The following is a 57,671-nucleotide window of genomic DNA, read 5'->3' as shown; positions in this document are numbered from 1 at the left end:
TGGCACCAACCTCAGGTGCAGTGTTACCACATCCGCAAAATGAAAAAAATCCGACTTACTTGATGCTGCTAAGAATCCGTCTTTTACTGCCTCTTCCCGAGAATTTTCGCTACCCCATACAATCACCTGCGCGCCAAATGCTTTTGCGTACTGGGCAACCCGGCGCCCAATCTTTCCGTAACTCCATATCCCTATCGTTTTCCCCGCTACGGATTGACCAATATTCGTCTGCCATTGCCCCGCTTTCATTCCAGCAATCGCTTGTGGTAGCTTCCTCAAACCATTCATAATTAATAGCCAGGTCAGTTCGGCAGGTGCGACCGGGGATCCCATACTTTCTGCAACAGCAACTTGATAAGCACTGCAAATCGCCAGATCAAGGTGATTGGAAATTTTACCGGTTTGGCTGATGAGCTGGAGGTTTGGAAGTCTGCTGAGCAGATCAGCAGAGATTTTCGTTCGCTCCCTGATCAGCACCAACGCTTCTGTATTTTTAAGCTTTTCGGCCAGCTGAGCTGGATCTGTATAGGATTGTTTCAATATCTGAACATCGTGACCATCAAGTATTTTGAAACAATCCAGCTGTCGGACAGCATCTTGATAGTCATCTAAAATGGTAATTCGCATTTTTTTGTGACTTAATTTACACCACTCGTTATCACGATCGGTTCTCATTTCAAGCATTAATTTACAGCATAAAATCGGAATACGACATTTCATCATCATATTTTGACATTTCATCCACTCTTTTTCGTGGAAGCAATTGCTCTGTTTCATTTTTGGATAAAAGTCAATACAATGAAGCTGTTATTAACCTTACTATTTTTAAGTACCACCACCATTTTCGCACAGTCTATTCTCAAAGGCAGGGTAGTAGAGAAAAATGGTAAACCTATCTATTTAGCCAATGTTTATATAGAAGGCACCTACGATGGGAGCACAACAGACTCGCTCGGAAATTTTACTTTTGAAACCAATGAGCGGGGTGCCAAGACAATCAAAGCGTCCGTTGTAGGTCGTCCACTGTATAGCAAACCTATTGAATTACCATATAAGGAACTTTTGATCATTCAATTGCAGGGTAGTGAGAATCGATTGCAAGAGGTCAGTATTCAGGCAGGGGTCCTCCAAGCCAACAGCTCAGGCAAAAACACGGTAATGAGCCCCTTGGACATCGTCACGACAGCAGGAAGCATGGGCAACATCATTAGCGCTTTGGCAACATTACCGGGAGCACAAGTTGCGGGAGAAAACGGCCGTCTCATGGTTCACGGTGGAGATGCCTCCGAGACACAGACTTACATCAATGGGATACGAGTAGCACAGCCCTATACCGCAAGCCCAAATGAAGTTCCTGTCAGGGGTCGCTTCTCGCCAATGCTCTTTAAGGGCGTCAATTTTTCTACCGGAGGTTATTCTGCGGAATTTGGCAATGCCTTATCCAGCATTTTGGCCCTTAGTACAGAAAACACTATTGAACAGCCCAAAACAGAAATTTCTTTATCCTCGGTAGGATTAGGTCTAGGACATACATTACAATGGGGTAAAAACTCACTGACATTCAACAGCAACTATACAAACTTAAAGCCCTATTCAAAAATCATTACCCCCGATATCAGATGGACCAAGCCCTATGAAAACGCTTCCGGAGAACTGATCTATCGCCATCAGTTTAAAAAAGGTTTTCTAAATATTTATGGGGCGTACAATTTTGAGAATATGGGGCTTTACCAATCCGACATCAATTACGAAGAGCCTATCCCATTGAAAAAGAAGTCCAACAATAGCTACGCCAACATCACCTATAGTCAAGACCTAGGAAATCGCTGGGCATTCCATTCAGGCGTTGGAATAGGCTATCTGACAGACAAGCTCCATCACAGTGATATTTACCTGCCCAACGACGAAAAGAGCCTTCATCTAAAAGGGACACTAAGAAAAACCTGGAAAAACAGTATAAAAAGCATTTGGGGAATAGAATATTTTGACAACAATTACAAGGAAGAATACCATCGTCAAGAACTTGCCTACAGCTATGGATACCATAGCAAAATGACTTCATTGTTTACCGAAACCACTTTTGGCCTATTACCTAACCTTATTGGAAAGATCGGCCTACGGGGGACTACGTCCAATTTACAAAGCAAAAAAACAATAGAGCCAAGGGCATCCTTGGGCTACGCTTTGAACAAGTATACTCAGCTCTCGCTGGCCTATGGAACGTTTCATCAACAAGCTCCAAGCTCATTTTTAAAATATGATCCTCAGCTGGATTGGCTAGCCGCCAGACATTATATCGCAAATTACTTTTACGAGAAAGGTGGACACCTGTTGCGTCTGGAAGCCTACCATAAGACATACGACAACCTGATAAAATATAACAGCCAAACAGCAAGGTACGACAGTCAATATGACAACAATGGCAACGGCAAAGTCAAAGGCTTTGATGTATTTTACAAAAACACCAGTAGCGTAAAGAATCTACAATACTGGATTTCATACTCCTACACAGACAGCAAAAGAAATGAAGCGAACTATCCCCATACAGTTACTCCCTCTTATGTTTATAAGCATAGCCTTTTTATTGTTGGAAAATACTGGTTTGCAAGCCTCCGTTCACAGCTCAGTTTGACAAATTCGATTGTCTCAGGAAGAAATTACAACGATCCTAACCAAACCAACTTTATGAATGGCCGCACCAAAGGATATAATAATCTATCTATGAGTTGGTCATTCCTCTACAGTCAACAAAAAATTATCCATTTCTCTGTCAGCAATGTCCTCGGAGCTTCACCGATCTATGGATATCAATATGCAGACCGACCAAATACACAGGGTATTTATGATCGTAGAGCTATTGTGCCTACAGCTAAACGCTTTGTCTTTTTGGGTTATTTCTGGACGATAAGTAAAAATGAAAAAGACAATCAACTGGATAATCTATAACAATCAACAACTCATCATCAAAATATGCCGGTTCATCCAAAATTATTCCCATTTGTCAGTTGCTATCCGCAATTTCACTGGAGTTCAACAAAATATGAACCAGCTATCGAAGAATCAAAAATGTTAACTACTAAACGAAAGATCATGAAATCAATTATTATCGCCATTATCTGCTTCATAAGCAGCAGCACATTTGCACAAAGCAACTACGAAAAAAGTATGGGGCAAGCCATGGGTTTATGGCAGTCTGGAGAGATACAGAAAGCATCTGCACTACTGGAGCGTATTGCCCAAGCCGAAAAAGACAATTGGATTCCGACCTATTATCAGGCAATGATCCTAACGACAGCCGCCTTCAGGGAAAAGAACAAAGAAACACAGGCAAAATACATACAATCTGCCGAAGACATCCTGAATAACAGTACGCAGGACAATAACTCGGAATGGCTTGTGTTGCGAGCAATGAATAAAACCGCATTAATGGTAACCGATCCCATGACAAAAGCCAAGGAGCTATCACCAATCATCATTGGTTTGTATAAAAAAGCATTGGTAATCACACCTAGTAATCCACGCGCGATGTTGGGGCTAGCTGAATTCCAGATGAACGCAAAAAAATATTTCAATCAGGACAGCAGTAAAGAATGTGAGGATGTCAAGAAAGCACTATCTTTATTCAATGAAGAAAAAGTGACTGTTCCCTTTTCTCCATCTTGGGGTAAAGACCGGGCAGAACAAATACTGAAAGAGTGCAAATAATATTGCTGTGAAGAGATTTCCATTTAAAGCCATTATTCAGGCCATATTAGCAAGTGTGGTTGTCTCCATCTATTTTGTAGTTGTAGCCAAACTCGATCATAAAGATGTCCCTTTGTTATCGATCATCTTGCACCCTAATATGGTCAGAGGTTTATTGTATGGTTTTTTTCTCTTTCTGAGTCATGGCTATCTATCAAAATGGGTGGCGGATAAGTACCCAAACAGTAAAGACTTTGGAAAAAAAATGGTTGTTTTTTATGGCATCAGCTTTATCTTGACCATATTTGTCGTTTTTTTAGTGAATGCTTTTCTTTCGGGTCTGTTTATCCCGACTGGTTCCAAAGACTTTCTCCAGCGCTTCAATCATTTTATTAATCAGCAGCGTGTTGCTTACTACTTTCAACTTACGATTATCTCCTGGTTTATTTCAATGCTATTTTTTGGCTTCTATTTCTATAAAAGGTTCAAAGACTATCAGATTAAAGAGTCGGAGCAGGAAAAACAACAAATAACAGCCCAATTCGAATCTCTAAAAAACCAATTGGACCCTCACTTTCTGTTCAACAGCTTAAATGTGCTGAACGGGCTGATTGAAGAGGACCCCAAAAAGGCTAGCCTGTTTACAACAGACCTGTCAAGGATATACCGCTATGTACTGGAACACAAGGACAAGAGTCTTGTTAGCTTACAGGATGAACTCAGGTTTTCAAAAGCCTATTTGAACCTTCTGGGCCTACGGTTTGAAGCAGGTATCCAGATTGATCTACATATTTCTGAAGACGAGAGCAGTGGTTTTATTTTACCGCTTTCTCTTCAATTGCTCATCGAAAATGTAGTCAAGCACAATGTTATTTCGTTAAAGAGCCCACTGATTTTAAAGATTTATCGTAAAAACGATTATTTATATGTTGAGAACAATCTACAAAAAAAGAAAGTGCTCAATAGCAACTCTGGCATCGGTTTGAAAAATATCCAGGAGCGTTATGCATTATTGTCCGATCAACCTGTTTACATTCAGGAAAGCGCTGATTTATTCGCTGTGGGGCTGCCTATTATTGCCAAAACAGTAGCATGAAAACCAGCTAATTCAAACATAAGTCAATGCAGTAACATTTGACGACAAGGATCAATCCGGTCCAAGAGACCATTAATTAAAACAAAGAAAATACCAGTAGCAATTAAATGTCATAAGCAGGCAGGTATGACCTGAATGCGAAATAAATAAACCACTCAGGGATCAGACGATCAATGAGAACGACGATATACGATGAAGATATTAATCATAGAAGACGAACTTCCCTCCGCAAGATTGCTCCGAAGAAAATTGGAAGGGCTCGGGTACACGGTGTCAGCCACACTACAGACCGTAGAAGAATCGATGGAATGGTTTAGGTCAAATGAAGAACCTGATCTACTTTTTATGGACATTCAACTTGCTGATGGCATATCATTTGAAATCCTCGAGCAGATAAAACCTAGTTCGGCCATTATTTTCACGACAGCGTATGATGAATATATGTTACGGGCATTTAAACAAAACAGCATCGACTACCTGTTAAAGCCAATTGAAGATGAAGAACTGGAAAACGCGATTGAAAAGTTTCTGCAGTTTAGGCGTCCAGTCTCTCCATTTGATCTAGCTACCTTTGAGGCATTATTTAAAAATACCACTCAAACATTTAAAGAGCGTTTTACCATCAGGATCGGCCAGAGCCTCAAGGTTGTGACCACCCGACAGATCGAGTGCATTTACAGCGAAAACAAAGGCACCTATTTATATACCAATGAAAATGGGAATTATCTGTTCGACCAAACACTGGATGCCTTAACCCCACAATTATCGCCCAAAGATTTCTTTCGGATCAACCGAAGTGCTATCGTGCAATTTGATGCTATCAAAAACATTGCAGTACACTCCAATGCGAGATTAAAAATATACCTCAAGCATTATGAATCTGACGAATTGATCGTTTCGAGGGAGAAAGTTGCTGCTTTCAAAAATTGGCTCGATAAATAACCTAGGATTGAGCGTACAATTTACTGTTCGTGAAGCTATTAAATCACACACAAGGATCCAGGCTCACGTCATCGAACGATCACTTAGCGGCAAGGAAAAGAAGAATATAGTGGAAGAGGTTACATATTGAGCCTATAATTCAGTGGAATACTGAATCGCAGAGACACGGCAAATCCCTTCATTGGCCGATAATCTTTTTTGTCTTTGATGGAAAAACCGTACCCAAAATCAATATCCAAAAGCGTCGCTAGACTAACCCCGACTTTAGGGGTGAAGGTATAAGGTGTCACTTCCGTGCGGACAAATGGGGTCAGCACAAAGCTTTGCGGATAATATGTTAGCGCCGCTTCTGGAATAACCGCAAATTTCTTTTGAGTCCAGGTGTAGTTGGCCGTGGCATCTGCCCGCAAGATGTTATCACCTATAAATGGAAATGCAAAATAAGCTCCTGTTTTGATGATACTCCCTTTTTGGAACTGATAGCTCAGGGTCGGACCAATCAAATGGTCTTGTGCTGCTGCCTTTTTTCCAAAAGCCAGCAAAACAACCATACAACCTACCCAAAGTATATTTCTATTTTGCATGACTCATCATTTAATAGAGATGAAAATTCAATGGTATATTCACACCTACAGATATGGTAAAACCATCTATTGGCTTGAAATTTTTCTTTGTATTATAATCGAATCCATAGCCTATACCCAAGTCGACAATTGAAAACAAACTCGCTCCAACTTTAGGAGTAATGGTATAGGGTGTCAACTCAGCTTTGACAAATGGGAACAGGACAAAGTCATTCAGGTAATACGTAAACCCCAGTTCCGGAATTACCGTCGTTTTGTTTTCCATCCAGCTAAAATTGGCACCAGCATCTATTTTCATATACTGGAAGTCATTTGGTGCAAATAAGCCCCAACCTGAAACTTTCAAGAAATTTCCGCTCTGATATTGGTACCCCACAGAAGGCCCCCAGATCCATCTATTATGTTCCTGTAAAGGCTTCCTCTGAGCCTTTACTAGCGAAAATGAACAACATAGTGCGGCAATTAACGACAGTGCTTTTAGTTTCATCCAGCTAAATTACAAACTATAATCTATTTTATGGAATACAACAGGCGCACTCCGGAATAGTTTTACTTAAAACAGAAAATAGTACCTATACGGCTCGGTATCCGCAAATTAAATTGACAAAACTCCCGTTTAGGACAATTTTAATGCTCAAGCAGCTTGATTCTGATAAATTGAGACCTTTCACTCAAGGATCCTTCTTCGCCCCAATAACCATTTATATGGTTGGCCGCGGTATATATATGTCCATCTTTACCCCAAAATAACAGTTCCTCTTTCCAGGTCGGCATCCATTCTTTAAAGCTTACCGAAATCATCGGGATTACTTTCCCTTGTTTCACGTGGAAGAGTTGCAGATCACCTGTCGATTCATAGGGATCAGCATGGAAAGTCATCAGATATTTTTTGTCAGCAGAGAAGAAGGGATAATCACCACATTCCACGATAAGATGTCCATCCTTTCGGTCAAAAAGGCGTACATCAGCACTTTCCCAATAGTTTCCCGCAACGGCAAAGGCATTCAGAAAATCGTAATGACCCATGTACGAATAGCGAGACTCCAGCTCATTGTCGATATCTTTATCTGTAAAAGTCAGCTTTTTCCCATTTTCTAGCGGTAATTCCAGAATCTTTCCATTTTTAGTATAGGACAGCGTATCCTTGATCATATAATTTTTGGCCGTATTTCGGGCCGCTAAAAACGTTTGTTCATCGATCAATTCCACAAGAAGATATTTATCCAAAGGATGCCCTTTTTCGTAATAGCTTTCTTTTCCGTTCACCGTCTGTGAGACAATGATATTTAAATCCTTGGGTGATATTGTAATTTTATCCTGTTTGCCCAGTTTAGATTTCGCCACATATACTTTTTCCCATCGTGTTACATCATTGGCTTCGCCGTTAGCCCCTTTATAATCCCGTTGAACACGATCCATCACAGCAATCCACTCACCTTCCTCAGCGATTACATCCAGTTTTGTACCATAAGGATACTTTCCAAGTGTCGGAGCACTTTCATCCGCGCCCTGACGTAACACCACACCAGCACGGTCGATCACATAGAGGTTTTTCAAGACCTTTGTCTGATCATAGTTGATCGGCAATGGAGGAAATTTCTCCGCTACAGCAGTATTCTTGACCACAACCGAATCCATTTGAGTAGAATCTCCCTTTTGGGTACCCGTCTTCTTCGAACCGTCACCGCAGCCTGACATTCCTATGGAAATAGTCCCGTCGACCAGTATACACAGGGGTAAAAATAGCAGTCTTTTCATAAGGGTGAAGATAGCGATTCCTGTGCCGAAAAAAAATACTGGTATTCAGGGGTTCTTACCTCCCGATATAAATATCAAAAAGCCAACAGCTTTGGTTCATCGCTATTTGAGTAGCGACCACCGCAATTATTGTCTTTTTCATCCACAATAATTTTAGCTTTTTCGCCAAAGCGTCTTACGATTCACCTGAAGACCACCATGCATTCTTTTTGCCTTAATTACTGTCAATGTAATAACGATCGTGATCGTCAAAAAGCGGAAGCTATTCGCGTACCAGTTCCCAGCGGCAGTATCATCGACATCAAAGAGCATCCAAGCCAGATTCATCAGGATATGTAAAGCAATGGGAACCCAGAGGTTAAACTTCCACTCGGTATACAACCAGCCAAACAATACTGATCCAAAAAATGTTGTTGTGAAAATGAGGGCCAATTCCACCGGATCCTGACTTTGATATAAATGCAGTAATGCAAATACGAAAGACGTCGCCAGGATAGCGGGTATAAAACCCAAGCGCGTATAGCGATAAACAAGACCAAAAAAATAAGCCCTAAAGATAAGCTCTTCAAAAAATCCAGCAGATACAGTATTAATCATCAAAGAATTGAAATCAGGTTCTTTGATCAAGGAAAACTTAAATGCATACCCGATAAACATCGGGAGTGTTGCCAGCCCGCCGATAGCTAGCCCCGAAATAAATGATCCATTCAAACCAAATTTAGAAATCAGGGTGTCCTGATCTTTTGGGCGAAGTAAAAATGCTCCTACGAGCAGAGGGAGTAAGCTAAGTCCATAGGTTGATATATGCCCCAAGGTTCTGTTGTGAAGGAGGCTGGTCATTTTGGAATGGACAGAAGCAAAGAATAATTGATCCAAACCAAAGTAAACCCCGAAAAACAAAAACAAAACAAATAAATTCAAATTTGTGCGATTCATAACTTTTTGGGACAAAACTATAGGACAATCTCAGGACTGACAAAAATAAGTGGCGGATAGCAAAGATTAGGGACGAATGGCAAACAGCAGCTTAGAGTTTATTAAGCAGATTAATTCACTAAGTAGGGTTTTACCGAATGGAGCATCGAACGGGACACGAAAGCATACTCCTCCATATCCTCGAAACGCAAGAGAAATCCCTGCGCATTGCCCTCTTTGCTCAGGATCTTATCGAAGTTAACCAGATATGATCTGTGACAACGGTGGACATTTGCACCTGTCAGCAGCTCGGCTAGCTTCCCTAGCGTAATACGCACGATCTCCTTTTTTACCCTATTACCTTCGTAGAAATAGACTATGCAATAATTATCCATGGATTTGGCAAAAATAAAATCCTTTCGGCTAAAATATAAAAGCTGACTTCCATTAGCAACACAAACAATAGCATTGTCATCAGGAACAACAGCACGCTGATCCGTAAAGTCCATCCGAATCGGAGAAGCTGAATTCTGAGAGATGGGGTTCGATATATGCTGTTCAAGTAAGTTCGCTTGTATCGGCAAAACAAGATCTAGAGAAACAGCGGGTTGAGAGACGGAGTTCGGTATAAGCGGTTCAGATAAACCCGTCGGTACCAGAGAGGCCAGTCTCTGAGGCGCAGAGTTCGAGCCATGAACAGTAGGTTTCGCCAGATTTGTATGTATAATTGCTAAAAAATAGATCAGTCCAATGGGCACATAAAGTGATAGGGTATAAAGCCCCATATATAGCAAGTTAATCCATTGCATGGGCACTTGACTAACAACCGAACTATTATACAGAAAATTCAATATCGTGGCTAATACATATACCAACAGCATACGCAGGAATTCTTTTCTTACTGTCCATTCCTTCCCATTGGACAACAAGGCCGAAGTTAATAGATAAGATAAGGCGAAAATAACCCCATAACCGGCTAATAGTAAGTACTTGCTAGAACCTTCGAAATTATAAGTACCAAAAGGCTGAAAAATAATTAAAAAAAGATAACAGGATACTCCCAGCAAAAAAGCATAACGCAGCGACCGCTGGAGTGAAAATATCCCCGGAATGACCTGTTGCCCCTGCTTTAACCAAAAGATTAAATTGATCATAATCAGCGACAATTTACTAAAATTTCATCATTTCATATTGTACTTTTCATTCGCGGAGAGACTTTCAAGCCAATTATAGCGACTACAACTTGCTGGTTTGCGAAGCTCATATGCCAGCAAGCTCCAGCCCATTGAAGATCTGCCATGGCAGGCGTACTCGTTGTTTATGGTAATCCACTTAGAGTGCTAAGGCTACTTGGTAGCCCCCTCCAAAAATTCCTTACCCAACTGTCAAAGACAGAACCTACCCATAACAATAGTTTACAAAAACGTTGATATAGCGATTATAGAGCTGTTTAAAGCTCTTTTTACATAGCTCTTCTCTGAAAGATACTCTTTTTGTAAAAGGCAGATCATAAAGCTGTTTATTTGATAAACCTATAAACAGCTTTGCTTTTTATTGATTAGTTTTGTGTTTCAACGATAAATTAGAGCATTTCGGTGGCATTATTATTCAACGAGGGACGTCCGGTAGTTAGACTAAGAGCATTTCGTGCTATCGACGATCCTAAAACCTGTGAACGTTTTATAGAAGGGCATGCCCATGTCTTGACAGCAATAGGTGTCAAGAAAGTTACTTCATCCAAAAATGACTGGATGTATAATCCGGCATCATTCGTCCTTATTGTAGAGTCACTTGACGGTGAGAAGGTATATGGAGGAGTTCGGATACATGCTGCTGGAGGGAGTGAACCACTACCGATAGAACAGGCTACAGGCGCTATGGATGCACGTATCTACGATTTAGTATACGACTACGCACTTCACGGTACCGGAGAAGGCTGTGGTCTATGGAACTCCCGTGAGATCGCAGGCTATGGCATCGGCAGTATCTTCCTCACTAGAGCCGGAGCAGCTATCAGTACACAGATCGGGATCAAATCCCTGTTTGCACTATGTGCTCCATACACAGTAAAACTGGCTGAGAGTGTCGGTTATCGGATAGATACCAGCGTTGGTAACAATGGAACTTTTTACTATCCCAAATTGGATTTATTGGCAACAGTTATGATCATGAGAAATCTGGATACATTAACCGAAGCCGATCAGGAAAACAAGGAGGCAATATTTTCACTCCGAAGCAATTCCAATATTGTCCGGATAGAGACCTTGCGAAAGAAAGAAATTGAAATTCACTATCAAATAGACATTCCCAATTTAGATCGTTGGGATCTTGACGAAGTCATAAAAAATTTGCAACACACATCGGCAGATCTCAAAGCAGATCATCGTAATCTAAATATTTTGTAATGGATACTAAACACTATGGTGCCAATTATTTACAGGACACCGGAGACTTTCTCAAGCAACTAAAAATACATTCCTATAGCCCTTTCAACATAATCAAAGAAGGGCTTGTTGCCGATCTGGGCTGCGGTACCGGAATGGACGCTGTTAACCTTGCAAATATGTTAGGAAACAATGTACAGGTCGTTGGCGTTGACCATGACGCTGTATTGATCGATCATGCCAAGTCGGGGAGCAAGGGCGTCAGCAACGTCAATTTCGTACAGGGCGAAGTATATCAGCTTGGTTTTGAGAATGAGAGCGTTTCGGGCGTACGGATGGAGCGACTTGTTCAGCATCTGACAGCTCCGCAAAACATGTTTCAGGAGGTCTATCGCATATTGCGCAAAGGGCAACCCTTGGTTATTGTAGAAACAATATGGAATAGCCTGACTTTTTATACGCAACATGTGGATATAGAGGCTAAAATATGTCATTACTTGACAGAAGATAAAGTCAATAACGGTTGGGCAGGCAACAAACTGACAACAGATCTCCTTGCAAATGGATTTCAACAGGTTCAACTGCAAACATTCAATATGGTAACACGCTCTAGGGAAGAAGCTAGCCGTTATTTATTTTTGGATAAAATACTATTGGAGATGTGTGAAAAGGGTAAATTAAGTCAAGCAGAATATGACGATTTCCAGCTAACACTGAACCAATTGGATGAATCTGGCTGTTTTTTAGTCTCCATGAATTTAGTAATCGCTCAAGCTAAAAAATAGTATCCTAAAGATGAAGCGCTGGTTTTTCCTGATCTGTCTTTTTATTTTCGCATACCTGCCATCACGTGCGCAGCTCACTATTGATCAATCTGGGCAACGGTTGCTGATTGGCCATATGCTCGAGCGCTATACAGGCCCCGAAATCTCAGATTTTTCAACAGTTTCATCATCATCGGCCTTTCAACCGCTAAACAGTGAGGTGCCTAACCTAGGGACATCCCCCGATGCCATCTGGTTACGCCTGCCTGTTAAAAATAATACCAAACAAGATTTAGATCTTCTTTTAGAGATCGCCTATCCATTATTGGATGAGATTGAATTGTATAGCCCTAATGAGAATGGTACATATCGATCCATTAGACTGGGAGAACACCAAAATTTCTCACTAAGAAAATACAAAGTCCCCAATTACATATTTGATATTCATCTGCACTGTCAGTCAGAAAAAGTCTTTTTTCTCCGTATTAAAAGTGTTGAGCAAATCATATTGCCGATCTACCTCAGTAGCGAACGCAAATTTATGACGCAGATGAATAACGATAGCCTCCTTAGTGGTATTTATATTGGTATCGTGTTTATTATGGCGATATACAACCTTTTTCTGTTTTTTTCTGTCCGGGACAAGGGCTACCTCTACTATGTCCTATATGTTGTTTGTGCAGGGATCACTCAAATGGGTATCAAAGGCTATAGTTTTCAATATTTATGGCCGAACTGGCCTTATTTTGCGACCAAAGGTCCGATTATTTTCGGTTGTTTGTCTGGACTTAGCGCCTTGCTCTTCGCGGGTTCATTTCTCCAATTACAGAAGAATGCTCCTCGATCAAAACGTATAATCACGATCTTTATCGTATTATTTGCCCTTGGTACCATCCTCGCATTGATCAATCTAACACAGCCCGCATTTTTTGTGATGCAAGTGACCACCGGTATAGGCTCTTTGTTTGTCCTCTATCTATCCTACCGCATCATGATCAGCGGCTATAGCCCCGCGAAATACTTTGTCTATGGTTGGACAGTCCTATTATTGGGATCCGTAGTGTTTTTGTTAAAGGACTATGGAATATTAGACTACAACAACTTTACCAGCAATTCGGTACAGATCGCTTCAGTTATCGAAATGGCTTTACTTTCATTCGGTCTGGCATACAGTATCAATATACTTAAACAGGAAAAAGATGAGTCCCAAAAACGAGAATTGGCTATTTCTTTGGAAAATGAACAACTTATCCGTGAGCAGAATACGGTGTTAGAACAAAAGGTAGATGAGCGGACACATGAACTGAAAGAATCCAATGCATCACTGCAAACCACACTGGCACATCTGAAAGAAGCCCAGTCACAGCTTGTCGAAGCTGAAAAAATGGCTTCTTTAGGACAGTTGACAGCGGGAGTAGCCCACGAGATTAACAATCCGATAAACTTTGTCACCTCCAATGTCGCTCCACTGAAGCGCGATATCAAGATGATCTGGGAAACATTGGACGAAGTCGAACGTATTGCATTTAATACAGACCTTTCCGATAGCGAAAAACAGTTACAGATCAAAAAATTTAAAGATGATTTGGATATCGGATACCTGAAGACCGAAGTCGATTATCTATTGAAAGGAATGGACGAAGGAGCTCATCGAACAGCTGAAATTGTAAAAAGTTTACGTATCTTTTCTCGTGTCGACGAAGACACCTTAAAATTTGCAGATATCAATGAAGGTCTAACGTCCACCATGATCATACTTAACAGTTTGATAAACAATTCGATCGAAGTAGAAAAAAATCTTGGCAATCTACCAAGAATAGAATGTCATGCCGGAAAACTGAATCAGGTATTTCTGAATATTATCACTAACGCGGTGTATGCCATAGACAAAAAATTCGGTGGCAATAGTGGAGGGCAACTATGTATTGAAACGGGACTTACAGCTGATCAATCCGCTATTTTTGTTAAAATAGCAGACAACGGTATTGGTATCCCAGAAAGCATTAGAGACCGAATTTTTGAACCCTTTTTCACGACAAAAGATGTAGGTGAAGGAACTGGACTGGGTATGTCTATTGCCTATAATACCATTGCAAAACATCATGGTAAGATTATTGTAGAATCAGAAGTAGGAGAGGGAACTGCTTTTACATTATACATTCCCATACAACAAACAAATTGATGCCAAAGTAAACCCGAATAGTTCGATAAATTATCATTAATTTCGTTCATTTTGGGAAGATAAACCAGATTATAAAAATTATGCAGACGGAGATTGAAATATTATATATTGATGATGAAGCAAATAACTTGGTTGGTTTTAAAGCAAATTTTAGATACGACTATGTCATTCATACCGCATCAAATACAGCAGAAGCCGAAAAAATACTTCTTTCCAATCCAGATATCCGTGTGATCTTTTGTGATCAACGTATGCCAGGGGAATTGGGAATAGATTTTCTCCACCGCATCAAAAAAGATTATCCGAAGCCAATCCGTATTCTATTGACCGCTTATGCTGACATGGATACGGTTATCGATGCGATCAATAAGGGCCATATATTTCGGTTCGTTCGCAAGCCCTGGATGGGTGAAGAAATTATCTCTGCGATCGAAGAGGCGAATAAATTTTATGTCGCAAATTCACTATTGGAGACAAAGAACCAAGAATTGCAGAAAGCATACGATGAGCTCGATAAATTTGCCTATAGTGTGAGTCATGATTTACGTGATCCGTTGACAGGTGTACTCTCTGCGGTAAAACTAGGACTAGAATTTAACAGTATAGACCGCATCCACGAGTTGCTTACCTTGATGGATAGTTCATTGGTCAGTCTGGACGCCTACATCGATAGCTTACGGGATTATTACCTCTTGCGAAGAGGCGAACTTATGTTATCTGAAATTAATTTTGATGAGCTTTTTGACAATGTTAGACAGTTCTATAAAATGTATACACAAAATAAGGATGTAACATTTGATATCCGTGTGGAGCAGAAAGAACCATTTCATTGCGATAAAGCCATCCTGGAATTAATCTTGCACAATTTGCTGTCTAATGCTTTCAAATATCAGCAAAAAGAGCAGGCAAATCCATTTGTCAAATTATCGGTTGACGTATCTGACCAACAAGCGACCATTGTTGTGAGGGATAATGGTATTGGAATTTCGCCCGAACATATCAGCGATATTTTCAAGTTATTTTTTAGAGGCAGTGACCAGGCCAAAGGAATGGGATTTGGCTTATACAATGTACAGAACGCCCTGCTTAAGCTACAGGGTTCAATCGATGTGCAATCGCCACCAAATACAGGAACAACATTTACAGTTAGGATACCGAGCAAATAAGATTTGCTATCCTAAAAAACAGCATTTTTAGGATAGCAGCTTTTGCCGTAGCATAAACTCCAATTGATCATTGGACGTTTCGAGCTGGGCATTCGTTTCAATTATTTTTTGCCGTTCAGTATACACTTCATAAGCACGTTGAATTGTTTCATCGAGCTCCTTCTCACTCCAAGGTTTATTGAGGTAATGAAATATCTTTCCCTTATTAACGGCATCGACCACTGCAGCCATATCGGCATACCCCGTTAAAAGGATGCGCATTGGAGCGGCATCAATTTTTATGACTTCTTCCAAAAATTCTACGCCTGTCATTTCAGGCATCCGCTGATCAGTGATAATGATATCAATGGGGTTATTTTTGACAAGTTCTATCGCTTCGGCACCACTGATGGCCGTAAACACCTTATATTTTAATCGAAATGTTGCTTTAAAGGAAAACAGGTTATTCTCCTCATCGTCAACATACAATATCGAAATCTTCTTATTTTTCATAAGCTCGTTACCTCCGGTACAAATTTACGGAATAAATCTTCCGGATTAAGTAACAAGAAAGTAGTTTTATGCGATTAGCACTTCTGTCGATAGCTTATACTTCTAATTTTTAGCAGTAATCGTTAGATTTTTAAAGTCCCCATCTGATGTATGACCTGTCCAAAATCCCACTTTTCCCTCGGATTTTCCATGTAAGGATTGCACCTCAAGTGCTGGGGTAGTATCCGAATTAAAATAAATTTTGATCGTTTGTCCGATTACAAAGAGCTTTACATGAAACCAATCGTTAGGGTCCACCACAGATGTTATGGGTGCTTCGTATTTATCGGGAAACTGCTTTCTCAGATAGGGCCAGTCATTTGTTGGTAGCGCAATATACTGCACCGCATGTTTCTTTCTTATCTGATCCTTTGCATAAAAATTAAATGGGCGGAAATATATGGCTTCATAGGTTGTATCATTAATCCCGTGAAATGCTATCCCGACAAAGCTCTGTTGCAATAGGTCTTTTCCTCTGACATCGAATTCGATATAACCATTTTTAAAAGAACTATCTTTTATCCATGCGATACCAGCGTTGGGCCGACCATTCATATGGACGACAGGTGTTCCTGTACTGTCCTTTTCTACAGTCACTGTCCTGTTGACAGGATATAAATTATCCAAAGATAAATTTGTTTTGACGGGCTCCTGTCCTGATGCTATAGACAGCAAAGAAAAGAGTAAACACAAGCAGCATGTAATTTTAAATTTAATCATATTGTTAAAAGATTTGATGTTTATATTAGGCATTGCAAAATATACTTTGATAAAGATAGTTCGCAATGGATATATCCTGAATTCATAGCTTGTTCAAATCTGTGCAAGTTTAATCGTGATTAAATATGACTGAAAATCAACACCATATCAACAAATGCAAAGAGCTCATCGAAGAAAAAGTCGGGTGGGGAAGTAGCGCAGGTTGGCAATCGCAGGATTTTGATAACCTGAGTGAATTGATTTATAAGCAAACCAATGTTGTCCTCAGCACAAGCACCCTCAAAAGAATCTGGGGAAAGGTACAATACAATAGCAATCCCAATTTAAGCACACTAGATGCGTTAGCCAAATTTTCGGGATTCTCCAATTGGCGCACACTAACATCTTCCATCCCCATCGCTGATCAAAACAATAAAGAGGAGCTCAAGAGAAGACCTCCTGCTAAAATAGCATATGGCTGCCTTATCCTGTTAATATTAACAGGATTTCTGATAGGGATCAATAGATTTCAAGGAAAATCAACGAATGAATTATCCTATCGTAAAATCAGCTTTAGTAGTAAACCTGTGACAACAGGGGTACCCAATACTGTCATATTCGAGTACGATGCAAGTCATTCCAATGCAGACAGTGTCTTTATTCAACAAAACTGGGATTCAAAAAGAAGGATAAAAGTCGATAAAAACCGTCATGAACACGCCAGTACCTATTACCGTCCGGGATATTACCGGGCAAAATTGGTCCTCAATGACTCTATTGTCAAAGAGCATGATATTTTTATAGAATCCGAAGATTGGATGGGCTTTATAACGAAGGAACCTATTCCAATGTATTTGCCCAAGGAAATGATTGATCATGGGGACTGGCAGGGGCTGAAACAACAGGATATACCACAAAGTACCAATAACTACAATTCCGAAATACCGGAATTTGTATTAACACAGGTTTCCAGGGGATGGAATATCGACAGTAAAAATTTCACTCTATCCCTGGCCATTCAGAATACATATCAGCAACTTAATGCTCCTTGCCAACAAAGTGGAATAACACTCTTGGGAACGGATGGGATAATTATGATTCCGCTCTCCAAACCAGGCTGTGTCGGCGAACTCCAATTGTGGATTGGAGAACAATTATTGGATGGTACCTCCAACAATCTATCTGCTTTTGGAGTTGACTTCTCTTCACCTGTAGCAGTCAAATGCGTATCGAAATCGGGAAAGATTAAGATAGAACTGAATGACAAACTTGCCTATCAGGGATTGTTTCCTACTGGAATCGGGAAGATTGTTGGTGTCCGAGTTTTCTTTCAGGGGTCTGGACTTATCAAATCATTTGATATCCGTGATACAGCCGTATTACCCCATTAGAACTTAACCAAACACTGAATAGTAATTATACTTAACATCCCTCTTCGTTGCATCTAAATGTAAAATTTGGACAGCTTTAGTTCTATTTCTTAAGCAAACAAATTGTCCTATTCAGTTATTTAGGGTTTACGACGAAGGTCCAGATCTTGAAAATCAAAGCTAAAATCAATATTTGGAGAAATCCCCTTCATTTTGATGCTTTCAGCCTTTCCTTCTTTATTTAAGGTGAAGGTTGCAAGTACATCACAGTTCATGTCCTGATAATCCCATCGGATAGCGAAAATATCCTTCTCATACACATGCATTAAACCATTTAATTTGGGAGATCGAACACTGCGGATTCGAAGTTCCTTATCTTTTAGATAGACTTGTACTTCTCCAAACCAGCGATCAGAGTAGGAACCAATATATTTCTGAATATCAACCTTCTGTTTTTTTAGCGAATCTACCTTCGCCCATACTTTTGTTGTTGCCTCATCATCCTTACCTTTGTTTTGCGCAAGGAAATTGACACCCATGTCGACCCATTTCAGTTCACTTAAGCCTAAATACTTATCCAAAATAGCGTTTGTTACAGCATGATTGAGTGCCCCACCAGAGTGATCTGAATTATTTAGTATAGTAATACCCAAGTTCAGATCTGGCACCAATATCACCTCAGAATGCATTCCTGGTACATATCCAGAATGTGAAACAACCATACAACCATTTTTATCTGTAAGAAACCAACCGAGCCCATAACCTAAAAAATGTGATTTATAGCGTTTTGATTCCTCTACCCCCAATGGTGTATGAATTGTCCACATCCGTTTGCTATTGGCTACAGAGAATAAGGTTGAATCTAAATTATGTCCGTATTTTCCTCGATTCAATTGAACAGACATCCACTTGGTCATGTCAGCAACATTTGAGTAGATTCCCCCTGCTGCTGCGGCTTCACTGTTTTCGAAAAAATTTATCCTTTTCACTTTATTGGCTATCAAACTATGTGGGCTAGCAGTATTCTCATCTTTCAGCATGGACTTTTTATCCACTTTTGAGCGATTCATTCCCAAAGGCATCAGAATACGATTTTCGACAAACGTTCCGAAAGGCTGTCCGCTCACACGATGGATTACCTCTCCAGCGACAATATAAAGTAAATTATCGTAGTCAAATTGAGTCCGAAATGCGGAAACGGGTTTAAAATATTGAAAAACTTTTACGACATCCTTTGCACCAAAATCTCCCCCGTCCGGAAAGAACATGAGATCGCCAACACCAAGTCCAAGTCCACTGCGATGAGTCAACAGATCAGCAATATTCATGTTTTCGGTGACATAATCGTTGTACATCTTAAACTCCGGAATGTGATCCTTTACTTTATCCTCCCAGGTAATCTTTCCCTCTTCAACCAAAATTGCCAATGCGGCCACGGTAAAAGCTTTGGACGTGCTGGCTATCTGAAAGTTAGTATACTCATTAACAAGGAATGGTGCATCTATATCGCGGGTTCCATATCCTTTTTGAATGACTACTTTTCCATCTTTGACAATTGCGATGGCTGCGCCGGTCACCTCTAACTTGGCCAATGCGGACTTCATAAGCGAGTCTACCTGAAATGCTGTTACTTGTGCAATGACTTGCATTGATATTCCAAAGTTGATCAATGCCGTAAATAGAAATCGTTTAAAAATCTTCATGTCATATTTAATATGGATACATCCCGCTTACAATATCATGGTCAGTACTCCTTTTTTTAAGGAGAAATTGCAATACGCTAATTTACATTAATTATGGGTTTATTTATTATCGATCGAGGCTTACTTACGTAGAAAGTAACGGGTTTCTATTCAATTCTCGAATCTTTTTCCAGTTTTTTGGTTTGGGCTTTGTTATAGGACCTGCCCTTGGGGGACTTTTTACTACATGGGGATTGCGTACACCATTTTATGCTGCAGATATTCTTTGTTTTTTAAATTTTATTTTTGGTTATTTTGTTTTACCCGAATCATTAAAACCTGAAAACCGCCGCCCTTTTTATTGGACAAAAGCCAATCCCATTGGTTCACTAAAACTTTTTTCCAAATACCCTGCACTTTGGGGATTAGCAGTTTGCTTTTTACTTTTTAATTTAGCAGGCCACGCCGGACAAAGCAATTGGAGCTTTTTTGTCATGGATCAGTTTGACTGGACAGAAGCTCAAGTGGGTGTTTCGCTTGCAATAATTGGCGGAATGATAGGTTTGGTACAAGGTGTGTTTATTCGTTACACTACCCCACGATTGGGAAATGAAAAAAGCGTGTACATAGGTTTGCTTTTGTATGCACTAGGTATGATATTGTTAGCCATTGCTACCCAAAGTTGGATGCTTTATGCTTTTTTGATCCCTTATGTACTAGGCAACATTGCTTATCCCGCTTTACAGTCACTCATAACGGAGCAGGTACCACCCAACGAACAGGGGGCGCTACAAGGTGGACTGAATAGTATTATGAGCCTTGCGGCAATCTTTGGCCCCCTGATGATGACGCAGACTTTTTATTATTTCAGCCAGGGCGACGCGCCAATACATTTTCCCGGCGCCCCTTTTATTTTGGGGGCATTGCTGATGCTGTCCAGTGCGCTATTATCCTATTATTTTTTGCACTATAGAAAAAGACGGCGATAATTTTCCAATAAACAAAAAAAGCCGCCCTACTTGCGTAAAACGGCTTTTTTCTAAGGTGACCCCGCTGAGGCTCGAACTCAGGACCCACAGATTAAGAGTCTGTTGCTCTACCAACTGAGCTACGAAGTCATTCGATAAATCAAATGTAAGATTCACCAAAGAGAAAGTCAAGTATAAAATAGATTTTTTATTCTTTGCCTTTCATTTTTTGCGCCATTGCTTCGATCGCCTTGGATGTGCGTTCATACATCGGTTCTACAAATTCATATAACATCTGATAACTGTCAAAAACCTGCTCCGCAAAGTCTAAATTCGACATATACGTACCTGATATTTCCTGATAAGCTTCCAAAAAAGCCTGCTGATCATCATCGACAGAAACAATATTGACGGGTTTAAAATTCTCGTGAACAAATGGAGGTAGAAATCGGCATACACTAATATTTATTCATCGTGGGAATGTCCACTTACTTCATAGGGGCAGCTATCTTTCCCATAATCATCGGCCTAACCGTCATCTCTATCGGTTTTTTTATTGCTGTTTTAGCTCCTTTTTTCAATGGGATGACGACAGTTCGATAGCCGATCATTTCTGCCCGAAGTTCCTGATTCTTGTTCAGGAGCGATTGCGGTACCCAAAGTTCAAAATTACCTTTTTCATCAGCCTGTGTATGATAGTTTCCTATGGTCACATTAGTGCCCATCATACTGTCCCCTCCAGAAGCGCAGACAATTTTTCCGGCAATCTTTACTTTACTGCTATCCTGATTTGATGATACCTGCCTGTTGTTACCTCGAAGGTTTGAATTTATTTTTTTACCTTCAGATTTACTTGTTCCATCTCCCTTCAATTGTACCACAATCACTTCTCCTGTCGTCTTATTATTAACACGATGGTCTGGATTTAGTTGCTTTCCGACAGTTTTATTTGCCCCTTTTGATTGTACCGTAGTGACTTCTCCCGTTGTGAAGGTCTTCTGAGCCTGCGCAGTATGAAAGCTCAATGAACCGATCAACATCAGTCCTGCAGCAATACCACTCCATCTATTGCGCCATAGCGGATTTTTTGCAAAGGAAACACTGGCATCCAGTTCACGTAACAGCTGATCTTCATAAAATCGGCCACAAAGCCCTTTACTAGATTTTTTGATCTGATCTACAATTTCCTGATCGCTCATCTCCGAGAAATCAACGACTACCTTTTCACACTTGCCACAAAAGCGTCCCTGTTCCTGTGCTGTCATTTTACCCCAATCTGCTGTGCAGGATTCTTTTACTTGTAATATGATCTTTTCCATGTCTATCTCTTTATGTTTGGTAAGGGATGCACAAAAATTCAAGATTCCACAAGGGCGGAACAAAATAATTTTAAATAGCTGTAAAGAGGGAATAGGGGAATACCAGTAAAAATAAAAAACAGGCTGAATCCAAAAAAAGGTCGGACACAGCCTGTTCACAATATATATTATCGCTTTCAAATCAACTTTGGAAGCTATTTTTCGAAATCGCCTTTCGATATAGTCCTGCTATAGCTGGAGGGGATCCCCCAGCCTGTAGCCATTTATTCATATCACCGCACTATTTGAGATCAGCTAGGATTTCCTTCACTGCACGCTCCAGCTGCGGATCTTTATTTTCCATACGGTCCTGTACAGTATTTTTCACAAAAATATCCGGTGCGACACCCGTCTGCTCCAGATCCTGTCCATCTAGGGTATAACATCCCCAGGAAGGTAATCGGTAGAAAGAGCCATCGACCAATCCTTTACCTGAGGTAAAGATGATCCAGCGGTAGGTTTCGTTACCTATAATTTTACCCAGTTTCAGTGCTTTGAACCCCGCTGCAGTCATCTCCGCATCACTCAGCGATTGCTCATTGATCAACAGCACGATCGGCTTGGCTGCAGGTGCGAAATTACTTTGCGGTGCACGCTTCCCACCACGATATTGCCATTGTAGGTAAGGGCGCTGCGACAAAAAGCGCAATACCTCATCATGCACATTTCCACCGGTATTATATCGTAAGTCTAAGATGATACCTTGCTTGTTATTTTCCTGCTCGGCCATATCGATGAGAAAACGTTGCAATTCGCCGCCCGACATATTCTTCATGTGCGAATAGGCGATCTTATTGTCACTCAGTTTATCTACACGGCTACGGTTATCCTTGATCCATTCATCGTAAATCAATTCCCTAAAAGCTGTACTGGAAGCCGGTCGTACATTCGTTTGAACCTCTTTTCCATTACGGCTCAAAGTCAGCTGAATTTCCTCTTCTAATGATGGCCAGGTAAAATAGCTGTCTCGATCTGCCGCAGTATTCAATTTAACACCATTGACAGCGACCAATACATCTCCTTCTTTGATATCCACCTCTTTCTTTGCCGCCGGTCCATTGGTCACAATGCGACTAATCTTATAAGGGTTCTGGCTATCATATTCCACGCCGATTTCGTTGGTCACAAAGCCGAATGGTTTACGCTCTTCAGCTCCCATTGAACTGAAGCCCAGGTGTGATGAGTTCAGCTCGCCCAACATATCATTCAGGAGAATACGCAGGTCATTCCGGTCGTTGATGCCGGCCAGATATTTTTCGTATTTCTTTTTGGTTGCGGTCCAGTCTACACCATGGAAGTTGCTATCATAAAAATTCTCTTCCAGATTGGCCCAGGTCTCATAAAACATCTGGTTAAACTCTTTCTCCAGATCCTTATTAAATTTATAGCTCATGGTTATTGCGTCGAGCTTGTTTCCCTCCAGGCTATATTTCTGTATGATACCGCGTTGAAGTACAAAATACTTGCCTGCCGATTCCTGTATCTGTCCCATTCCACCCTCAATAACTTTTTCTGTTTTTGGAGCAGTGAATGGTTCATATACTGTACGGTAAGCACTGAATTTTCCTTCGTGGTCAGACGAATAGAACACATAGGTCTTATCTGCCTTTTGGATTACCAAAGGACTGTACTGAGTCCCGGATGCAGGGCTGACTTGTTCAATACGATCCCGCAAGCCCTCAAGATCAAGCTGCACCAAGACTGTTTTCTTTGGTTCTGCACTTGGGGCCGTCGGCTTATTCTTATCTGCATTAGCCTTACTCTTATCCTTGGCATCGTTTTCTTTTTTAGGTGTTGTTGGCTTATTTGAGACTGAATCTTTCTTTACAGTAGGCTGTGCAAATAATTCATCAAACTTCGTACTGCGATAAGGCTGGTCAAAATTGGTCAGCGCCATACGGAAAATACTCAAATTTTGCATTCCGGTAGGGTATAGAGGTTTTATTCTATTGCTGGCAAAGTAAATATACTTCCCATCTGGAGACCAATAGGGGCTAATCTCAGAAACACCGGTATTGGTCAGGTTGGTCGTTTGTCCACTTTTGAGGTTATGGACAAAGATGTCCTGCTCAAAATTACGCATTGCGGTAAATAACAAATAATTACCGTCGGGCGAAAATGAAGGCGAAGAATTTTGGAATCCCCAGATTTCGTCTTTGACTACGGTCTGACTCTTTAGACTACCTAGATCCAACGTACGTACCTCATCACGGCCACTTAGGTATACCGCTTTTGTCCGGTCGGCATTAAAGGTAATGTCACGGTTGTTTCGAAGATCTTGGGTCAGCTGTTTCACTTCACCTTTGCCATCCGCAGTGCGGGAAAACCAATTTTGATAGCCTTGGAATGTTTGGCTATAGAGTAAAGTTTTGCTATCCTTAAGCCATTTGACCTCCATGACGCGCTCTCCCTGTCCGGACATCTGACGGACAAACTTGCCCTCGCTATCGGAAACAAAAAGCTCTCCTCGGGATACAAAAGCTATTTTTTTGCCATCTGGCGAGACATCAAAATTACTGATATTACCCGAAATATTGAATTCCTTTAGCTTGCCGAGGACCTGATTGCGGTTTAAAGCAATATTGGGTTGCATTGTTTTCTTTCCATTGACATCGTAAATATAGAGTTGATAACCCTTTTCAAATACGATCTTTTCGCCGTTTGCTGACACAAAAGGTCTCTTTACGGATTCTGGGAAGCTTGTCAGTGCTGTTTTGGTCTTGCCGTTGAGCTGATACAGGTTGTATTCGCCGTTGTTTTCATCCGAAACGTAGTATATTGTTCCCTTTTGGTCTATTGTAGGCCATAGGTCTTTTCCGACATAGTCTGTATATTGTTGAAATGCTTTTGTTTTGGGATTATAGGAGCGGATATCTGGATTGAATGCTCCTTTATAGCGCTTGCGGTTTGCCGAACTATATCCTTCCCAGCTATCGTTGAACAGAAGCTCTCCCGATGGTGTAGGAACGATCCCACTGATATAATTGAAAAAATGTGGAAATAAGCGTGTTGCCGTACCGCCATCTACTGAGACCTGGTAACCTCCCATACGATTATAACGTGTCGAAGTAAAATAGAGCGTTTTACTGTCCCAGCTCCAGCTATCCACTTCATCCGAGGCGTCATGCGCGGTCAATTGACGGATATCTCCACCCGCTAAGGGCATGACATAGACATCCATATTCCCGTTTTGATTAGCCGAGAATGCTAACCATTTACCATCTGGGGAGATTCGGGGATTGATCTCATTACCTTCCATACCAGTAAGGCGGACAGCAACCCCACCTTGGCTTGCTACTTTCCAAAGATCACCTTCATAACTGAATACCATCTCCTTCCCATCGGGTGTCAACGCGGGATGAGACAAGAATGTCGGTTGTTGCGCAACAACATAAGCAGTTCCGCCATAGGCCAGAACTGCACTCAAAAGCAGTTTTTTTATCATTATATCTAGGAGGCTAATAATTGTTTGCCTTTAACAAAAATAGAATAGCTTATTGAAAAATCATGGAAGTATTGCGAATTTTACATTTTTATTGAATTTAGCCCGGTGTTAATAGGCCTTATTTGAACATCTTCGTATATTTAATGTAAAGTAGGGACCTTCAATAGCTGGCATCTAATCATAGTAGCAATTAGCAGTATCGAATCAGACACAGGTAACATATATAGAATGTTGATAGTAAAACATTTAAAACATAAAAATTTATCCCAACGATTAAACGAAGATAATTAGTGTTGTTTATGAAGATAATTATCACTAGACTTTAATTACCGATTATACGCTCGCTCCGCTTAACGATCTTTTTTCTGTTGAGACTGGGCCGCCAAATTTCTTTATTGATCCTGTCGTAAAATGAAATAGTTATCCGTAACTTTGCACGCTCAAATCAAATACTATGGACGCACCGTTAACTCTCTCAGAGGAAGATCTTTACAATAAGCGCAATCGCATACGGATTGCAGTATCACTTTTCTTTTTTTGTCAGGGTATTGCTTTCGCATCCTGGGCTAGTCGCATCCCTGTCATCAAGGAGCGCCTCCATTTGAGCGAAGGACAACTAGGAACAATCCTATTGATGCTTCCTGTGGGACAACTGGCGACAATGGCTCTTTCCGGTAAGCTAGTTACAAAATATGGCAGTGCCAAAGTCCTGAGTATCGTACCGATTGCTTATGCATTGGTCCTCTGCTCCATCGCCTTTGCTCAAAATGCCTGGCAACTGGGGGCTATTCTATTTCTTTTTGGTGTAACTGGTAATATGTGCAATATTTCGGTCAATACACAGGGAGTAGCTACAGAGCAGATCTATAAAAAGTCTATTATGACATCTTTCCATGGCGCCTGGAGTATCGCGGGTTTTACAGGAGCGCTAGTTGGACTGCTGACCATGAACCTTGGCCTGGATACGTTACCTCATTTCTTGATTATATTGGCTTTCGTAACGGCCAATACCTTGATTAATCAGCGGCATCTGGTTCCGGGAAAATCGCCGCAGAAAGAAAAGCGGAGTTTCTTTTCCAGACCGGAGGGAAGCCTTTTGCAACTGGGTATCATTGGATTTTTCAGTATGGCAACCGAGGGAGCCATGTTTGACTGGAGTGGGGTATACTTTAAGGAAATTGTACACGCTCCCGAAAAATTCGTAGTCGTGGGATATGCCTCTTTTATGATCATGATGGCTATAGGCCGTTTTGTGGGTGATGGTGTAATTCGCAAACTGGGACGCAAAAGAACCTTACAATATAGTGGAATCTTGATGTTTGTGGGCATGATGACCTCGGTCGTTTTTCCTCAATTTATTGTATGTACCCTTGCTTTTATGCTTGTGGGGATCGGTGTTGCCTGTAATGTACCGTCGATCTATAGTATCGCTGGCCAAAACAAAAATGTCCCATCGGGCGTGGCATTGGCCATGGTATCGAGCATTAGCTACCTTGGTTTTCTAATGGGACCGCCGCTGATTGGCTATATCGCGGAGGTCTTTAGTCTCCGTTATTCTTATGGCGTTTTCGCCTGCTTCGGCTTACTTATGTTTGGCATGGTCGGAAGATTATCACTATTTAAGGAAACGCAACCACATTCGTAACAGTATTGGCTGTAGATTGTATACTCTTAGTATGTATACCTAACATTGATCGCCGCTTTTTCCACCGCTTTTTTACACGATTCCCTACGGTGTATTCGCCTGCTTCGGCTTACTTATGGTTGGCATCGTTGGAAGATTTTCCTTATTTAAGGAAACGCAATCTAATTAGCAGCATTATTGACCTTAGATAGTATATTCTTAAGAATTTAGTTGGATTCGACCGTTGTTATCGGCTTTTTACCGCCACTCCATAGGTGTTTTTGCCCGCCTCGGCTTAGCCATGTTTGGTATGACTGGAAGGCTACCCCTATTTAAGGAAAGGCAGCCAAATTCGTACTTAACCATGTTCGCTATGGTCTTCGTTCTTGCTTTGACCTATTTCTGTTTATCATGACCGGAAGGACCGCTCCCATCAATTTGATTTGAGGTAATTTAAAGTTGGATACCGGACGTTTATTGAATGAAATCATCGGCATAAGAATAAAATAAATACAGGTAGTCCCCACACCCAATAGTGATCCAAACGCGACATCTTCAAGGAAATGCTGCCCCAAATAAATTCTGGAATAGCCTGTTAACGCGGCTAGAATAAAACAAAACAGACCTATTCTTTTGTCCTTGGAAATAATAGCAACAGTCGCCGCCATAGCAAATGCAGAAGTCGTATGCCCCGAAGGAAAGGAATTGGCGTAGGCCACAGGTAACCAAGAGACAACATGGAATGTCGGGTCCCCTTTAAACATCGCTGCCGGACGCTCTGCATGAAATATACTTTTCAAAACACAGCATACCAAGCCCGAAAAAACATAAGTTCCAAAAATTCCCTTGGCAAAATTCCATTTTTTCAGAAAGCAAAACACAAGAGCTAGGGCTATAATACAGATCCCATCCCCAACATATGTGTTCAATGTCATGAGAATATCTGCCCACAGAGCATGATGACTATTAATAAACTGAAATGATTCTCTCTTTGTAACAAAAAGTAGGATAGAGGCAATCAGTATAAACCATATACCGAAGGTTATGAAAAAGGCACGATTGGTATTATATATCCTTTTAAATTGATTCTGAATCACTTTTATCATTTCACAGGCTTTATCGGACAAATTTAGCTGCCGAACATTAGTAAGTCATTAATTTGTAATAAAATTTAAATTAACACAATTTTTACCAATACTGAAAATATTATGACAAAAGTCCGGAAATGTTACAGAATTAATGACATAATGAGTTTATTGATGATCAACACTAAAAGATATATCTCTTTTTAATGTTCTCTGTATCCCATGATCTATAATTAGTGCTATCCCCGCTCTTTCCTTTTGAACCAACAGTTGATCATATTTCAGGAACACAGTATGTTTTTTATTCAAGAGCCAATTATTCAAAAGCCAAAAAATGTTATTTCATATTGATGCGCGTTTCCAAAAAGTATTCCAGTTAGAATAATAATCCATGCAATACTTTATAATAACATCGGTTTTTATTAAATCTGTTATGCGAACAAATTTAAAATCGAAAAGAAAATCGAAAAGAAAATCGAAATGACAACTTTAATGTTTAACAATATGCCCGGCGGAGAGCAGGTGCAAGTCCTGCACATATCAATTCTTTTTGAGTGTACGCAGCACCGTTGGGCTACTTATTTAAAATCTTCAAAAAGTTATGCGTACACTCAAGAAGCAAATAAGCACACGACCTGAGGTCAGGAGCTTAAAAATCCAACCAACAATCAAATTTAATCGCTGGTGCCAGACTAGAGTACCTGTTATCAGGTTAAGCAGCCTCTGGCTAGAAAAATTAGGCTTTACTCCCGAAAAGCGGGTCTCTGTCATGACCATGGACAAGCTTCTCTTTATCAAATTAGAGGAATAGCACTACAGAATAGCAAAGATGATTCTGTCTTAAAATAAAACAGGAGAAATACCTTTTATCGTATTTCTCCTGCAATTGAAAAGTGATATCATTACTATCATTTCTCTCTATGTAGCCCCGAGCAGAATCGAACTGCTATCAAATGTTTAGGAAACATCTATTCTATCCGTTGAACTACGGGGCCCTTTCAAAAGCCAAACTTAGGTTTATTTTACAAATAAGTCAATAGCTATATGAAAATCCATCCTATATTTTTTGTAGGCTTCCATCATTAAGAAAAAAATAGCTCGATGATGATGTTCAACAATGACTCAACGACCATTGCATGACCATATACATCCAATAACGAAGTAACTAAGAATTAATCCGGAATAGCCTTAGATACCCTGCGACAGTTCACCCATAACTATAAACACAACAGGTCAATGCAGCCATCTTAAACAGATTGCAATCGGTGCAATGTGCTCAACTATTTGACAGGAAAATTTAAAGTGAATTTTATAAAGAAAAAAAATGTGGAGGGAGAAGGATTCGAACCTTCGAAGCCGAAGCAACGGATTTACAGTCCGTCCCATTTGACCGCTCTGGAACCCCTCCAGCATTGCGCTATTTTGAAATAGAACGTCGCAAAAGTAGGTTTTGCATAGCACTTGTGCAACTATTTTGATGCATTAATCTGTAACTACCCCAGTATGAATTGCTTTATTTTTTCGAAACATCCCAGATCCCGTATAAACACATCATCAACCACATATTAATATAATAAAAACTTATTGTTATATTCTAGTCATAATAGATTTTGACGATAGTGTATTGGTAAAATCAATTCGCTTTTTGATCGGAGTTGCCTTATCTTTGTGCCAACAAAAAAAGAAAGATATATTATGAGTTTCACAGGTAAAAGTTTTCCAAGCATTACGGTAGATGCAATCGATTATTTAGGCGACAATTTGCAGATCAACATTTTCGAAAAAGCAGTTAAAGAAGGTAAAAAAGTAATTTTATTCTGGTATCCAAAAGATTTCACTTTTGTATGTCCTACAGAATTACATGCTTTCCAAGAGGCTGCTGCTGAATTTGAAAAACGCAACACAATCTTAATCGGTGCTTCTTGCGACACAAACGAAGTTCACTTTGCTTGGTTAAACACTGCAAAAGATAATGGCGGTATCGAAGGTGTTGAATATCCTATTTTAGCTGATACTAACCGCAACTTATCTAGTGTATTAGGTATCTTAGACGTTCAAGAAGTTGAGCATCCTGAGTATGGTACATTAGCACAAGGATCTGCTGTTACTTACAGAGCTACTTATTTGATCGACGAAACTGGCCGTGTATTCCACGAGTCTGTAAACGATATGCCTTTGGGCCGTAACGTAAAAGAATATTTACGTTTGATCGACGCTTACGCTCACGTACAAAAATTTGGCGAAGTATGTCCTGCAAACTGGGAAGAAGGTAAAGATGCAATGAATGCAGACAGAAAAGGTGTAGCTGACTATTTAGCTAAACACTAACAATAAAAGACCCTAGGTCTTATCAACAGGGGCCTTTATCCCGGCTCCTGTTGATTTCTCCATCAATCACCTTAATAATAAAATCATGTTACAAGAATTAGAAAACGATAATTTACAAGAAATTGTAAACAATAACGATATTGTGATGGTTCAGTATGCTGCTACCTGGTGTGGTAATTGCAAAATCATGAAACCAAAATTCAAGAAATTGTCTGGCGAAAATGAGCGTGTTCCTTTTATCATCGCTGATGCAGAAAAATTCCCTGAATCACGCAAATTGGCGAACGTCAATAACCTGCCTACATTTGCTGCATTTAAAAACGGTAAATTGGTGAATCAAGTACAAACAAATAAGTTGGACGTATTAGTAGAATTATTCAATGAAGCTGCCGGTAATTAAACATCTTACAGAATTCATCGAACAGAATGATGTCGACTATGTATTGGAGACCATCGAGACATTGGAAGCGCTTACTGAAGCTCCATTGAAAGATGAGGAACTCGACGTGATCGGTGAATTAATTTCTAACCTATACGGAGCAGTAGAGGTTGATAAATTGATAAAAGAAGGTAATTCGAAAAAAGATGCCTTAAATATGTTCATGAAACGTGTTTTAGGAGCAATTGACAAATAATTTTGCTTGATTAAACACCCTGAAGTGAAACTTTCTTTTCATATTTTTAGTTGCCCAAAAGCTAAATTGTTGACAAAATTTAGCAATGTGGAAAACTAATTGAAGGAATCTGACAGAACTAAATATTTTCTACATATATTTACTATGTTAAAGGTTGCCACTTGGAGCGAAGCGACAAAATAACTATTCTCTAAAAATTCGTTTCAGGAAAAAATATTTTAATTGTTAAACGGAAATTTCAACTTGGTTGGAATTTCCGTTTTTTGTTTTCAGCTGAATTTTAAGCTAACTCCTTTATTTTCGCGGGGTTTCACCTACTTTATGGCGAATAATATACATTAAAATTACAATGTACAACGATGCGGTTTTGGATGAAATCTTTATCTTTAAACATGCGAAAACCCTTTCTTTCTGTCATTATTCTATTGGCTAGTATGCTGTCAAAATCGACTGTACAAGCACAAAATCCGCAGTGGAATGCCGCCGAGATTAAGCTTAACCTAGAAAAACTGAATGTTTTAGGCTCTGTCCTGTACTTTGCAGCACATCCGGACGACGAAAATACCCGTCTGATCGCTTGGCTCGCCCAGGAGAAAAAATATAGAACGGGTTACTTATCCCTGACCCGTGGAGACGGGGGACAAAATCTTATCGGTACCGAACAAGGCATCGAACTGGGACTGATCCGTACGCAGGAACTTCTTGCCGCACGAAAGATCGACAAAGGGGAACAATTTTTTTCCTCAGCCTATGATTTTGGGTTTTCCAAAACGCCCGAAGAAACGTTTGCCTTTTGGGACAAACAACGGGTGCTCGCCGAGGCAGTATGGTTGATCCGCAAATTCAGACCTGATGTCATCATAACAAGGTTTCCCCCCGATGCCAGGGGCGGACATGGTCACCACCAGGCCTCAGCGATGTTGGCACACGAAGCTTTCAAAGCCGCAGCCGATCCCAAACAGTTTCCAGAGCAGCTTCAATATGTACAACCCTGGCAGGCGAAACGTCTCCTTTGGAATACATTTAATTTCGGGGGACAGGACAACACAAGCGAAGATCAGCTAAAGGTGGATATCGGAAACTATAATGCGCTGATAGGTGCTTCCTATGGTGAAATTGCTGCGCATAGCCGTTCTTCCCACAAAAGCCAAGGCTTCGGATCTGCCGCTCAACGTGGTTCATCCATCGAGTATTTTGAATATGTCGACGGTACTCCCGCAAAAGCTTCTCCACTGGAAGGAATAGATACTTCCTGGAAAAGAGTCCCAAATAGCGGAACAGTACAGTCACTGATCGCAAAAGTCAATCAGACCTATCAAATGGACAAGCCTGAATCGGCTTTGCCCGATCTGATCCAGCTCTATAAAGCCCTGGATCAGATCAATGATACGTACTGGAAAAATGAGAAGAAAAAAGAGGTAGAAAAATTAATCTTAGCCTGTGCTGGAATTTGGTTTGAAAGTATCGCAAAAAATCCAGATTATGCGGTAGGTGATCAGATCAATGTCGACAACGCCATTATTGCAAGACGTCCGGATGTTACCGTACAATTGGCAAAGCTAAATGGCAAAGAGATCCATAAAAACCTTGTCAACAACCTTCTTTTAAAAGATGCTACCACCATTAGTGCTACAAATTCAACACAGCCTTATTGGCTAAATGAACCTCACGCCAAAGGAAAATTTAATGTCAGTGACTTCAATCTCACCGGTTATCCCGAAAACCCCAATAATCCAAAAGTACGCTTTGAATTATTGATCAATGGCACTGCAATTGCATTTGACCAGAATATACAATATAAATATACCGACCCCGTTCGTGGCGAAATCTATAATCCAATAGCTGTTCTTCCACAGCTTACAGCAAGGAGTTCCAGCCCATTGGCTTTGACTCAAAATGCCCAATCTGTCAAAGTAAACCTGTTGTTCCAAAAAAATGGACAGGATCCGGCACAATCATTTAATGTAAAGACTATTGGAGCAAAAGGCTGGGAAATATCTCCCGCTTCATTTGACCTCCAGTTTGCCTCTGATGTCAGCACTCTCTCCAAAGAGATCACTATAAGCCCCTTAGATGCCACTGTTTCGTCCATTGATACACTGCTTTTTCAAGTCAATCAAAAGGATAGACTAAAAGAGATAAAAACAATAGCTTATAACCATATTCCGGAGATTGTATATTTCCCTGATGTTGCTATAAAAATGAGCAATATCAATCTAAACAATGAAGTTAAAAAAGTAGCCTATATCCATGGCGCAGGAGATCTGATTCCGGAATCGCTCAGTGCAATTGGCATCAAAGTGGATGTGTTAACAGGCGAACAGCTATTAAAAAGTGATCTCTCAGGCTATGATGCGGTCATCTTGGGCGTAAGGATCTTTAATGTCAATAAAGATATCGCACAGATTCAAAATAGACTATTGGATTATGTGAATAACGGCGGAACCGTGCTCGAGCAATACAACGTAAGCAATGGCTTAGTTTCGAAAAATTTTGGCCCCTATGCTTTTAGTCTTGGAAGGAGTCGGGTTACCGATGAACTTGCCGATGTTCATTTTGATGAAAAAGATCCGGTTTTCAATTATCCCAATAAAATTACAAAAGCAGACTTTGACAATTGGGTACAGGAGAGGGGATTGTATTTCGCTGAAAATATCGACAAGAGATACCGTACACCAATCGCCATACAGGACCCTGGTGAGCCTTTGCATAAGGGATCGTTATTGATTACGGACTACGGGAAAGGAAAATTTGTCTATACATCGCTATCTTTTTTTAGACAATTACCTGCTGGAATTCCTGGAGCTTACAGATTATTTGTAAATTTGTTATCAAAATCAAAATAAAATATCACAATGGAAAATCAGATTGACAACAACTGCACAACGATAGATGCTGGCAAAGCAAAAGGGATCATCCTTTTGGTCGCTGTAGTATTTGGTGCATTAATTGGCTTCACTGCAAATGAGACATTTTTAAGCATCATTGGCGGTGCGGTTATTGGATTGATTATCGCTGCGTTTTTTAACAGTGTTATCTATCCTCAAAAGCCTTCAGACAGATAAAATACAGGATGAATAGCTGGAAACGCTACTATTGGATGGTCGTTATCTGGCTATTTATATTTATCCTTTTTCTGTACTTTTTTACGAAACATTATTCATGAGTACAGCAGATTGGGCCGTTCTATTACTAACACTTTTGTCGATTGTCGCCTACGGCATCTATAAAAGTCGAGGGATCAAAAATATTGATGGTTATCTTTTGGGCAATCGTTCTTTGCCTTGGTACCATGTCGGGCTTTCGGTAATGGCCACTCAGGCGAGTGCCATTACTTTTTTGTCTGCTCCCGGATTAGCATACTCCTCAGGAATGAGTTTTGTACAGTTTTATTTCGGTCTCCCATTGGCCATGATTGTACTCTGTATTACCTTTATCCCAATATTTCACAGACTTAAAGTTTTCACTGCCTACGAATTTCTTGAGAAACGTTTCGATGTTAAGACCCGCGGGCTTACAGCACTGCTTTTTTTAATCCAACGGGGTATTTCCACTGGTATTACCATTTTTGCACCAGCGCTCATCATCTCAACGATTCTCCATATTGATCTGACTTTAACAACTCTGGTCATTGGGAGTTTTGTGGTTATCTACACCACCTATGGTGGTACAAAAGCGGTATCACATACACAATTGCTCCAGATGAGCATAATATTTGGTTCCCTGCTTATTGCGGGCATGCTTGTCATCCATCTTCTTCCGGCGGACATCGGTCTTTCGAAAGCACTGCATATCGCCGGCAAATCGGGCAAAACCAATGCCCTGGACTTCACATTTGACCTGAATAACAATTATACGTTGTGGACTGGGCTGATCGGAGGGTTTTTCCTCCAGCTTTCTTATTTTGGTACAGACCAGAGCCAGGTAGGCCGTTATCTCACCGGATCTTCCATAAAGGAAAGCAGAATGGGGCTAATTATGAACGGACTTCTAAAGATCCCGATGCAATTTGCCATCCTGCTGATCGGTATCCTGGTATTTACCTATTATCAATACCACCAGCCACCGATCTTCTTTAACCAGGTCGAAGTCCAGAAGTTGAAAGAAAGTCCATATGCGGCTTCCTACCAAGAGCTTGAACAAAAACACACCGAGCTATTCAAACAACGTGAATCTCTCGTCAATGGTCTCGGTACGGCACTGGATCAGGATGATCAGGAGAACATCGAGTCCTCCCGAACAGCATTGCATCAACTGAATGCCCAAATGCAACAAGTAAAAGACAGCACACTGACACTTATCAAGAAAAACAATCCTGCAGCTGAGACAAACGACAATAACTATGTTTTCCTTTCGTTTATAACTAAAGCTTTTCCGAAAGGTCTGATCGGTTTGCTGATCGCTGTTATTTTTCTGGCATCTATGGGCTCCACCGCTAGTGCCATAAACTCACTGGCTTCAACGACAACCATAGATATCTACAAACGTTTTATAAACCGCAACGCAACCGAAAAGCAGGATCTCCTCTGGTCTCGTATATTTACCTTAATTTGGGGTATTTTCACCGTGGTTATTGCACTATATGCCAACAAGCTGGGCAATCTTTTAGAGGCAGTGAATATCTTGGGGTCCTTATTCTATGGCACAATCCTAGGCATATTTATCGTTGCTTTCTATATGAAAAAAATTCAGGGAAAGGCTGTTTTCATCGCCGCGATCCTCTCTGAAATCTTTGTCGTTGGCATCTGGTACCTAGACAAAATTCCTTTTCTCTGGCTGAATCTCATTGGCTGTCTGGCCGTCATGATAATTGCATATTTTATACAGCTTTCGCTCAGAAATAATTCGGCTATACCAAATACAAGCAATACGCAATAGAACAACTTGGAAAAATTAAGTGACTTGCTCGCAAATAAGATACCTGATTACGAGGTTGTACTTAATTAGCAGAGGTCTTCTTAATCCCCGCCAATATTAAAAAAGTCCGGATTCATAGCGAACCCGGACTTTTCATTTTTATAGACTGAGATGCCAATATCTTATCTAGCATCATCTATCAAAATTCGTATTTTGACAGCTTATTAGTATTTCTTGTAAATATTGTAAAGTACGCTCTTATCATATATGGTCAGCTCGGGTGTTGTATCCCGTACAATAAATTTACGCTTAAATGCAACGATAGCTGCCTTTAGGTTGGATGTATCATACCCGATGATTTTAAGCGCGTCAATGGCATTAAAACTGTCAGGAGGAGCAACCAGTTGGCCCTCATCATACCAGATACCAAATCCTCTGCTCGCAAGCTTCTTCCAGGGGAAGAAAACGCTAGGATCATTCTTTCGTGCCGGAGCGATGTCTGCATGACCAATAAAATTATTGTCAGGTATCAGGTATCGTGATTTTAATGTATCTAAAACGGTCATCAACGAATTGATCTGAGCATCTGGGAAAGGTTCTCTACCATTATTGTCCAATTCAATCCCAATAGAACAAGAGTTCATGTCCACAATGGATCCCCACTTAGCCACACCGGCATGCCACGATCGTACATAATCATTCAACATCTGAATAATCTCACCATTTCGACCAATCACATAATGTGAACTGACCTTGGTGCGTGGGATCTGAAACGTTTTTATCGTCTGACCAACACTATCTTGTGCTGTATGGTGGATAATCACAAAATTTGGCTTGCGAACATCATAATGAATGGCTTCTGCTTGGCGCCAGTAAGGGTGAGTCCCTGTCTTTTGTAAGAAGATGACCTTTCTCTCCTGGGGTGTCAATAGATTGGTGTCGGGTTTGGCGACAACTTTTTCCTCCAGTACAACCGCAGGGGCAAAAGACGCCACCAATGGCTTGGCCACAGCAGCTTGTCCCTTGGACTTACAGCCAGCCAAAGACATAAAAACAGCAAGTATGATCCCAATTGACACTGGTCTAAACATTATTTTGGTAAACTATAAACTATTCCCATAGCCAATGACTGGCTCAATTGAACTCTTGAAATAACATCCGGATCATAGATCATAATCCCGTTTAGATTGACGTTGATTACCCGGGTTACTTTCGCTGTTATTGTGACATCAAGACGATGGGTTGGATCTGAAATTTTCTCGTAATCAGCAAACAGATTATAACGTGCTTTCACATTCAGTTTATCCGTAAAGTTCTTATCCAAGTTACCCGTAAGCTGGAATGCGAGCGCATTGGCAAAAGAGCGGTTTTCTTTTACACCAAATCGTTCCCCTGTTCCCACCGTAGGGTTTGCAGGATCTCTGTAATAACCATACTTCTCATAAAAAGCCTCTCCGGAACGAGGTTTTACACGCTCATCCAAAATAAACGTCTGCCGTGCAGTACCCGTACCAAAACGCAACGAAAACTCATTGCTCGGCTTATACTCAAGACCGAATGATTCTGTTAGATAGGCGGGCGCCATAAATGCATTTTCAATATAATCGATCGTGTCCTTGCCATTCACGGTTTTATACTTATAGCCCGCATCAAACTGTGACTCGAAGGTTACTGATGTAAACAGGGCCCAGTTTGCCGACAATTTATAAGACAACTTGTTATCCCAAAATATACGGTCATTATTCTTTTTAGCGATATTATTCGTATTCTTGATCTTACCGTACCGGAGGTCAACTTCAGTCACGAAATTAAAATTGTCACGGGTATAGTCCGATTTGTGATTGGCATTGAGACCAACAGCAATAGATCCAACACCGCCACCTTTCCAATTATCGTTAAAGGATGCCTGGTTTAGATTGATCCCAAATTTGGTCCAATGCTTCCAGTAATCAACCTCAAGATTGAGCTTGGGTACCACTGGACGAATGGTTTTGATATTTAAAGGTTGCTCTTTTTGGACAGAAATTACGGTATCTGGTTTTGCTCTAAGATCTTTCAGATCCTGCGCCTTTATGCTTGTAAAAGAAAGGCAAAGCAAAGCCATGCCGACAAAATTGAATAACTTCATTCTGAAAACGTCTATTTTTTGTTTACGGTACTAATTTATAATTAATTGTTGGAAAAGGATCAATAAAATATTGAGAAGGGTTTATTCGATAACGGGAATAGCAATCTTTGATGTAATTTGTTACTTCGTAATCGCTTGCCGCCAGAATGAAAAAATAGGAGGGTCTAAATATTCTCCTAAATCGCTCGGCCTCTTCAAAATTGAGCCCCGTGACCTTACTAATAAGTTCCTTCGTAAATTTATAATCAATTACATTTTCCTTATAATCGTTTTCTATGGTTTTAGTCAGTCTACGCGCTCTTTTAGCCTCCTTACTAAACAAGCTATAAATAGAGTTGATGCTCAGTCCCGCCCCAGTAGGCCCCACCGAAAATACATCACCATATCCGGCCAACCGGTAGGCTTTCTCATAATCTTCTTTGGCTTTTCTCAGAATTTCCTCAGGGTTCTTTCGTGCTGATACCTGCACCTCATCAATATAGATCGACTCCCGGATTAAATGAAACAATAATAATCCCTTATTGTCAACAGCAAGGGTATCTGAAAAATATTCCTTGCTCATTGCAACAATCTGATCACCTATCCGGGCAGAAAAGTCAAATTCACCTTTAATATTATTATAGAATACCTCTCCCGTCCTTAGATTGGCAAGTTTCACATTTCCGATACGTTGCTTGGTTTTTTTGTCAAATACGATCCCTTCAACTTTCTTTTCTTGACAAAAAAGTAGGGGGGTAATGCCTAGTATGGCTACAAACAGAAAAATATAGCGTATTAGTTTCACTTTCGTAAAACTACTATATCGCCATACAAAACTGAAATATTTAACATCTTTTAAAGCGTAACTATTTAGATATAACCAATAGCTGTCCTAGGGACAATGCTTCATCTGTAAGGCCATTTAATGATTTGATCTGTTCGACAGAGACATTATAGAGCTTACTAAGCGAATAAAGCGTTTCCTGCGCTTTCACCTCGTGAATACGCATCGCTAAAGGGCTTTTGATCTCCTCAGTCTTCACAGTAGCAGGAGGGGTCTCCTGAACATTCTGGACGATTTCTTCTTTTACAACCTCTTCACGCACGACTTTCTCCTTAGGAGTCTCTCTTCGGTCATATTGATCAAGATGATATCGTTCTATCATTTCTATCAATAGATCCGGATAGCGGGGGTTGGTTGCATATCCTGCAGCCTTCAGTCCCTTAGCCCAGCCCTTGTAATCATCCTTATCCAACTTAAACAATGCCGAATAACGGGGGCGTAGCAGAAACTCGGAGTGATCCCTAAACGATTGTTGAGGATTGTCATATACACGAAAGCAATCATTAATATTGTCGTCGGGACGGGTCACGGATTTACCTTTCCATACGCCGCCGCACTTAATACCAAAATGATTATTTGCTTCACGTGCGAGGTAGCTATTGCCGTTGCCAGACTCCAACAGAGCCTGAGCGAGCTTAATGCTGGCCGGAATACCATATTTGTTCATTTCTGCAATTGCTATATCTTTATATTGAGCAATGTAGTCATTTCCAGCAATGGTGGGTCGGCCTACGGAAGAAGATGAAGAAGTTTTTGAATTGGATCCGGACTTAGAGGACGATAAGGTGCCTCTCCGGCTTGAACATGATGTAATCAACATCATGAATACAATCATGCCATAAAAAAACTTCTTCATGCAATAATGTCGTGCTTATTTTTTTGTTGACGAGAATTTATTTTGCTTGGAATCGTTATCAAACATATCAAGATGATATAGTTTGATCGTTTTAAGTACTTTCGCTGTCCAGTCTCTACTCGTAGAGTATCCCGAACGAGCTATCGCCTTTACCCAAGCTTCATATTTTTCTCCTGGATGTTTTTCAAAAAGGCTTTGAGTAGTCTTCTTTCTTTTTACTATTCCTACAAAGTCATCATATGAGTCTAATACAGACCTATAACCTTTGTAAGCTGACCGAATAACGGTACTTCTGTTCTTTCCTTTGACACCAAAATGGTTATTCAAATTCTTTGCTATCCTGCTACCACCATTTCCGCTTTCATGCATAGCGATGGCTAAGATAACCGATGCTGGAACTCCGTGTTCCTCCATCATTTCTTTTGCTATTGGACTGTACTTATCGACATATGCCGCACTTTGAGCTGAAACTTTTGAAATTCCAAAAGTTGCCAAAGCCAGTACCAGTACAAAGCTTTTTAATTGTTTTAAATTCATGAAGAATGTTTTAGTTCTCAAATTACTTCTTGCGCAATGCAAAAAGTCCGTCTCGAATCGGTAATATTACCTTTTCTACGCGCTTGTCCTGAGCTAAACGTGCATTCAAATCAATGATCTGCTTTGTTTGGTTGTCTGGTTTTGAATCTAACACCTTACCTTTCCATAAGACATTGTCAATCAAAATAAGTCCCCCAGACGGAACTTGATTTATTATCGTTTCGAAATAATATAAATTTCTCTTTTTATCAGCGTCAATAAATACCAGATCAAATGTTTCATTCAATGTGGGTATAATCTCCGCTGCATCGCCAATATGATATCTGATTTTATCTGCGAATTCAGACGTATCAAAATAACCTTGGACTCTTTCCTGTTGCTCTTCATTGATATCAATGGTATGTAAAACCCCATCTTGCTGAAGACCCTCTGCGAGACATAATGTTGCATATCCCGTAAAAGTTCCGATCTCCAAAATACGTTTTGGAGCAACCAATTTACTCAATAAAGAAAGAACTCTTCCCTGGTAATGACCAGATAACATATGGGGCATTGTTTCCTTCAAATATGTCTCCCGATTTACCCTTTTCAGTAACGAATTTTCATCGTCTGTAGTATGTTCCAAATAGGACTCCAAATCGTCGGCAACAATTTCCATAACCACAAAGGTACCAAAAAACATTTTTATGATAAAAATATTTTTTTATAAACAACTGAAAAACAGATCGATATAATTATCGGTTTGTAAAGGAATTTTTTAGTGACTTGCCTTAAAAGCCCAAAAACGCAATATCCTCTTTTTTTGATTTTTGTATTTATTTCCAAATTTCATCAAAAAATAAGCCCTCGAGAAGACGTGCTTTTCGAGGGCTTATTTTTATTATTTATCGATAAAAATATTAAGCAAGATCCGCTGTGATCAAACGTAAAAATTCTGATCGTGTCACATCATTTTGAAATGCTCCAGTAAATGCCGAGGTTGTTGTAACAGAATTCTGCTTTTGTACACCACGCATGGCCATACACATGTGTTTGCACTCCATTACAACAGCAACTCCACGTGCGCCTAGTGTTTCCTGGATACAGTCTCTGATTTCGTTGGTCAGACGCTCTTGTACTTGCAGACGGCGTGCAAAGATATCTACAACACGAGGAATTTTACTCAAACCTACAATATGTCCGTTTGGAATATAAGCGATATGTGCCTTTCCAAAAAATGGTAACATGTGATGCTCACACAAAGAGTATACTTCGATATCCTTTACGACCACCATCTGGCTATAATCTTCCTCAAACATGGCACCTCTCAGCACTTCAGCAGCATCGATATCATATCCATGTGTCAAAAACTGCAAGGCTTTAGCGACACGCTCAGGAGTCTTTACCAGACCTTCACGCTTAGGATCCTCTCCCAAGCATTCCAATATATCTGTATAATGAGAAGCGATGCGATCTACTTTTTCAGTATTGTATTTGTCGATCTTAATATATCCATCCAACTCTTCGTTGTCAAATGAGTGTTGACTCATAGTTTCTACTATTTAAATGTATTAAAGATTAATCGCCAAAATATTCGACGTAGTTATTTTCGGTTTCGTGCAAACGAACACTATGTAGTGCCACTCTTTGTTCTTCAAACAGTGGTTTCAGGATCTTGAATATTTCAATAGCAATATTTTCTGTAGAAGCCATGACACCCTTCATAAAATCAACATCCAGGTTGAAATTACGATGATCCACTTTATCAATGATGCTGCGATTGATAATTTCCTTCATGATCTTTAAATCAATCAAAAAACCAGTTTCGGGATTTACCTCCCCCTTGACTGTGACAAAAAGGTCATAATTGTGCCCATGCCAATTTGGATTAGAACAGAGTCCAAACACTTGTTCGTTTTGTTCATTGCTCCAATCTTCACGATACAGCTTATGTGCTGCACAAAAACGTTCACGACGAGTTATAAATATCATAATAATACAAAGATACGGCTTTAGGCCCAATTTTAACATTTCTATTTTAGGAATGCCGTCAGAATATGGTAATATAATTAACAAGTAAAGATCAGCTGTCAATTTTTATTTTAATGTACTAAAGACATCCGCTATAATTCGTAATTTTCGCATACTATTTAAAAGAAGTCTATCATGAAGATATTAATCGTAGCCGCTACGCAATTTGAAATTCAACCTTTTCTTGAGGTTGCCTCCAACTACCCCAATTGTGATACGGTAATCACAGGTGTGGGGATGGTTGCAACAGCATTTGAATTAGGACGGATACTACATGAAAACGAATATGATCTCCTTATAAATATAGGTATAGCAGGATGCTTTGACCGCAACCTGAAAATAGGAGAGGTCGTGCAGGTCACCTCAGAATCGTTTGTAGAATTGGGTGCAGAAGATGATCAGCAATTTATTCCGATCGAACAATTGGGTTACGGAAGATCCAGATTCGAATCGTCTTTGCTTCATGGTGAAAATGTAATGCTCCCCTTTTTGTCCCAAGGACATGGCATTACAGTAAATAAGGTACATGGAAATGCCGATAGTATCGCAAAAGTGCAACAGCTCAACCCCAACAGTTGTATCGAGAGCATGGAAGGTGCGGCTGTTTTCTTTGCTGCGGACAAAATGGATCTTCCAGTGATCGAGCTCCGTGGGATCTCTAATTATGTGGAAAAAAGAAACCGTGCCACGTGGAACATTCAGCTGGCAATAATGAATAGTAATAAGGCACTTATACAAACATTGGATTTCTTGCCGGACTTATTTTCCAAAATTTAATACAAAAGTCATTTACTTATTAAAAAATGACATAAAACTATACAATTAGGCTAGTCAAATCTTCAAAATATCAATTTTAAATAGTAGATTTGTAATCTAAAAATTGACACTATTTTACAACTGATGAGAGAAATACAATTCAGAGAAGCACTTCGTGAAGCAATGAACGAAGAAATGCGTAAAGACGACAAAATATTTTTATTAGGTGAAGAAGTTGCAGAGTATAACGGTGCTTATAAAGTAAGCCAAGGTATGCTTGATGAATTCGGTGCAAAACGTATCATTGATACACCTATTGCTGAACTTGGTTTTGCTGGTATCGCTGTTGGTGCAGCAATGAACGGTCTAAAACCAATCGTTGAATTCATGACGTTCAACTTTTCACTTGTTGCGATTGACCAAGTTATCAATGCCGCTGCAAAAATCCACTCCATGAGTGGTGGACAATTTTCTATCCCAATGGTCTTCCGTGGCCCGACAGGAAATGCAGGTCAGCTAGCAGCACAACACTCTCAAAACTTTGAAAACTGGTTTGCAAATACACCAGGTTTAAAAGTGGTTGTTCCTTCAAACCCTTACGAAGCTAAAGGTTTATTGAAATCTTCTATTATTGATCCAGATCCAGTTATTTTCATGGAATCTGAGGTCATGTACGGTGATAAAGGCGAAGTTCCTGAAGAAGAGTACTACTTGGAAATCGGAAAAGCAAATATTATCCAAGAAGGTACTGATGTTACTGTTGTTTCTTTCGGTAAAATGCTTCCTCGTGTTGTAATTCCTGCAGTTGAAGAATTGAAAAAAGAAGGTATCAGTGTAGAATTGATCGATTTGCGTTCTGTACGTCCTATTGACTACCCAACACTTATTGAATCTGTAAAGAAAACAAACCGTCTTGTTATCGTAGAAGAAGCATGGCCTTTGGCATCAATCTCTACAGATTTAGCATTTAATGTACAACGCAATGCATTTGACTATTTGGACGCTCCTGTAATTCGTGTGAATTGTGCTGACGTACCTCTTCCTTATGCTCCGACATTGATTGAAGCTGCTTTACCTAATGTAGAAAAAGTAGTTAAAGCTGTAAAAGAAGTATCTTACATCAAAAAATAATTGGATTCTTTTTTGAATCAAATAAAAATCCCTTTTACTGATTGTAAAAGGGATTTTTTTATATATTTATCTGTCCTGTTATTATTAACAAAAATTCCAATAGATGAAAACACTAAAAACAATAGCTTTGACGGCTGTATTCGCATTTGTAGTCCTATCTGTATCAGCCCAAAAGAAATATACCCTACGGGTGAATCCCGAAGAGGGAAAGAAAATAGCGCAAAATGTCATCATGGCAATGGATATCGAAACTGGCGAACAGAAGATTGTGACAGACTTAACAATGGGCTTTGATATTACAAATACAGCCAAGAAAGACAATTCCTTTCTATTTGAGCTTAAATACACTGGTATCAATATGAAAATGAGCGGAGAAGCCATGGAAATGACCTATGACTCCAAAAATCCGGAAGCAAATGAATTTTCAAAACAGATGCATGCAACAGTAGGCAAGCTAGTAGATAGTAAGATCAGCTTTTCAATAGATCAATTGGGGAAATCTTCTGATATAAAATTGCCGGAAGGCGTCAACCTTCCTTTTGATCGCAGTATGTTTGAAAATATTAGCACCGTATTGCCTGAACATGCCATTGGTATTGGAGAATCATGGAGTTCAAAATCAGAATCGGAAGAATCGGGTCTACTGGTCGAAAACAAAATGACCCTCGCCGAAGTAAATGAACAGGGTTATAAGGTAAATGTGGAAGGAAAAATGTTTGGATCGGAAGCAAAACAGGTCGGTAGTATCCAAGGGTTCTATGTATTGGATAAAAAGACTTGTCTGACTAAAATAACAGAGATGACAAGTGATGTCGATATGCCTGAAGCAAAAATCAAAACAGTTATAAAATGCCAATAGATGGCAACAAAAAAAGGGGCTTAATTTTAAAATTAAGCCCCTTTTTTTGTTATCACAACGATATTAAGCGTTGATTTCTTCTTTGTATTGATCTGCAGATAATAATGCGTCTACGTCTGCTACATTATTCAATTTAATACGAACAATCCAGCCCTCACCATATGGATCAGAATTCACCAATTCAGGAGAAGCATCAATTGCATCATTAACTGATAAAATTGTAGCTGCTACAGGCAAAAACAAATCAGAAACTGTTTTTACAGCTTCGATTGTACCGAAAACTTCATTTGCGGCAACTTCTTCACCTACAGTGTTAATGTCAACAAAAACGATGTCACCCAATTCACGTTGAGCGAAATCGGTAATCCCTACAACTGCTTCATCACCTTCAACACGAATCCATTCGTGATCTTTGGTGTATTTCAATTCTGCTGGAAAATTCATTGTATCTAATTTTTTGATTTTTAATGCCGTGAAGTTACAAAATATCTTCAATTGTCAAAAATGATATTCATTATAAGATTTTTGTGTTTATTTTTAGATTATGAATCCTCAAATCGAAAAACTTTACCAGATCGCGCTAAAAAAAGAGCGTTTTATTATTGGTTTAATGTCCGGAACATCTTTAGACGGTCTTGATATCGCATTGTGCCGTATTGAAAACGCCGGAAAGACGACCAAAATCAGTTTAGAAAAGTTTATCACAATGGATTACGAGGATATATTCAGAACGAAAGTCCGTGAAATATTCGCAAAAAGAACCATCGACCAGCAGTTATTTTCGGGCCTCAACGCATATGTTGGGATCACCCATGCGAACCTGATCAACCAGGCACTTGAAAGCTGGAATATTTCAGCTACCGAAATAGACTGCATCGCTAGTCATGGACAGACGGTATACCACGCCCCACAATCGTTGACAAAGGACCTTGGTTGGCCAAATAGCACACTACAAATTGGTGATGGGGATCATATTGCTATACATACCGGCATAATTACACTGTCAGATTTTAGACAAAAACACATTGCTGCAGGAGGAGAAGGGGCACCATTAGCAGCCTATGGAGACTACCTTCTTTTTTCCCATCCCACCGAAAACCGATTTTTACTGAATATAGGCGGCATTTCAAATTTCACCTTTATTCCGAGTCATCAAAGCAAACTGGAAGCCTATGCGACAGATTTAGGACCAGGAAACACAATGATGAACCAGTATATGAAAGCCCATTTTGACCAAGAGATGGACAGAGACGCCATGATTGCAAAAATGGGGACAGTTAATGGACCATTATTGGAGCAGCTCCTGGCGGAAGAATTCCTAACTTTGGAGTTCCCGAAAACAACAGGTCCGGAATTATTCAATCTTGATTACCTGAAAGAGGCTCAAAAACGTTCAGAGACGTTAGATCTCTCAGCAGAAGATATCATGGCAACACTCAATCGCTTTTCGGCCCAAGCGATGATCAACGGCATACGTCGGCAAGCCCTTGGCTTAGCGAATTTCTCAGTATATATCAGTGGTGGGGGATTGCATAATCCGCTACTTTTTGGATACATCAAAGCAAATCTGCCGGACATCAAAGTAGAGAGCTTCGCCACATTAGGGGTTGATCCCGATGCGAAGGAAGCTGTATTATTCGCCTTGCTAGCCAATGAGACCCTCACTGGAAATAAATCCAATGTCGAACATATAAAAGATTCTCCGGCGGTCTGTATGGGCAAAATTAGCCTACCAGAGTAGACTATTCGCTGTCGATCGCCTCTTGTAAAAATTCCTTGAAGGGTAACATCTTTTTATAAGAGGCGATAATATTATCCAATGCGTTTTTGTTTGACAGATCTTTGATCGTCAGGGGTTGATCCAGAACAAAGCTTTTTAACTTGATAAAATCAATATAGGGATTATCTTCGCCATAACCGGCAGGAGCACGTTTTAACAGATCCTCTTTGAAAAGATTTATTTTCCCCTCATCTAACAATCCATTCAGAGTCTTAGCCAATTGTTCGCCACTGTAGTCTATCTCCTGTCTTATCGCTTCCAGGTGTGGCTTCTCTGGTCTCCAATAGCCACAGGCAATAAATGAATTTTCAGCACCAATATGAATATAATATTCAGGGCCACGCAATTTTCTTCCATCAACAGATATTCCGGCTCCAAACCAGGTCTTATAGGGCGTCTTGTCATTTGAAAAACGGGTATCTCTATAGATACGGAACAGACATTTATTGGCTTGTATGGAGGTATTTATTTTAGGATCAAATTCACTCAGCGCGGCTATCAAATCCGTTAGAAAACTCCGTACATCAGCCAATGCAGACTCGTATTTCTCCCGGTTATCTGCAAACCATTCTCTTGTATTATTTTCCTTTAATTCTGTCAAAAAATCAAAGGTAGATTTCTGAATGTGACTCATAATTCTTTTAACTGATTAAAATTAAGAAAACATAAACTATCGGTGCTGCCAATAATAAGCCGTCAAAACGGTCCAGGAAACCTCCGTGCCCCGGTAAGATACTGCCTGAATCCTTGACGTGCAAGCTTCGCTTTAACATCGATTCGACCAGATCGCCCAATGTTCCAACAATGCTGATGATCATAGCAACGATAATCCATTGCCACAATGGCAAACTTCCAAAATATTTTTCAAGATTTACAGCTACGACAATAGCTAAAATAAAACCACCGAAAAATCCCTCCCATGTCTTTTTCGGAGAGATCCGCTCAAACAATTTATGTTTACCAAAGCTCCGACCTGCAAGATATGCTCCAGTATCGTTGGTCCAGAGCAATATTAAAAACCCGAGGGGAATATAATGATTATATACACCATTGATAAATCCTAGTTTCGCAAAAAGAAAGAAAGGAAATGTGACATAACAGATCCCCAAAAAAGTATAGGCTATATCATTAAAGGGAAAACTTCGTTTTTGAAAAAGTGAAATAATATAGGTCAAACCGACCAATGGCGTAACGAGCCATAGAAATTTAGTTTCCAACAGGTTCATAGCTACCATAGACCCCACAGCAAATCCGGTCACCGCTAAAATGATCCCTAAGACCTTATTAGGCGCACGTTCTTCGGATGACACAATACCGTAAAATTCGTACAAACACCATGCACTCAACAGTGTAAAAAAGATGCTGTATAAGTATGGTCCAAATAAGGTGGAGGCCACCATGACAGCTACAAAAATAGCACCGGTTATCGCTCTTGTCTTCATTTTAGTTCTCTCCCTCTACTTCTTCAATCAATCTTTCGGCAATCTCAACCGAGTTTTCACTAACATATAGTTCTATTTTTCCAAACAGATAAGAAGAATCCTGCTTATTTAATATAACCGCGGGAATACCATTCTCTTCCAGCATTTGTTTTACTATTTCAGCCTGAATAGCATTTGTATATGTTTTAATTTTCTTCCAATCGTTCTCCATGGTTTCCTTTTTGTGTTGACAGATAAAATAAGAATACAAAAATAGCAGTAAAAATGAAGCCTCCAACATATATCCACCAAGATTGCACTTCAAATGCATTGATTTCAGCGTAACTTTTACCATTTTTTGTATAATAAAAGGCCATGATCGTAGCGCCTGCATTGTTGACGAAATGACCAAAAATAGGCAACCAAATATTTCTGCTCCATAAATAGAGATAACCAAAAAATGCGCCCAACAACATCCGTGGTATAAATCCAAAAAACTGCAGGTGTATGGCACTAAAAACAATAGCCACAATCCAAATGACAACGTGGGGGTTGGAAACCCATCTTCCGACAATATTTTGAAGAACACCTCGAAATAATAGTTCTTCACCTACAGCAGGTATCAATGCCAGAACGATCAAGTTAAATAGAAATCCAACAAAACTTGTTTCTACGATAATCCCCTCAATCAGATCCCCCGATTCTCGCTCACTACGTTCCATCCAAACCTGAACAGATCTCATATTATCAGGCAACTGCAATGATTCGTTCCAATGCCCTATTAAGCTCATCAATGGCATAAAAGCGAGCATTGCGAAAAAGATATATGCAAGTTGCTTTGCCTGTGGCGTATATTCCTGTTTAAAATAAGTGATTCCATATCCCTCTCGGGTATTCATCAGGTAGGCTGGTACAACAAAGGATCCCAAGCTACTCAACAGCAATAGAAAACGCATTTCATTCGCTGATCCCTGCATTAGGGTAGCCATTGAAAATGCCTGTCCTGTAAACTTGTAGTAGAAAAAGAGAATAAGGATACCGATGACCTGTGAAAGAAAGGTAAATCCGATGACCAACAGGACCAAACGCAATAACGATTGAAAAGGGGAAGTAGTTTGCTCGGGGTACATAAATTTAAAATATGCTTTAAAGATAATAATAAAAGCAAGCTACTTTATAAAATCACTACATTTCAATAGCCATTAATTCATTAAAGTAGCAAAAAAAGACCATTTACTAAAAGCCTATCTAAGATGATTTTAAAATACTTATCAAGGGAAGATAACGAGCCTTACAAACATGCAAAAAGGGCTTTGGAAGTAGTTTCCAAAGCCCTTTTTATCGCGATTCTCTTATTAGTTCACCCGTATTGGATCCGCGGGTTTCTGTAGATTTTTGTAAGGATAGGTTTTCATTTCTTCCAATAAAATCTTCACCGTTCTTTCCAATTGTGGATCACGTCCTTCTAGCAAATCTTTTGGTAATTGCTCAACAAAGATATCCGGAGCAACACCCTCATTTTCTATAATCCAGTTGCCTTTCAGGTCATATACACCAAAATTTGGTGAAGTAATACGTCCACCATCCAATAACGGCGGGTACCCACTGATACCGACCAAGATTCCCATTGTTGTACGGCCAACCAATTTACCTAGGCCTTTGAAACGGAACATGTACGGCATCATATCACCTCCAGAACCAGCATTTTCATTTATGATCATCGCCTTTGGTCCGTAAATACCATTACCTGGAGTCGTAAATCCCTTGCCATCACGAATACCCCAGCCAGATATTAATTCACGGGATAGTAAGTCAATGACATAATCGGCCACCCAGCCTCCACCATTGTTTCTTTCGTCCATCAGAAGGGCCTTTTTATCCATCTGAGAGAAATAATAACGGTTAAAGTAGGTATACCCCTCAGGACCCGTATTTGGCATGTATACGTAAGCGATTTGTCCATTGCTTAACTGATCTACTTTCTTACGGTTGCGCTCCACCCACTCCATGCTACGCAAACTCATTTCGTCTCCAAAAGAAATCGGTTTTACAATGACTTCCCGAGCACCAACCAGAGATGGTTTGGAATTAATTTTTAACGCGACCTGTTTGTCTACAGTATTATCAAATAGACTATAGATATCCTTATCTTCTGTTAATTCAACACCATTTACAGCGACAATATAATCGCCTTCTTTGATATTCAATCCCGGTTCTGCCAATGGTGCCTTAAAAGAAGGGTTCCATTCCAAACGTGTAAATAACTTTGCTATCTGGTAATATCCATTTTTGATCGTATAGTCAGCCCCTAATACACCTACTGATACAGATGGGGTAGAAGGTTGATCACCTGGATAAATATAATTGTGTCCAACAACCATTTCGCCCATCATTTCGTTCAGTAAATAACCCAAATCAGAACGATGGTTAACAAATGGAAGAAACTTCTCATATTTGGTTTTCATGGCTTTCCAATCAGCACCATGCATATTCTCTACATAGAAATAGTCTTTCTGCATTGCCCAAACTTCATTGAAGACTTGTTTCCATTCTGCAACAGGATCTACCAATTGTTGGATACCATCCAATTTTATCGCACCTGCAGTCGGAGACGCAACTTTCTGTCCCGCCGTCACAATATTATAACCATTCGCTGTCTGATATAACATCTTCTTGCCATCGGCACTGATTACAAAACTACGAGCATTCTCCACCAATGTCTTATTTTCCAGATCTTTAAAATCGTAGGCCCCAATGGTACCTCCGCGTTGGTATGTCAACTGGTTTGGAACCAAACCGTTCAGATTCCAATAGGTACCTACTGGCAACGGTAAAGCGACAATGCGGTTCTCGATACGGTCAAAATCTACCTGAATGGATTTGTCTTCAGGTTTATTAGCTGGCGTTTCCTCTTTTTTGTCTTTTTTCGGCGCCTTTTTATCATTTTCTTTTACGCGAGCTGTTTTGCTGTCTCCTTTTTCAGCTGGTTTGTCCGCTTTATCTTCACGAATCTGCTCTTCATCACTTTCATTCTTAAAGAACGAAGGGGTTTTACTTGACAAAATAAAGGCATATACGGCATAATCAACATTACGTTGCGTCGCTGACATATGTAGACCAGAATTGGTCAATCCTGTATTAGTACTCGCTGTGAAGAAAAGATATTTACCATCCTGTGAAAAGGCAGTACTACGAACAGAACTCATACCGTCTGTAATCTGCTGCGTTTTCTTTGTATCCAGATTGTACATAAATACAGCCGGAACGCCATTTTCCAAAGTACGTGTAAACGAAATCCATTTTGAATCTGGAGACCAGCTTGGTTGAAAATGATTGGATACTCTACCGGTTTGTCCACTCAGTTTATCGTCTGCAACCTTTACAATAGCCTTAGATGCGATATCAATATAGTACAGATTGAGGTGAGCGTCGTTATAGAATAATTTTTTCGAATCCGGAGACCACGTAGGCTCAAAATAAAAATTGGTTTCGCCCAGATTGAAATATAAAGGCTGATCCTTTCCAAACTGATCCACTAAAACCAACTGATAGGAACCATTTTTATCTGAGATGTAAGAAACCCATTTTCCATTGGGAGACCAATCTGGAAAACGTTCATGAGAACCTGGTGAATTCGATAAATTACGTGCCTCACCTTTTTCTTTTGGCACAGTAAAGATCTCCCCCCGTGACTCGAATAGCGCACGTTGACCTGTAGGAGAGAGGGTCGCATAGCGAATGTCCTCTTTGATATTTTTATAATAAGGACGCTTAAACATAGCGTCTGTATTTACACTAATATGTAGGGCGGTTACCTTATTATTGTTTAAGCTTAATGTATTTAATACGCCAGCATATTCAAAAATCAGCTCATTGCCATTTCCATTGAGCGAGCGAACATCGTAATCTTTGAAATCAGTTAGTTTTTCAACTTTCTTTGATTTGGTATCGTAACTGAAGATGTTTACTATTTTATCACGATCCGATAGAAAGTAGACCTTACTGCCTAACCAAAGGGGTTTAACATCGTTGCTTTTTACCTGTGGAATTGCTTCAATTTCCTTGGTTTTTGTATCAAAAATCCAAATCGTCGGTGTACCACCACCTCGGTAACGCTTGAAAGCTACACGATCGCGCTCTGTAGGATCAGTATTTTTGATATAAGCCCAATAACGTCCATCCGCAGAGGGACTGCCTTGGTTAGCTTCTGGCATCAATAAAGCTTTGTCCATACCCAATCTTTGGATATTGGAACTATATAATCGTGGACTCAGCGCATAGGTAAAATCACGTGATGTAGTATAAAATACTTCGTCATTATTCAACCAGCCACGCAATACATCTGAAGATGGATGATACGTAATACGCTTGGGTTCACCTCCTTCAATAGGAAGGACATATACATCTGTATTACCATCATAATTGCCTGTAAATGCTACTTTTTTTCCATCAGGCGAGAACATTGGGTTTTGTTCTACGCCAGGGTTTGTCGTTAGACGTTTTGGATTTGCACCATTTTTGTCTGCGATCCAAATATCTCCTCCGTACACGAAAGCAATATTATTGGCACTGATACTTGGATTTCGGAGCAATAAAGTTTCCTGTGCTTTGGCCTGTAGAAATGATGTTCCTACCAAAAACGCAGCAATAAACTTAAAATGAGTTTTATTCATAAATGTTTAGTGGTTAAAATTTATTATGCAAAGCTACTATTTTGTCTAGTACATCGCTTCGTATATCAACAAAGTTGCATAAAAAATATCATAAAAAAAAAGCCCTGCTGTTGAGCAGGGCTTATATACTGTTATCGAAGATTAAAAACCGTATTCTTGTTCGATTTCCAATACAATACCTTCGTCTACCAAAACACGACCGCAATGTTCGCAGATAATGATTTTTTTACGTTGACGAATCTCAGATTGCATCTGAGCGGGGATTTTGTTGTGACATCCTGAGCAGCTATCACGATCGATAGAAACGACCGCTAAACCATTTTTGAAAGAATTACGTAAACGGTAGTAAACTTTTACCAAACGCTCCTCAATATTAGCCTCCGCTTCAGCAGCTTTAGCTAATAAACCATCTTCTTCCTTTTGGGTTTCAGAAGTAATTGTCTCCAATTCTTTCTTTTTACCTTCAAGCTCGCCTTTGCTGTATTCTAGGTTACCTACAGTAGTATCGTAGTTTTCTGTTTTGTTACGAATCTCGAACTCTGCTTCTTTGATTCTCTTTTCACAAACCTGAATCTCAAGACCTTGGATTTCAATTTCTTTCGAAATAGCGTCGTATTCACGATTGTTCTTTACCTCATTTAACTGCGACTCATATTTTTTGATAGCAGCTTGGGCATCCTTAATCATGTTTTTACGCTTAACGATTGAATCTTCTAAATCGTCTAAGTCTGTTCTGATCTTCTCAATACGAGTTTCTAAACCCGCAATCTCATCTTCAAGATCTGCAACTTCCATAGGCAATTCACCACGAACCTGGCGAATTTTGTCTATTTTAGTATGTATGGCTTGCAAAAGCCATAGTGCTTTCAATTTTTGTTCTACGGTTTGTTCCATCAACTGTAGTATTTTATAGGATTTGTATCTATTTCTGTTGTTAAGGTTGCAAAGTTAGGAAATTTTTTCGTAATAATGTCGTACAATAATTCTTGCGTAAATTGTTCGCTCTCAAAATGTCCCGTATCCGCGATGACAATTTCACCCTCGGCATCAAAAAATTCATGGTATTTATAATCAGCTGTCACAAAAAAATCAGCGCCAGATCGCTTTGCTGCACCTAACAAAAAACCTCCTGCGCCACCACAGACGGCAACTCTACTTACTTTTCTGCCAAGAAGTGCTGTATGGCGAATAACGTTTAGTTTAAGGTTTTCCTTCAAATAAGCTAAAAAATCCCGTTCGTCCATAGGCTCGGGTAAATTCCCGATCATTCCAGCTCCAATTTCCACTGTTGTATTCTGCAAATCGAAAAGATCATAAGCCACCTCTTCGTAAGGATGCGCTTCATAAAGTGCCAAAAGCAGCTTTCTTTCTATTGAACGTGTATATATCACCTCGATCCGCGTTTCTTCGACACGTTCCTGTGTTCCTATTTCGCCGATAGTAGGTTCGGATCCCGCCAAAGGTCTGAAACTTCCATAACCTGCAGTATTAAAACTACATTGATCATAATGTTTCCCAATTTGGCCCGCTCCAGCATCAAATAATGCTGTCCTGACTTCTTCTACATGACTCCTTGGCACAAACACAACCATCTTGCGCAATACATTGGGTTTCGATTCCAATATAGCCTGATTAACCAATCCAAGTTTATCTGCTATCTTTGAATTGACCCCGCCAGTGACATTATCCAGATTGGTATGTATCGCGTATAGCGCAATTTTATTCTCAATAGCTTTTATGACAGTGCGTTCCACATAATTCTTTCCATTGAACTTTTTTAAGCCTTTGAAAACAATGGGATGATGTGAAATAATTAAATTGCATCCTTTTTCGATCGCCTCCTGTACAACTTCCTCTGTACAATCCAACGAAATTAATACTTTGGTAATCTCCTGATTTGCATCGCCTACGATAAGTCCGGCATTATCATAAGATTCCTGCAAATCCAATGGAGCCAGCTGCTCCAAATATTGAATAACTGCTTTAATTTTCATCGTTTATAATCACCTCCTTTTCTCTAAATTTATCGTGTTCTTCTAAAATTCTACGGTTTGCACTGATGTTGAACCAATAGTTGGCCAATGTGACAAAGTGCATAATACCCAAAACACCTAGAATAGAAATCGGCAAGGGGATATTTGCAGCCAAATAAATCCATGCATATAATGATCCTTTCCGATAAGTTGGGTTTTCCTCTACAGCTATCTTACGATCATAGAACTCATTGATGAGGGAATCTCTCAGGCGGGAAGCGACCTGAAAATTCCAATAAATATTGACTAATGGAATCGCCACCAACCAAGATTGATTGGGTGTCATCAATCTATTTTCCACCGCGACCAAGTTTAAAGTTTTGCGAATCGTATTCGCAAATAATAACCAAATAATGGTGCGTATAACGATTAGACCTAAAGCCGGATAGAGTATTTCGGGTTTACTTAATTCATTTAATAATTCTTCTTGCGTCATTGAAATATCTTGCTCTTATTTATTTTTCCTGTAATAACAAATCTACTAATTCTTTCAGCTTTTTTATTTGCGGATTATGATCTCCGATCAATTCAACGGTTTTAAAATGACGTTGCTTAGCTTTTGCGTAAAATGGATAAAAGTCATCTTTGTCCATTGTCTTACCTTCTTCGTAGGTCAAGATATAAGTAGCGGGAATTCTCTCCCTTTCTGAGTTTCTTAAACTGATTTTATCAGTCATCGTTTTCAAAGGGTGGGGGACGTCCCGCGGAAACTTACTTTCGTCTTTTACCCAAAATGGAATAATAAAACCTTCCTTCTCAAATTTCAAAAGACCATTGTCCCCAGGCTTTACCATCAAACTCAAGACCGATTCCTGATTATCGGGAAGGATGGCGTCTAAATATACCAATTTTTTTATTCTATCCGGAAGACTGTCTGCTACACCCGTTATTATCATTCCACCATAGCTATGTCCAACCAATACAATATCTCGAAGATCTTCAAATAATATCGTATTGACAACATCGTTGATGTGGGTCTGTAAACGAATAGAAGTATCCGCTAAATGATAACGTTCTCCCAAACCGGTTAGTGTAGGACGATATACTTTATGTCCTTCTTTTTCTAATTCATTTGCTGTCTTTTTAAATTGCCAGGCGCCACCCCAGGCACCGTGTACAATAACATAAGTAGTTTGCTGTGCATAAGCAGATTTTAAGCCTACAACTAATGAAAAAAACAATATAAAATAACCTAATTTATTAAATTTCATTACATTATGTTTAGTCAAATTAACACGTCACTCCTCCTAAATCTACTCAACAATTTGCTATGTTCCAATAAGCGTTTTCCATTTTGCAGTCGAAAACGACATATGTGAGTAATTACTCACAAAACTACACCTAGCTTTATCCTTGTTTAAAGATAGATTTCATATTAAAACTGTCCCAACAGATAAAGCAGGGTAGGGGAGAACTCAACATAACTTGTTAGACATACAGCAAAAATATTGTAGGTTTTTTATGGTAATCCTCTTTTTGTTTTTTCCATTCAGCAATGGTTAGACTCTTTATAGACTCGTCAGCGGAAGTGACATTACAGGCTACGCAAAGCTGTGTATTGGATTTACAGTTTTTTAGAATATCTTCAAGAAGATGGTTGTTTCGAAAAGGAGTTTCAATAAATATCTGAGTTTGCTTCTCGCGCATAGATTGTTGCTCTAGATCTTTGATTTTCTTTGCACGTTCATTTTTATCAATAGGCAAATAGCCATGGAAAGCAAACTTCTGTCCACTAAATCCTGAAGCCATAAGTGCTAATAGGATGGAACTGGGACCAACCAATGGTACCACTTTTATCCCAAGCTGATGAGCACGAGCAACCACAGAAGCACCGGGATCCGCTACACCCGGACAGCCGGCCTCCGACATCAATCCTACGTTTTTTCCTTGCTTCAAGCCCTCGAAAAAATCATTGATATTTCCTTTGTCCCGCGCATGTTTACCATAATCATGTATCGTCAATTCACTTTGAGGAATTTTTAATCCGGCCAGTTTGAGAAACTTTCTCGCCGTCTTTTCATTTTCCACGATATATTCATCCAATGTATTGATTGTCTCAATCAAATAAGGAGTAAAAGATTGGAATGCAGCATCATCGCTCAAAGGAACGGGAATTAAATATAATATACCTTTTGCCATATACAAACCTACTAATTAACGACCATTTGACTATAGTAATTTTAAACTTAGCATAATTTAACCTTTAAAAATGATTAAGTTTGCGAATTTTAAACTCATTATTAGTATTTTAGCATAAGTATTTGTTGCAACAATAAACATCATCCAAATGATCACACAAATTACAGAAGGCGTAAAAATCTCGGTTGAAACCATGTATCAATCGGAGTATTCTAATCCCGACCGTGAACATTTTATGTTTGCTTATCACATTAGCATAGAAAATTTGAGCGATTACACGGTACAATTAATCAGTCGTTACTGGAAAATATTTGATGCAAAAGGCGACTATCGAGAAGTGTCGGGAGAAGGTGTTGTAGGCGAGCAGCCTGTTATCGAACCGGGCCAGGTACATCAATATACTTCGGGATGTAACCTCAACAGTGAATTTGGTTTCATGGAAGGTCATTACAATATGATCCGTTCTTT

55 protein-coding genes and 3 tRNA genes (2 of these 58 cut by a window edge) are annotated in these 57,671 nt (G+C 39.8%); 23 read left to right on the top strand and 35 right to left on the bottom strand.

What is annotated here, in order from left to right; genetic code table 11:
• Positions 1-675: the 5' portion of a D-2-hydroxyacid dehydrogenase family protein gene (locus DFQ12_RS22715; protein ID WP_244211825.1), read on the bottom strand. The gene continues 342 nt to the left of window position 1, outside the view; the window shows 675 of its 1,017 coding nt (coding positions 1-675); the start codon lies at positions 673-675; the stop codon falls past the left edge of the window.
• A gap of 123 nt (positions 676-798) precedes the next feature.
• Here DFQ12_RS22715 and DFQ12_RS22710 point away from each other — a divergent pair, with 123 nt between their 5' ends.
• The 4 genes from DFQ12_RS22710 to DFQ12_RS22695 all read left to right on the top strand — a co-directional run bounded on the left by DFQ12_RS22710 (position 799) and on the right by DFQ12_RS22695 (position 5,722).
• A complete protein-coding gene (locus DFQ12_RS22710; RefSeq protein WP_120261346.1) occupies positions 799-2,946 on the top strand; it encodes a TonB-dependent receptor in 2,148 nt (715 codons plus the stop codon).
• 144 nt (positions 2,947-3,090) lie between these two features.
• A complete protein-coding gene (locus DFQ12_RS22705; protein ID WP_120261370.1) occupies positions 3,091-3,705 on the top strand; it encodes a hypothetical protein in 615 nt (204 codons plus the stop codon).
• Between the two features lie 7 nt (positions 3,706-3,712).
• Positions 3,713-4,780, top strand: coding sequence for a sensor histidine kinase (locus tag DFQ12_RS22700; RefSeq protein WP_120261345.1), 1,068 nt, complete (start codon positions 3,713-3,715; stop codon positions 4,778-4,780).
• A 192-nt stretch (positions 4,781-4,972) separates the two neighbouring features.
• The gene (locus DFQ12_RS22695; RefSeq protein ID WP_120261344.1) at positions 4,973-5,722 is read left to right on the top strand and encodes a LytR/AlgR family response regulator transcription factor; all 750 of its coding nucleotides are present in this window, start codon (positions 4,973-4,975) and stop codon (positions 5,720-5,722) included.
• A gap of 119 nt (positions 5,723-5,841) precedes the next feature.
• Here the strand turns inward: DFQ12_RS22695 and DFQ12_RS22690 are convergent, their stop codons facing one another.
• From DFQ12_RS22690 to DFQ12_RS22670, 5 genes are all read right to left on the bottom strand, one after another.
• A complete protein-coding gene (locus DFQ12_RS22690; RefSeq protein WP_120261343.1) occupies positions 5,842-6,306 on the bottom strand; it encodes a hypothetical protein in 465 nt (154 codons plus the stop codon).
• Between the two features lie 10 nt (positions 6,307-6,316).
• A complete protein-coding gene (locus tag DFQ12_RS22685; RefSeq protein WP_244211824.1) occupies positions 6,317-6,793 on the bottom strand; it encodes a hypothetical protein in 477 nt (158 codons plus the stop codon).
• Positions 6,794-6,933: 140 nt separating this feature from the next.
• A complete protein-coding gene (locus DFQ12_RS22680; protein WP_147420465.1) occupies positions 6,934-8,064 on the bottom strand; it encodes an SH3 domain-containing protein in 1,131 nt (376 codons plus the stop codon).
• A gap of 153 nt (positions 8,065-8,217) precedes the next feature.
• On the bottom strand, positions 8,218-9,000 hold the full coding sequence (locus DFQ12_RS22675) for a CPBP family intramembrane glutamic endopeptidase (protein WP_120261341.1): 783 nt from the start codon (positions 8,998-9,000) through the stop codon (positions 8,218-8,220).
• 110 nt (positions 9,001-9,110) lie between these two features.
• On the bottom strand, positions 9,111-10,133 hold the full coding sequence (locus tag DFQ12_RS22670; protein WP_120261340.1) for a LytTR family DNA-binding domain-containing protein: 1,023 nt from the start codon (positions 10,131-10,133) through the stop codon (positions 9,111-9,113).
• Between the two features lie 441 nt (positions 10,134-10,574).
• Here DFQ12_RS22670 and DFQ12_RS22665 point away from each other — a divergent pair, with 441 nt between their 5' ends.
• The 4 genes from DFQ12_RS22665 to DFQ12_RS22650 all read left to right on the top strand — a co-directional run bounded on the left by DFQ12_RS22665 (position 10,575) and on the right by DFQ12_RS22650 (position 15,475).
• On the top strand, positions 10,575-11,384 hold the full coding sequence (locus DFQ12_RS22665) for a hypothetical protein (RefSeq protein WP_120261339.1): 810 nt from the start codon (positions 10,575-10,577) through the stop codon (positions 11,382-11,384).
• Positions 11,384-12,148 (top strand): methyltransferase domain-containing protein, encoded by a 765-nt coding sequence (locus tag DFQ12_RS22660; protein ID WP_120261338.1) that lies wholly within the window; start codon positions 11,384-11,386, stop codon positions 12,146-12,148. The genes DFQ12_RS22665 and DFQ12_RS22660 overlap by 1 nt, the downstream gene beginning before the upstream one ends.
• A gap of 10 nt (positions 12,149-12,158) precedes the next feature.
• Positions 12,159-14,309: a sensor histidine kinase gene (locus DFQ12_RS22655; RefSeq protein WP_120261337.1), complete on the top strand. Its 2,151-nt coding sequence runs from the start codon at positions 12,159-12,161 to the stop codon at positions 14,307-14,309.
• An 80-nt stretch (positions 14,310-14,389) separates the two neighbouring features.
• Positions 14,390-15,475 carry a hybrid sensor histidine kinase/response regulator gene (locus tag DFQ12_RS22650; RefSeq protein ID WP_120261336.1) on the top strand — a complete coding sequence of 362 codons (1,086 nt, stop codon included), beginning with the start codon at positions 14,390-14,392 and terminating at the stop codon, positions 15,473-15,475.
• 27 nt (positions 15,476-15,502) lie between these two features.
• On the opposite strand, the gene DFQ12_RS22645 is transcribed toward DFQ12_RS22650, so the two are convergent.
• On the bottom strand, positions 15,503-15,967 hold the full coding sequence (locus tag DFQ12_RS22645; protein WP_120261335.1) for a response regulator: 465 nt from the start codon (positions 15,965-15,967) through the stop codon (positions 15,503-15,505).
• A 102-nt stretch (positions 15,968-16,069) separates the two neighbouring features.
• Complete coding sequence (locus DFQ12_RS22640) at positions 16,070-16,633, bottom strand: 3-keto-alpha-glucoside-1,2-lyase-like domain-containing protein (RefSeq protein ID WP_147420464.1); 564 nt, start codon at positions 16,631-16,633, stop codon at positions 16,070-16,072.
• A 218-nt stretch (positions 16,634-16,851) separates the two neighbouring features.
• On the opposite strand from DFQ12_RS22640, the gene DFQ12_RS22635 reads away from it, so the two are divergent.
• Complete coding sequence (locus tag DFQ12_RS22635) at positions 16,852-18,096, top strand: hypothetical protein (RefSeq protein ID WP_120261333.1); 1,245 nt, start codon at positions 16,852-16,854, stop codon at positions 18,094-18,096.
• A 119-nt stretch (positions 18,097-18,215) separates the two neighbouring features.
• On the opposite strand, the gene DFQ12_RS22630 is transcribed toward DFQ12_RS22635, so the two are convergent.
• Positions 18,216-19,778: a serine hydrolase gene (locus DFQ12_RS22630; RefSeq protein WP_208642606.1), complete on the bottom strand. Its 1,563-nt coding sequence runs from the start codon at positions 19,776-19,778 to the stop codon at positions 18,216-18,218.
• Positions 19,779-19,960: 182 nt separating this feature from the next.
• Between DFQ12_RS22630 and DFQ12_RS22625 the strand changes: the two genes are divergently transcribed.
• Entirely contained in the window at positions 19,961-20,746 is a 786-nt protein-coding gene (locus tag DFQ12_RS22625) for an MFS transporter (RefSeq protein WP_208642605.1), read from the top strand.
• Between the two features lie 56 nt (positions 20,747-20,802).
• On the opposite strand, the gene DFQ12_RS22620 is transcribed toward DFQ12_RS22625, so the two are convergent.
• From DFQ12_RS22620 to DFQ12_RS22610, 4 genes are all read right to left on the bottom strand, one after another.
• Positions 20,803-20,875, bottom strand: a tRNA-Lys gene (locus DFQ12_RS22620).
• 58 nt (positions 20,876-20,933) lie between these two features.
• Entirely contained in the window at positions 20,934-21,065 is a 132-nt protein-coding gene (locus DFQ12_RS28545) for a hypothetical protein (RefSeq protein ID WP_262903109.1), read from the bottom strand.
• 148 nt (positions 21,066-21,213) lie between these two features.
• Complete coding sequence (locus tag DFQ12_RS22615) at positions 21,214-22,044, bottom strand: peptidase associated/transthyretin-like domain-containing protein (protein WP_120261331.1); 831 nt, start codon at positions 22,042-22,044, stop codon at positions 21,214-21,216.
• 280 nt (positions 22,045-22,324) lie between these two features.
• Complete coding sequence (locus DFQ12_RS22610; RefSeq protein ID WP_244211822.1) at positions 22,325-25,510, bottom strand: S41 family peptidase; 3,186 nt, start codon at positions 25,508-25,510, stop codon at positions 22,325-22,327.
• A 472-nt stretch (positions 25,511-25,982) separates the two neighbouring features.
• Between DFQ12_RS22610 and DFQ12_RS22605 the strand changes: the two genes are divergently transcribed.
• Complete coding sequence (locus DFQ12_RS22605) at positions 25,983-27,173, top strand: MFS transporter (protein ID WP_120261329.1); 1,191 nt, start codon at positions 25,983-25,985, stop codon at positions 27,171-27,173.
• Between the two features lie 350 nt (positions 27,174-27,523).
• Here the strand turns inward: DFQ12_RS22605 and DFQ12_RS22600 are convergent, their stop codons facing one another.
• A complete protein-coding gene (locus DFQ12_RS22600; protein ID WP_120261328.1) occupies positions 27,524-28,258 on the bottom strand; it encodes a phosphatase PAP2 family protein in 735 nt (244 codons plus the stop codon).
• A gap of 580 nt (positions 28,259-28,838) precedes the next feature.
• Here DFQ12_RS22600 and DFQ12_RS22595 point away from each other — a divergent pair.
• On the top strand, positions 28,839-29,048 hold the full coding sequence (locus tag DFQ12_RS22595; protein WP_120261327.1) for a SymE family type I addiction module toxin: 210 nt from the start codon (positions 28,839-28,841) through the stop codon (positions 29,046-29,048).
• A gap of 112 nt (positions 29,049-29,160) precedes the next feature.
• Here DFQ12_RS22595 and DFQ12_RS22590 read toward each other — a convergent pair.
• Positions 29,161-29,232: transfer RNA gene (locus tag DFQ12_RS22590), tRNA-Arg, on the bottom strand.
• 332 nt (positions 29,233-29,564) lie between these two features.
• Positions 29,565-29,645: transfer RNA gene (locus DFQ12_RS22585), tRNA-Tyr, on the bottom strand.
• A 287-nt stretch (positions 29,646-29,932) separates the two neighbouring features.
• Here DFQ12_RS22585 and DFQ12_RS22580 point away from each other — a divergent pair.
• The 6 genes from DFQ12_RS22580 to DFQ12_RS22555 all read left to right on the top strand — a co-directional run bounded on the left by DFQ12_RS22580 (position 29,933) and on the right by DFQ12_RS22555 (position 36,078).
• Positions 29,933-30,565, top strand: coding sequence for a peroxiredoxin (locus DFQ12_RS22580; protein WP_120261326.1), 633 nt, complete (start codon positions 29,933-29,935; stop codon positions 30,563-30,565).
• Positions 30,566-30,650: 85 nt separating this feature from the next.
• Positions 30,651-30,965: a thioredoxin family protein gene (locus DFQ12_RS22575; RefSeq protein WP_120261325.1), complete on the top strand. Its 315-nt coding sequence runs from the start codon at positions 30,651-30,653 to the stop codon at positions 30,963-30,965.
• A complete protein-coding gene (locus tag DFQ12_RS22570) occupies positions 30,946-31,200 on the top strand; it encodes a DUF6952 family protein (protein WP_077436919.1) in 255 nt (84 codons plus the stop codon). Before DFQ12_RS22575 ends, DFQ12_RS22570 begins: the two co-directional genes overlap by 20 nt.
• Before the next feature lie 392 nt (positions 31,201-31,592).
• Positions 31,593-34,046: a PIG-L family deacetylase gene (locus tag DFQ12_RS22565; RefSeq protein ID WP_120261324.1), complete on the top strand. Its 2,454-nt coding sequence runs from the start codon at positions 31,593-31,595 to the stop codon at positions 34,044-34,046.
• Between the two features lie 9 nt (positions 34,047-34,055).
• A complete protein-coding gene (locus DFQ12_RS22560; protein WP_104384789.1) occupies positions 34,056-34,265 on the top strand; it encodes a hypothetical protein in 210 nt (69 codons plus the stop codon).
• A 97-nt stretch (positions 34,266-34,362) separates the two neighbouring features.
• A complete protein-coding gene (locus DFQ12_RS22555; RefSeq protein WP_120261323.1) occupies positions 34,363-36,078 on the top strand; it encodes a sodium:solute symporter family protein in 1,716 nt (571 codons plus the stop codon).
• A gap of 203 nt (positions 36,079-36,281) precedes the next feature.
• On the opposite strand, the gene DFQ12_RS22550 is transcribed toward DFQ12_RS22555, so the two are convergent.
• From DFQ12_RS22550 to DFQ12_RS22515, 8 genes are all read right to left on the bottom strand, one after another.
• Positions 36,282-37,148 carry an N-acetylmuramoyl-L-alanine amidase gene (locus tag DFQ12_RS22550; protein ID WP_120261322.1) on the bottom strand — a complete coding sequence of 289 codons (867 nt, stop codon included), beginning with the start codon at positions 37,146-37,148 and terminating at the stop codon, positions 36,282-36,284.
• Positions 37,148-38,185, bottom strand: a complete 1,038-nt coding sequence (locus DFQ12_RS22545) for a DUF3078 domain-containing protein (protein ID WP_120261321.1) — start codon at positions 38,183-38,185, stop codon at positions 37,148-37,150. Before DFQ12_RS22545 ends, DFQ12_RS22550 begins: the two co-directional genes overlap by 1 nt.
• A 22-nt stretch (positions 38,186-38,207) precedes the next feature.
• Complete coding sequence (locus tag DFQ12_RS22540) at positions 38,208-38,969, bottom strand: hypothetical protein (RefSeq protein WP_120261320.1); 762 nt, start codon at positions 38,967-38,969, stop codon at positions 38,208-38,210.
• Positions 38,970-39,030: 61 nt separating this feature from the next.
• Positions 39,031-39,864 (bottom strand): glucosaminidase domain-containing protein, encoded by an 834-nt coding sequence (locus DFQ12_RS22535; protein ID WP_120261319.1) that lies wholly within the window; start codon positions 39,862-39,864, stop codon positions 39,031-39,033.
• 15 nt (positions 39,865-39,879) lie between these two features.
• Complete coding sequence (locus DFQ12_RS22530; RefSeq protein WP_120261318.1) at positions 39,880-40,401, bottom strand: glucosaminidase domain-containing protein; 522 nt, start codon at positions 40,399-40,401, stop codon at positions 39,880-39,882.
• A gap of 22 nt (positions 40,402-40,423) precedes the next feature.
• Positions 40,424-41,059: an O-methyltransferase gene (locus DFQ12_RS22525; protein WP_120261367.1), complete on the bottom strand. Its 636-nt coding sequence runs from the start codon at positions 41,057-41,059 to the stop codon at positions 40,424-40,426.
• A gap of 241 nt (positions 41,060-41,300) precedes the next feature.
• Entirely contained in the window at positions 41,301-41,930 is a 630-nt protein-coding gene (gene folE, locus DFQ12_RS22520; protein ID WP_104384782.1) for a GTP cyclohydrolase I FolE, read from the bottom strand.
• A gap of 28 nt (positions 41,931-41,958) precedes the next feature.
• A complete protein-coding gene (locus DFQ12_RS22515) occupies positions 41,959-42,372 on the bottom strand; it encodes a 6-pyruvoyl trahydropterin synthase family protein (RefSeq protein WP_120261317.1) in 414 nt (137 codons plus the stop codon).
• 174 nt (positions 42,373-42,546) lie between these two features.
• Here DFQ12_RS22515 and mqnB point away from each other — a divergent pair, with 174 nt between their 5' ends.
• The 3 genes from mqnB (at position 42,547) to DFQ12_RS22500 (ending at position 45,157) form a co-directional block, all read left to right on the top strand.
• Positions 42,547-43,188 carry a futalosine hydrolase gene (mqnB, locus tag DFQ12_RS22510; protein WP_120261316.1) on the top strand — a complete coding sequence of 214 codons (642 nt, stop codon included), beginning with the start codon at positions 42,547-42,549 and terminating at the stop codon, positions 43,186-43,188.
• Between the two features lie 123 nt (positions 43,189-43,311).
• On the top strand, positions 43,312-44,298 hold the full coding sequence (locus DFQ12_RS22505) for a pyruvate dehydrogenase complex E1 component subunit beta (RefSeq protein ID WP_120261315.1): 987 nt from the start codon (positions 43,312-43,314) through the stop codon (positions 44,296-44,298).
• Positions 44,299-44,401: 103 nt separating this feature from the next.
• Entirely contained in the window at positions 44,402-45,157 is a 756-nt protein-coding gene (locus DFQ12_RS22500) for a DUF6263 family protein (protein ID WP_120261314.1), read from the top strand.
• 63 nt (positions 45,158-45,220) lie between these two features.
• Here the strand turns inward: DFQ12_RS22500 and gcvH are convergent, their stop codons facing one another.
• Positions 45,221-45,601: a glycine cleavage system protein GcvH gene (gene gcvH / locus DFQ12_RS22495; protein WP_120261313.1), complete on the bottom strand. Its 381-nt coding sequence runs from the start codon at positions 45,599-45,601 to the stop codon at positions 45,221-45,223.
• A 100-nt stretch (positions 45,602-45,701) separates the two neighbouring features.
• On the opposite strand from gcvH, the gene DFQ12_RS22490 reads away from it, so the two are divergent.
• The gene (locus tag DFQ12_RS22490) at positions 45,702-46,898 is read left to right on the top strand and encodes an anhydro-N-acetylmuramic acid kinase (protein WP_120261312.1); all 1,197 of its coding nucleotides are present in this window, start codon (positions 45,702-45,704) and stop codon (positions 46,896-46,898) included.
• Position 46,899: 1 nt separating this feature from the next.
• Here the strand turns inward: DFQ12_RS22490 and DFQ12_RS22485 are convergent, their stop codons facing one another.
• From DFQ12_RS22485 to DFQ12_RS22440, 10 genes are all read right to left on the bottom strand, one after another.
• A complete protein-coding gene (locus tag DFQ12_RS22485) occupies positions 46,900-47,571 on the bottom strand; it encodes a DUF2461 domain-containing protein (RefSeq protein WP_120261311.1) in 672 nt (223 codons plus the stop codon).
• 7 nt (positions 47,572-47,578) lie between these two features.
• The gene (locus DFQ12_RS22480) at positions 47,579-48,379 is read right to left on the bottom strand and encodes a phosphatidate cytidylyltransferase (RefSeq protein WP_120261310.1); all 801 of its coding nucleotides are present in this window, start codon (positions 48,377-48,379) and stop codon (positions 47,579-47,581) included.
• A 1-nt stretch (position 48,380) separates the two neighbouring features.
• A complete protein-coding gene (locus DFQ12_RS22475) occupies positions 48,381-48,590 on the bottom strand; it encodes a putative signal transducing protein (protein WP_120261309.1) in 210 nt (69 codons plus the stop codon).
• Positions 48,565-49,488 (bottom strand): CPBP family intramembrane glutamic endopeptidase, encoded by a 924-nt coding sequence (locus DFQ12_RS22470; protein ID WP_120261308.1) that lies wholly within the window; start codon positions 49,486-49,488, stop codon positions 48,565-48,567. Before DFQ12_RS22470 ends, DFQ12_RS22475 begins: the two co-directional genes overlap by 26 nt.
• 225 nt (positions 49,489-49,713) lie before the next feature.
• Positions 49,714-53,031 carry a S41 family peptidase gene (locus tag DFQ12_RS22465; protein WP_120261307.1) on the bottom strand — a complete coding sequence of 1,106 codons (3,318 nt, stop codon included), beginning with the start codon at positions 53,029-53,031 and terminating at the stop codon, positions 49,714-49,716.
• Positions 53,032-53,172: 141 nt separating this feature from the next.
• Positions 53,173-53,925: a zinc ribbon domain-containing protein gene (locus DFQ12_RS22460; RefSeq protein ID WP_120261306.1), complete on the bottom strand. Its 753-nt coding sequence runs from the start codon at positions 53,923-53,925 to the stop codon at positions 53,173-53,175.
• On the bottom strand, positions 53,925-55,025 hold the full coding sequence (locus tag DFQ12_RS22455; RefSeq protein WP_120261305.1) for a Nif3-like dinuclear metal center hexameric protein: 1,101 nt from the start codon (positions 55,023-55,025) through the stop codon (positions 53,925-53,927). Before DFQ12_RS22455 ends, DFQ12_RS22460 begins: the two co-directional genes overlap by 1 nt.
• Complete coding sequence (locus DFQ12_RS22450) at positions 55,015-55,500, bottom strand: hypothetical protein (RefSeq protein ID WP_120261304.1); 486 nt, start codon at positions 55,498-55,500, stop codon at positions 55,015-55,017. Before DFQ12_RS22450 ends, DFQ12_RS22455 begins: the two co-directional genes overlap by 11 nt.
• Before the next feature lie 19 nt (positions 55,501-55,519).
• Positions 55,520-56,275, bottom strand: coding sequence for an alpha/beta hydrolase (locus DFQ12_RS22445; RefSeq protein WP_120261303.1), 756 nt, complete (start codon positions 56,273-56,275; stop codon positions 55,520-55,522).
• A 217-nt stretch (positions 56,276-56,492) separates the two neighbouring features.
• Positions 56,493-57,203 (bottom strand): SAM-dependent methyltransferase, encoded by a 711-nt coding sequence (locus DFQ12_RS22440; protein ID WP_120261302.1) that lies wholly within the window; start codon positions 57,201-57,203, stop codon positions 56,493-56,495.
• Between the two features lie 148 nt (positions 57,204-57,351).
• Here DFQ12_RS22440 and apaG point away from each other — a divergent pair, with 148 nt between their 5' ends.
• Positions 57,352-57,671, top strand: the 5' portion of a protein-coding gene (gene apaG, locus DFQ12_RS22435) for a Co2+/Mg2+ efflux protein ApaG (protein ID WP_120261301.1). The gene runs 67 nt beyond the window's last position; the window shows 320 of its 387 coding nt (coding positions 1-320); its start codon is at positions 57,352-57,354; its stop codon lies beyond the right edge, outside the window.

The organism is Sphingobacterium detergens, assembly GCF_003610355.1.
Classification (GTDB): domain Bacteria; phylum Bacteroidota; class Bacteroidia; order Sphingobacteriales; family Sphingobacteriaceae; genus Sphingobacterium; species Sphingobacterium detergens.
This window is presented reverse-complemented; position numbering and strand designations above follow the sequence as displayed.

What these genes read in the sequence shown, in the direction of transcription:
- DFQ12_RS22535 (WP_120261319.1), bottom strand. Translation starts at nt 39,864, where the DNA reads ATGAAGAAGTTTTTTTATGGCATGATTGTATTCATGATGTTGATTACA.
- DFQ12_RS22680 (WP_147420465.1), bottom strand. Translation starts at nt 8,064, where the DNA reads ATGAAAAGACTGCTATTTTTACCCCTGTGTATACTGGTCGACGGGACT.
- DFQ12_RS22480 (WP_120261310.1), bottom strand. Translation starts at nt 48,379, where the DNA reads ATGAAGACAAGAGCGATAACCGGTGCTATTTTTGTAGCTGTCATGGTG.
- DFQ12_RS22685 (WP_244211824.1), bottom strand. Translation starts at nt 6,793, where the DNA reads ATGAAACTAAAAGCACTGTCGTTAATTGCCGCACTATGTTGTTCATTT.
- DFQ12_RS22645 (WP_120261335.1), bottom strand. Translation starts at nt 15,967, where the DNA reads ATGAAAAATAAGAAGATTTCGATATTGTATGTTGACGATGAGGAGAAT.
- DFQ12_RS22595 (WP_120261327.1), top strand. Translation starts at nt 28,839, where the DNA reads ATGCGTACACTCAAGAAGCAAATAAGCACACGACCTGAGGTCAGGAGC.
- DFQ12_RS22440 (WP_120261302.1), bottom strand. Translation starts at nt 57,203, where the DNA reads ATGGCAAAAGGTATATTATATTTAATTCCCGTTCCTTTGAGCGATGAT.
- DFQ12_RS22505 (WP_120261315.1), top strand. Translation starts at nt 43,312, where the DNA reads ATGAGAGAAATACAATTCAGAGAAGCACTTCGTGAAGCAATGAACGAA.
- gcvH (WP_120261313.1), bottom strand. Translation starts at nt 45,601, where the DNA reads ATGAATTTTCCAGCAGAATTGAAATACACCAAAGATCACGAATGGATT.
- DFQ12_RS22555 (WP_120261323.1), top strand. Translation starts at nt 34,363, where the DNA reads ATGAGTACAGCAGATTGGGCCGTTCTATTACTAACACTTTTGTCGATT.
- DFQ12_RS22550 (WP_120261322.1), bottom strand. Translation starts at nt 37,148, where the DNA reads ATGTTTAGACCAGTGTCAATTGGGATCATACTTGCTGTTTTTATGTCT.
- DFQ12_RS22660 (WP_120261338.1), top strand. Translation starts at nt 11,384, where the DNA reads ATGGATACTAAACACTATGGTGCCAATTATTTACAGGACACCGGAGAC.
- DFQ12_RS22630 (WP_208642606.1), bottom strand. Translation starts at nt 19,778, where the DNA reads ATGAAGATTTTTAAACGATTTCTATTTACGGCATTGATCAACTTTGGA.
- DFQ12_RS22455 (WP_120261305.1), bottom strand. Translation starts at nt 55,025, where the DNA reads ATGAAAATTAAAGCAGTTATTCAATATTTGGAGCAGCTGGCTCCATTG.
- DFQ12_RS22525 (WP_120261367.1), bottom strand. Translation starts at nt 41,059, where the DNA reads ATGGAAATTGTTGCCGACGATTTGGAGTCCTATTTGGAACATACTACA.
- DFQ12_RS22545 (WP_120261321.1), bottom strand. Translation starts at nt 38,185, where the DNA reads ATGAAGTTATTCAATTTTGTCGGCATGGCTTTGCTTTGCCTTTCTTTT.
- DFQ12_RS22690 (WP_120261343.1), bottom strand. Translation starts at nt 6,306, where the DNA reads ATGCAAAATAGAAATATACTTTGGGTAGGTTGTATGGTTGTTTTGCTG.
- DFQ12_RS22635 (WP_120261333.1), top strand. Translation starts at nt 16,852, where the DNA reads ATGACTGAAAATCAACACCATATCAACAAATGCAAAGAGCTCATCGAA.
- DFQ12_RS22605 (WP_120261329.1), top strand. Translation starts at nt 25,983, where the DNA reads ATGGACGCACCGTTAACTCTCTCAGAGGAAGATCTTTACAATAAGCGC.
- DFQ12_RS22445 (WP_120261303.1), bottom strand. Translation starts at nt 56,275, where the DNA reads ATGAAATTTAATAAATTAGGTTATTTTATATTGTTTTTTTCATTAGTT.
- DFQ12_RS22575 (WP_120261325.1), top strand. Translation starts at nt 30,651, where the DNA reads ATGTTACAAGAATTAGAAAACGATAATTTACAAGAAATTGTAAACAAT.
- mqnB (WP_120261316.1), top strand. Translation starts at nt 42,547, where the DNA reads ATGAAGATATTAATCGTAGCCGCTACGCAATTTGAAATTCAACCTTTT.
- DFQ12_RS22490 (WP_120261312.1), top strand. Translation starts at nt 45,702, where the DNA reads ATGAATCCTCAAATCGAAAAACTTTACCAGATCGCGCTAAAAAAAGAG.
- DFQ12_RS22485 (WP_120261311.1), bottom strand. Translation starts at nt 47,571, where the DNA reads ATGAGTCACATTCAGAAATCTACCTTTGATTTTTTGACAGAATTAAAG.
- DFQ12_RS22650 (WP_120261336.1), top strand. Translation starts at nt 14,390, where the DNA reads ATGCAGACGGAGATTGAAATATTATATATTGATGATGAAGCAAATAAC.
- DFQ12_RS22475 (WP_120261309.1), bottom strand. Translation starts at nt 48,590, where the DNA reads ATGGAGAACGATTGGAAGAAAATTAAAACATATACAAATGCTATTCAG.
- DFQ12_RS22615 (WP_120261331.1), bottom strand. Translation starts at nt 22,044, where the DNA reads ATGGAAAAGATCATATTACAAGTAAAAGAATCCTGCACAGCAGATTGG.
- DFQ12_RS22600 (WP_120261328.1), bottom strand. Translation starts at nt 28,258, where the DNA reads ATGATAAAAGTGATTCAGAATCAATTTAAAAGGATATATAATACCAAT.
- DFQ12_RS22450 (WP_120261304.1), bottom strand. Translation starts at nt 55,500, where the DNA reads ATGACGCAAGAAGAATTATTAAATGAATTAAGTAAACCCGAAATACTC.
- DFQ12_RS22570 (WP_077436919.1), top strand. Translation starts at nt 30,946, where the DNA reads ATGAAGCTGCCGGTAATTAAACATCTTACAGAATTCATCGAACAGAAT.
- DFQ12_RS22580 (WP_120261326.1), top strand. Translation starts at nt 29,933, where the DNA reads ATGAGTTTCACAGGTAAAAGTTTTCCAAGCATTACGGTAGATGCAATC.
- DFQ12_RS22515 (WP_120261317.1), bottom strand. Translation starts at nt 42,372, where the DNA reads ATGATATTTATAACTCGTCGTGAACGTTTTTGTGCAGCACATAAGCTG.
- DFQ12_RS22675 (WP_120261341.1), bottom strand. Translation starts at nt 9,000, where the DNA reads ATGAATCGCACAAATTTGAATTTATTTGTTTTGTTTTTGTTTTTCGGG.
- DFQ12_RS22460 (WP_120261306.1), bottom strand. Translation starts at nt 53,925, where the DNA reads ATGGAACAAACCGTAGAACAAAAATTGAAAGCACTATGGCTTTTGCAA.
- DFQ12_RS22565 (WP_120261324.1), top strand. Translation starts at nt 31,593, where the DNA reads ATGCGAAAACCCTTTCTTTCTGTCATTATTCTATTGGCTAGTATGCTG.
- DFQ12_RS22530 (WP_120261318.1), bottom strand. Translation starts at nt 40,401, where the DNA reads ATGAATTTAAAACAATTAAAAAGCTTTGTACTGGTACTGGCTTTGGCA.
- DFQ12_RS22710 (WP_120261346.1), top strand. Translation starts at nt 799, where the DNA reads ATGAAGCTGTTATTAACCTTACTATTTTTAAGTACCACCACCATTTTC.
- DFQ12_RS22670 (WP_120261340.1), bottom strand. Translation starts at nt 10,133, where the DNA reads ATGATCAATTTAATCTTTTGGTTAAAGCAGGGGCAACAGGTCATTCCG.
- DFQ12_RS22695 (WP_120261344.1), top strand. Translation starts at nt 4,973, where the DNA reads ATGAAGATATTAATCATAGAAGACGAACTTCCCTCCGCAAGATTGCTC.
- DFQ12_RS22465 (WP_120261307.1), bottom strand. Translation starts at nt 53,031, where the DNA reads ATGAATAAAACTCATTTTAAGTTTATTGCTGCGTTTTTGGTAGGAACA.
- DFQ12_RS22705 (WP_120261370.1), top strand. Translation starts at nt 3,091, where the DNA reads ATGAAATCAATTATTATCGCCATTATCTGCTTCATAAGCAGCAGCACA.
- DFQ12_RS22500 (WP_120261314.1), top strand. Translation starts at nt 44,402, where the DNA reads ATGAAAACACTAAAAACAATAGCTTTGACGGCTGTATTCGCATTTGTA.
- DFQ12_RS22560 (WP_104384789.1), top strand. Translation starts at nt 34,056, where the DNA reads ATGGAAAATCAGATTGACAACAACTGCACAACGATAGATGCTGGCAAA.
- DFQ12_RS22655 (WP_120261337.1), top strand. Translation starts at nt 12,159, where the DNA reads ATGAAGCGCTGGTTTTTCCTGATCTGTCTTTTTATTTTCGCATACCTG.
- DFQ12_RS22470 (WP_120261308.1), bottom strand. Translation starts at nt 49,488, where the DNA reads ATGTACCCCGAGCAAACTACTTCCCCTTTTCAATCGTTATTGCGTTTG.
- folE (WP_104384782.1), bottom strand. Translation starts at nt 41,930, where the DNA reads ATGAGTCAACACTCATTTGACAACGAAGAGTTGGATGGATATATTAAG.
- DFQ12_RS28545 (WP_262903109.1), bottom strand. Translation starts at nt 21,065, where the DNA reads ATGTCGAATTTAGACTTTGCGGAGCAGGTTTTTGACAGTTATCAGATG.